Genomic DNA, 57671 nt, shown 5'->3' on the forward strand with positions numbered 1-57671 from the left:
CTGGCCGAGATCGAGCGGGACCTGCCGGCCACCTCGGAGCTGACGGTGCCCAGCCGGTCGGTGCGGCTGCCGCTGAGCTGGGACGACCCGGCCACCCGGGAGGCGATCTCCCGCTACATGTCCGGCGTCCGGGACGACGCGCCCTGGTGCCCGTCGAACATCGAGTTCATCCGGCGGGTCAACGGCCTGGGCGACGCCGACGACGTGCTGGCGACGGTGTTCGCCGCCGAGTACCTCACCCTCGGCCTCGGCGACGTCTACCTGGGCGCGCCGGTGGCCACCCCGCTGGACCCGCGGCACCGGCTGGTCACCACCAAGTACAACCCGGCCCGCACCTGGACGGCGGAGAACTCGGTGGGCATCGGCGGCGCCTACCTCTGCATCTACGGGATGGAGGGCCCCGGCGGCTACCAGTTCGTCGGGCGCACCACCCAGGTCTGGAGCCGCTACCGGCACACCGCGCCGTTCGAGCCGGGCAGCCCCTGGCTGCTCCGCTTCTTCGACCGGATCTCCTGGTACCCGGTCAGCTCGGAGGAGCTGCTGGACCTGCGCGCGGACCTCGCCGCCGGCCGGGGCTCGGTGGAGATCACCGACGGCACCTTCTCCCTCGCCGAGCACGAGGCCTTTCTGGCCCGCAACGCCGACTCGATCGCGGCCTTCCGCGCCCGGCAGGCCGCGGCCTTCGGCCAGGAGCGCGCCGACTGGACCGCCGCCGGTGAGTTCGACCGGGCCCGGCGGGCGGAGTCCTCGGTCGCGGCCGAGCCGGTGGGCGAGCTGGTGCTGCCCGAGGGCGCCGAGCGGGTCGATGCTCCGTTCGTCTCCAACGTCTGGCGGGTCGACGTCGCCGTCGGCGACCCGGTCACCGCCGGCCAGCCGCTGCTGGCGCTGGAGGCGATGAAGATGGAGACCGTCGTGGCCGCACCGGTCGACGGCGTGGTCACCCACGTGCTGGTCGGCGCCGGCGCTCAGGTCGCGGCGGGCAACCCGCTCGTGGTCGTCGATCCCGGGGTCCCGGCGACCGCGCCGGAGCTCGTCCCGGCCGGAGCCGCGTCGTGACCGCCGTCGCGCGGGTCCGGGCCGCCTTCCGGGCGATCGCCGAGGTCGACCGGCCGGAGATCTGGGTGCACCTGCGGCCCGAGCAGGACGTGCTCGCCGAGGCCGCCGCCGTGGACGCGCGCGTCGCGGCGGGGGAGCGGCTGCCGCTGGCGGGCCTGCTGGCCGGGGTGAAGAACAACGTCGACGTCGCCGGCCTGCCCACGACGGCCGGCTGCCCGGGCTACGCGACGGAGCCGGCGGCCGAGGACGCCCCGGTGGTCGCCCGGCTGCGCCGGGCCGGTGCCGTGGTGGTCGGCAGCACGAACCTCGACCAGTTCGCCACCGGCCTGGTGGGCACCCGCAGCCCGCACGGCGCGGTCCGGGACGCCCGGCGGCCCGACCGGATCTCCGGCGGGTCGAGCTCCGGCTCGGCGGTGGCGGTCGCGCTCGGCCTGGTCGACGTCGCGATCGGCACCGACACCGCCGGCTCCGGCCGGGTGCCGGCGGCGCTGCAGGGCGTCGTCGGGATCAAGCCGACCGTCGGCGTCGTCCCCACCGACGGCGTCGTGCCGGCCTGCCGGTCCTACGACTGCGTGACCGTCTTCGCCCGCGACGTGGACACCGCCGACGCCGCGATGGCCGAGATGGCCGGCGGCGCCCGGCCCTGGCCGGCCGGCACCCCGCTGGCCGCCCGGCCGGCCGCCCGGATCGCCGTCCCGCAGGAGCTGCCGGGGCTGTCGCCGGCCCGGGTGGCGGCCTTCCGCGCCGCCGCCGACCGGCTGACCGCGCAGGGCCTGACCGTCACGACGATCGACCTGACGCCGTTCCTGGACGCCGCCCGGCTGCTCTACGACGGCGGCCTGGTGGCCGAGCGGCACGCGGCGGTCGGGGCGTTCGTCGACGCCCACCGGGACGAGGTCGACCCCACCGTCGGCGCCATCATCGGCGCAGCCGGCACGGTGACCGCGACCCGGCTGCTGCACGACCGGGAACGACTCGAGGAGCTGACCGCGGTCGGGCTGGCCGCGCTGGCCGGCTTCGACGCGCTGCTGCTGCCCACCACCACCGAGCACCCGACGCTGGCGGAGGTGGCCGCGGAGCCGGTCGCGGTGAACTCCCGGCTGGGCACGTACACCAACTTCTGCAACCTGATGGACCTGTGCGCCGTCGCGGTGCCCTCGGGCACCGTCCGGGACGACGACGGCGAGGAGCTGGAGTTCGGCGTCTCGGTGGTGGCCCGCACCGGCGCCGACGCCGTCGCCCTGGACATCGCCCGGCTGGTGCAGCAGCCCACCCCCTCGGTGGCCCGCCCCGGCGCGGCGGCGGTGAGCGCCCCGTCCACGCTCCCGTGGCCGGTGCCGGCCGGAGCGCCGGCGACGCGCCTGTTCGTGGTCGGCGCGCACCTGCGCGGACAGCCGCTCGACGGCGAGCTGGACGACCGCGGCGCGCGCTGGCTGGGCCCCGCCACCACGGCGCCGGTCCACCGGCTGGCCCGGCTGGACACCGTGCCGGCCAAGCCCGGCCTGGCCCGGGTCGGCCGCGCCGAGGGGACGGCGATCGGCGGCGAGCTGTGGCTGGTCGGCACCGACCGGCTCGGGGACTTCCTCGCCGCGCTGCCCGCGCCGATGCAGCTGGGCCGGGTCGAGCTGGCCGACGGGTCGTACGCCGTCGGGTTCGGCTGCTCGCTGGAGGCCTGGCGGAACGGCGTGGACATCAGCGAGCACGGCGACTGGCCCACCGCGCAGCGGCAGGCGTCGGCCGTGGTGGCCGGCGCATGATCGGCCGCACGCCGGTCGCGGTCGGCCGGTCCGACGTCGCCGGCCGGGTGTGGCGCCGGGCGGGCATCTGGGCCCCCGGCGCCGAGCCGGACACCACCACCGACGTCGGCTGGCTGCAGCTGGACAGCTGGTACTGCGACCTCCGCCGGCCGGCCGACCTGCCCGCGGTCACCGCCCGCTCGCTGGCCGAACTCACCCGGGCGGACCTGCTCGCGCTCGCCGGGCAGGAGGCCTTCGCCGGGCGGCTGCAGCAGCAGGGTGAAGTGTGGACCTGGACCCGGGTGGTCGACCTGCACCCGCCCGAGCCGCTGCCCGACGCCGGCCGGCTGGCCCTCGACGGCGACGTCCTGGTCGAGACCGGCGTCGGCCGCGACTACCTCGAGCGCTGGGTCGCCGACACCCCGCCGGACACCGGGCCCCGGCAGGAGCTCGTGCTGCGCGGCGCGGACGGGCGGGCCGGGCTGCTGCTGCGGCTGGGCGACCGGTTCGGCCACGTCCGCGACCGGGCGGCGCCGCTGCCGGGCGGCGCTCCGCTGCGCGAGCTGGTCGGCCCCGGCACCGACCTGGACACCGCCCGGGCGCTGATCGACCTGGAGGTCTCCCTCGGCGTCGTCGTCGACGGCGACTGGCGCATCACCCGCTCGACCCTGCCGTTCCGCGTCGGCTGCAGCCTGCAGCCGGAGTGGGCCGGCGGCACCGCCCTGACCACCACCGCTCTGACCACCACAGCCCTGACCACCACGGACGTCACCGCGCAGGGCCGGCCGGCCCGCCGCCGGTGGGCCGTCGTCCCGTCCCACGCCTGAGAGGACCCCCCGTGCCCGACGACTTCACCCAGATCCCGGTGCTCGACATCTCCGCGCTGCTCGACGAGGGAGGCCCCGGCTACGCCGACGCCGTCCGCGAACTCGGCGACGCCGCCCGGCACGTCGGCTTCGCCCAGCTGGTCGGCCACGGCATCGACCGGTCGCTGTTCGACGAGCTGCTCGCCGCCAGCACGGCGTTCTTCGCCCTGCCGCTGGAGCAGAAGATGGCCGTCCACATCGGTGCCTCCACCAACCACCGCGGCTACGTGCCGATCGGCGAGGAGGTCTTCGCCGGCGCGACCCCCGACCACAAGGAGGCCTTCGACCTCTCGATCGACCTGCCCGCGGACGACCCGCGCCACCTGGCCGGCAACCCGCTGCTCGGGCCCAACCAGTGGCCGGATCTGCCGGGCTTCCGGGAGGCGGTGACGGCCTGGTACGACGCGGTCTTCACGCTGTCCCGGACGGTGCTGCGGGCCTTCGCCGTCGCGCTGGGGGAGGCCCCGGACCGGTTCGACCGGCACGTCACGACCCCGCCGTCGCAGCTGCGGCTCATCCACTACCCCTTCGACGCCTCGGTGACCGACCGCCCGGGCATCGGCGCGCACACCGACTACGAGTGCTTCACCATGCTCCGGCCCACGACGGCCGGGCTGCAGGTGATGAACCACAGCGGCGAGTGGCTCGACGTGCCGTTCGTCGAGGACGCGTTCGTGCTCAACATCGGCGACCTGCTGGAGACCTGGACCAACGGGGCCTTCGTGGCCACCACGCACCGGGTCCGCAAGGTCGCCCAGGAGCGGTACTCCTTCCCGCTGTTCTTCAACGTCGACTACGACACCCCGGTCGCGCCGCTGGACGCCTTCGTCCGCGAGGGCGAGCCCGCGATGGAGCCGCTGATCGCCGGGGAGCACCTGTTCGCGCAGACCGTGCAGAGCTTCCGCTACCTGCGCGCCCGGCTGGAGGCCGGCGAGATCGCGCTCCCCGAGGGCGCCCGCCCGCTCTCCTCCTTCGGCCGGGAAGCACGCCAGCCCGTCTGACCGCCTGACCGCACCGCCGCACCGCCGCACGACCGCCCGGCACCGGTGCCAGGCCTCCGCACCGCCACCCCTCCCTGCCTCCCTGGAGTCCCTCATGATCGTTGCCGGCGTCGGCTTGTGCATGCTCGCGCTCACGGCCTGCGGACTGGTGTCCGCCCGGAGAGTCCGCGGTGACTCGACCAACTACCTGGTGGCGGGGCGGCGGCTGTCGGCCGGCCTGGTGGGCGCCGTCCTCGTCTCCCAGGCGGTCGACTCCAACGCCACCATCGGCAACGCCGACCTGGCCGCCGCGTTCGGCTTCTGGGCCGGTGCCGCCCTGCCCATCGGCCTGGCGCTGTGCCTGGTGCTGATGGGGCTTTTCTTCGCCCGGCGGATGCACGCGGCGAACGTGGTCACGCTGCCGGAGTTCTTCCGCCGGCGGTTCGGCCCGGGTGTCGAGCTGGCCGCCTCCGGCCTCACCGTCGGCAGCTTCGCGATCCTGCTGGCCGGCAACCTGGTGGCCCTCGGGTTCCTGCTGGAGCGGTTCCTCGGGGTCAGCTACACCGTCGGCATCTTCATCACCATCCCGCTGGCGCTGCTCTACACGATCACCGGCGGCATGTTCGCCAGCGTCTACACCGGGGTCGCGCAGGTCGCGATCAACATCGTGGGCGTGATCGCGCTGACCATCTGGATGGGGACGACGTACGGGTTCAGCGCCCCGGAGGGCCTGGGAGCCGGGGACCTGGAGCAGCTGACCTCGGCCGACTCGGGTGCGGTCATCAACTGGGCGACGATCATCGCGCTCGGGCTGGGGAACCTGGTGGCCATCGACCTGATGCAGCGCATCTTCTCCTCGCGCAGCCCGCGCAGCGCCCAGCGGGCGTGCTTCTCGGCCGCGACCGGGATCCTGCTGTTCTGCCTGCCGCTGTCCTTCGTCGCCATCGCCGCGGTCGCCGTGGTCGGCGACGCGGCCGCCGACGGGCCGATCCTCTACACGCTGCTCGGCGACTACGCCCCGTCCTGGCTGGCGGTCATCGTGATCTCCGGGCTGCTCGCCGCCACCGTCACCACCGTCAGCGGCGTCCTGCTGAGCACCGCCTCGGTCCTGGTCCGCAACGTGTTCCGGGTGGACGCGGACGCGCCGGTGATGACCCCGCGGATCATGCGGGCCACCCGGCTGGCCACCCTGCCGATGGCGGCGGTCGCCGCGCTGGTGGCGTTGCGCGTCCCGCAGACCGGCATCCTGCTGACCCTCGCCTTCGACCTGCTGCTCGCCAGCCTGGTGGTGCCGTTCATCCTCGGGCTGTTCTGGCGGCGCGGTGGAGCAGCGGCCGCGGTGGCCGCGATCGTGGCCGGCGTCGCCGTCCGGCTGGTGTTCTTCCTGCTCACCCCGACCATCTACGGGGTCGAGAACACGCTGCTGTACGTCCCGAACGACGTGGTCACCGCCGCCGCGGACGGCTGGTCGACCATCGGGGCGGCGGTCGCCGCCCTGGTCGCCTACGTCGCGGTGGCCGCGGTCTCCCGCCACCAGGAGACCGAGGAGGCCGCAGCGCCGCTGCCGGCCCCGCTGGTCACCGACCTCGCGGGCGCCCGGTAGGCCCGCGGTGGCGGCAGTGCACGCTTCCGACGGGGCGACGGCCCTGGCTGGCATGATCGTTCCCGTGCGCACTGCCGCCGCCGGGCGGCCCCGGCTCACCGGACGGCGACGCCCGGGAGCCACCGCCCGCGACGAGGTCCTCGACGCCGCGGGGGAGCTGTTCACCACCCGCGGCTACACGGCCACCTCCACCCGGCAGGTCGCCGAGGCGGTCGGGATCCGGCAGGCGTCGATGTACCACCACTTCGCGACCAAGGACGACATCCTCGAGGCGCTGCTCACCGGCACCGTCAGCGACTCGCTCGCGGCGGGCGCGCGGCTGGCCGAGCTGCCGCTGCGGGCCGACGTCCGGCTGCACGCGCTGACCTGGTTCGACTCCCGGCAGCTGTGGGACAGCCCCTGGAACCTGGGCATCCTCTACCTGCTGCCCGAGGTGCGGACCGCCCGCTTCGAGCACTTCCACCGGCAGCGCGACCAGCTGCGACTGCGGTACCGGGAGCTGACCCGGGCGGTGCTGGCCGAGCTCCCGCCGCCCGGGGAGGGGGTGCTGGCGCCCGAGCCCGACGACGACGTCGTCTTCCGGCTGGCCGAGACCCTGCCCAACCTGCGCGCCGACGGCCTGGGCCGGCCCGACCAGCCGCTGCGCATCGCCGACCTCGGTCTGCACCTGCTCGGCTGGCGCGGCGACTGGACGGCGGTGCGGGCGGCGTCCGCCGCGGTGCTGGCCGGGCTCGGCACGACCGGCGACCAGCCGTCCGGCTGACTCCCCGCCGGTTCCCGAGCCGTCACGGAGCCGTCGCCACCCCGGCGGCCGCGGTGGACCGCGGGCCGCGCCCCAGCACGACGACGAACAGGACGGCCAGGACGGCGGAACCGGCCCACACGGCCTGCTGCCAGCCCGCCACGAACGCCTCCTGCGCGGCGCGGGCCAGCGCTCCCGCCTGCGGACCGGCCCCCTCGGCGGCCGCGAGCGCGTTCGCCACGCCCGCGCGGGCGGTGTCGGCAGCTCCCGCGGGCACACCGGCGACCCCGTCGAGCCGGTCGTCGACGGCGCTGCGGTATCCGGCGGACAGCACCGCACCCAGCAGCGCGACGCCCAGCGCGGTGCCGAGCTCGCGGGTGACGTCGTTGAGGGCGGATGCGACGCCCTGCCGTTCGCGGGGCAGTGCGGCGGTGATGGCCTCGGTGGACGGGGTCATCGACAGGCCCATGCCCAGGCCCATGGTCAGCAGCCCGGCCAGCACCGAGCGGTAGCCACCGTCGACGGAGACGAAGGCGGCCATCGACGCCAGCCCCGCCGCCCCGAGCAGGATCCCGGCGGCCATCGTGGCGCGGCTCCCGACGCGGACGGCGACCCGCGGGGCGAGCGCGGAGGCAGCCATCATCAACAGCGCCATCGGCAGCAGCGCCACGGTCGAGCGGAGCGCCGACCAGCCGAGTACGGCCTGGAAGAAGGGGAAGAGCACCACGAAGATCCCCGCCTGGACGCCGAACACGGTCAGCAGCGTCACCGAGCCGCTGGCCAGCCCGCGCTCGCCGAACAGCCGCACGTCCAGCAGCGGCGCCCGCTGGCGCAGCTCCCACGCGACGAACACGGCCGCGCCGGCGAGCCCGGCGACCAGGCTCAGCAGGGTGACCGGTGCCGTCCACCCCGCCACCGGCCCCTCGTGCAGCAGGAAGACCAGCCCGAGCACGGCGACCACCGAGGTCAGCGAACCGACCAGGTCGAACCGGTGCTCGGCGGGCTCGTGCGAGTCGGGCACCGACCGCAGCGACAGCACGACGGCGCCGAGGACCAGCGCGATCGGCAGGACGAACAGCCACCGCCAGCTGGCCACGTCGACCAGCACCGCCGACAGGTGCATCCCGAGGATGCCGCCACCGCCGGCGACGGCGGTCCAGACGCCGATGCCCTTGGCCCGCTCGCCGGCGGGGAAGGTCGAGGTGATGACGGCGAGCGTGACGGGCATGATCATCGCCGCGCCCACGCCGCTGAGGAACCGGGCCGCGAGCAGCACCCCGGTCGTGGGCGCGAGGCCGGCGGCGGCGCTCGCGACGCCGAAGACGGCCAGGCCGGCGAGCAGCACCGGCCGGCGGCCCCACCGGTCGCCGACCGCGCCCAGCGGGAGGAGCAGTGCGGCCAAGGTGATCGTGTAGGTGTTGATCATCCACAGGACCGTGCTCTGGGTGGCGCCGAACTGGACGGCGAGCTCGGGCTGGGCGACGTTCAGCCCGGAGACCGAGGCGATGACGGCCATCAGGGCGATGCAGGCCGCGACCAGGATCGCGCGGCGCTGACGGGGGTCGTGGACGGTCGTGTCCGCGGCCGCCCGGGCAGGCAGGTCGGTGCTCATGCGGTCCTCTCGGCAGGGCAGGGGGCATAGGCGCCGGAGCGGGTGCCCGGGCGCTGGGTCGGTGGGGGAACGGGTCAGCTGCGCCGGGTGGCGCGCACGACGACGTCGTGGAGGGTGACCTCGCGGCCGCCGGGGGCGGTCAGCGTGCGGCGCCGCTCCTCGGCGGTGACGACCGCCCACCCGGCGTCGTCCAGCCGGGCGGTGACGGCAGCGGCGGTGACCGACGCCTCGGCGGGCGGCTGGTCCCCCTGCGCGTGGACGCCGGAGCCGTGCAGGTGCCCGACGATCAGCAGGGTGCCGCCGGGGGCCACCCACCCGGCGAGGCGGTCGTAGAAGTCCAGCTGCGGCATCGCCGGGTGGGCGTAGTGCGTCGTGACCAGGTCGAACCGCCCGTCCGGCGTCCAGCCGCCGAGGTCGGCCTCCACCCACCGCACGTGCCCGGCGGCTGCGCTCCCCGCCGCGCGGGCGGTGGCGCGGGCCAGCGCCTCGGCCGAGATGTCGACCGCGGTCACCTGCCAGCCGTGCTCGGCGAGCCGCAGTGCCTCGGCGCCCGCGCCGCACCCGGCGTCCAGCGCCGTGCCCGGCCGCAGGTCACCGAGCTCCCGGGCCAGGTACGGGTTGGGCGGCGGGCCGGCCGTCGCACCGGGCCCACCCGGGCGCTGCTGCCAGTGGTCCTCCCAGTAGTCCCTGTCGAACCCGTGCGTCTTGTCGAACCCGTGCGTCGTCGGCCGGCCGGGCGGTGTCTCCCGCTGGTCCGCGGCGCCGCCCCGCACGTCTCCCGCGGCACTCTCCTGATCGGTCACGTCCGGCTCCTCCCCGTCTGTGGTGCCTGGACGATGACGCCCGGGGAGGAGGACGTGCAAAGTTACTTGCCGAGTGGAAAACCGGTCGGCCGTCAGCCGGCGCGGTGGGCCGAGCGCCAGCCGTCGTCGGTGCGTACGTACTGCAGCCGCCGGCTGGCGGTCTCCGGGTGCGCGGCCCAGAAGGTGAGCTCCCGCGGCTGCAGCCGGTACCCCGTCCAGGAGTCCGCCGGCGAGGAGTCCGCCGGCCGGGCGGCGGAGGCCGCCCAGCGGGCCCGCCGCTCCTCGAGCGGCAGCCCGGCCAGCTCGTCGGTGTTCAGCCAGGCCAGCTGCCGCAGGTACGCCGACCGGGCCCGCCAGGCCGCCACCGACGACGCGGGCGCGTCGGGCACCACGTCGCCGCGGACCACCAGCTGACGGCCGAAGTCCGGCCAGAGCACCACCAGGGCCGCCTGCGGCCGGGCGGCGAGCTGGGCGACCTTGCGACTGCCGGCGGCGGTGTGGAAGGCGAAGCCGGACTCGTCGAAGGCGGACAGCAGCACGGTCCGCGCGTCGGGGCAGCCGTCCTCCCCGACGGTGGCGAGCGTGACCCGCGGCCGGTCGGGGTCGTCGTCGCCGGGCAGCCACTGTCGCGCGAGGGTCCACGGGTCGGCCGGCGGCTGGCCGTCGGCGTGCAGGTCGAAGGCGTGCAGCCCCGGCGCGATGGTTCGGCTGCTCACCGGATGGCGCCCTTGGTGGGGCCGGCGTAGTCGGGGTTGAGCTTGCCCGGGTTGAGCAGCCCGTGCGGGTCGGTGCTGCGCGCGGTCTCCACGGTGCGGTGCAGCTCGAAGTCGACGTTCCACTGGTGCGGGTCGTGCACGCCGACGCCGATCACGTTGAGCGCCGCGATGCCCGCCCGCACCTGCTCGGGGCTGCGGTACACCCCGGCGAGCATGCCGATCGGCCCGCTGTGCCCGATCTCCTGGTGCAGCAGCCCGCCTTCGTAGACGGCGTGCACCTCGTCGACCCGGTCGATCAGCGCGGCACCGGAGACCTCGACGTGGAAGTACACGCCCGGCGCGCTCTTCTGCAGCCACTCGATGGGGTGGTTGTAGCTGAGCATGCTCAGGGTCAGCGCCGTCTGGGCGCCCTCGCGAACGTCCTCCACCCGGCCGCCGCCGGCCTCGACGACCGCCGACGCCCGGGCCACCGTGCGCGCGTCGGCGATCACCCGGACGCTGGCCCGGCCGGCGGGCAGGGCCGGGTCCGGCGGCAGGGTCGCGGTCATCTCCGGGGTGTCGGCCGAGACCAGTCGCGGTGTCGGCTCCAGGGCGGCGAGCTCGCGCAGCACCGCCTGGGCGCGGCGGAAGTCGGGGAAGCTGGCGTACACGCCGCGCCAGTCCTGCAGCGGCTCCAACCGCACCGTCGCCCGGGCGATGATCCCGGCGGTCCCGTAGTTGTGCACGAACCGCTGCGCCTCGGAGCCCTCGACGTGCACCAGCTCCGGCGACCCGGTGCCGTCCACGACGTCCAGGGCGGCGACGAAGCCGGCGTCGTTGGTGCCGTGCACGATGCTCCCCGTGCCACCCGACCCACCGGCCAGGAAGCCACCGATGGAGGACTGGGCGGTCGACGGGTACATCCACAGCTGCTGACCGGTGGCGTGCGCGGCGCGCTCCAGCGTCGCCATCGGCGTCCCGGCCTCGGCGGTGATGAACCCGTCACCGACCTCGACGACGGCCCGTGCGCGGGACGTGTCCAGCACCAGCCCGCCGGCCATCGGGATGCCCTGGCCGTAGTTGCCGGTGCCCTTGCCGCGCGGGGTGATCGGCACCCCGTGCCGCACGGCGGCGGCGACCGCCAGTCCGATCTGCTCGGCGGTGGTCGGCAGGGCCACCAGGTCGGCAAGCCCCAGCGGCAGCAGCTCGCTGATGATCGGGCTCATCCGGGCGCCGTCGACCGACGCCCGTTCCCGGGTGCGCAGCTCGCTGCTCACGTTGCGGGCGCCGAGCAGCTCGACGAGCTCGGCCTCCAGGGCGGCGACGGTGGAGGTGGGGGGCGGGGGAGCGAGGTGCGCGGTCACCGCTCCTTGGTAGCCGCCGTCGGTTCCGTCCGTGTGACCTGCGGTTACGGGCGTGTGACCAGGCCGGGGCGGTCCCGGCGGGGGCGTGCGGGCAGGGCATCATCCGGCCGGTGAGCTTCTTCTCCGACGTCGAACGGGACCTGGTCGTCGCCGCGCGCACCGAGCTGGCCGAGGGGGTCGTGGCCCTGGACCTAGTGGCGCACAACGGTCGCGACCTGCCCGCCTGGACCCCGGGGTCGCACGTCGACGTCGTGCTGCGCCCGGGACTGGAACGGCAGTACTCGCTGTGCGGCGACGCCGCCGACCGGTCCCGCTGGCGGGTGGCCGTGCTCCGCGAGCCGGCCGGGCGCGGCGGGTCGGCCGCGCTGCACGACGAGGTGGCGGTCGGGCAGCGGCTGCGGGTGCGCGGGCCGCGCAACCACTTCGAGTTCACGGTCACCCCCGGCACCAGGTACCGGTTCGTCGCCGGGGGGATCGGCATCACCCCGCTGCGGGCCATGGTGGCCGCCGCCGCGGCGGCCGGGGCCGACTGGACGCTCGACCACGCCGGCCGGTCCCGGACCACCATGGCCTTCGCCGCCGAGCTGGCCGCCGCGCACCCCGACCGGGTGCGGGTGCACGCCGCCGACGAGGGCGCCCGGCTGGACCTCGCCGCGCTGCTGGGCGAGCCCCGGGACGACACCGCGGTCTACGTCTGCGGCCCCGCCGGGCTGGTCGACGCGGTCGAGGAGCTGCTGGCCACCTGGCCGCCGTCGGCGCTGCACGTGGAGCGGTTCGAGGCCAAGGAGTTCGGTGAGCCGGTGTGGCCCGGCCCCTTCGAGGTCGAGCTCGCCCTCACCGGGGAGACGGTGACCGTCGAGCCGGGGGAGTCGGTGCTCGACGCGGTCACCGCGGCCGGCGCCGTCGTCCTCTCCTCCTGCCGGGTGGGCACCTGCGGCACCTGCGAGACCCCGGTCCTCGAGGGCCCGGTCGAGCACCGCGACTCCGTCCTCACCCCGGCCGAGAGGTGCGACGACACCGTGATGATGGTCTGCGTCTCCCGGGCGGCCGGCCCGCGGCTCGTGCTCGACCTCTGACGACCGCGGACGGGTGGCGGTGCCCGTCACGTCGGCGAAACGGGACGGGAACAGGACGGCGTCAGCCTGCGCGAGTGACCGCGCCGGCCTGCCCCAAGACGATGACGCACGGCCCGTGCGGCGGGGTCGGCGCCGACGGTGGGTGCGAGGTCGCCCCCGGTCGATGTGCCTTCCTCGACTCCCCGACGGTCCGCTGGGCCGGTGGGGACGTCCCGCGGCCACCGGCACCCGAGCCGCCGCTGCTGGCGCTGATGCGGCAACGGCCGGTCGTGGTCGCCGACCTGCCCGCCGCGCCGCTGTCCCGGGAGTCGCTGGAGCACAGCGTCGACACGCTGGCCGGCACGGTCGACGCGGTGCTGCTGGGTGACTCGGGTGGGGCGCGCGTGCAGTTCCCGCCGTCCCACCGGGTCTCGCTGGTGCAGGCCCGGGGCGTGCGGGCCTGGGCGGGGCTCAACTGCCGGGACCGGAACCGGGTGGCCCTGGAGGGCGAGCTGGCGGCCCTGGCGGACGCCGGTGCGGCGGCGGTGCACTGCGTCACCGGTGACCACACCGCACTCGGCGACCGCCCGGACGCCCGGCCGGTGTTCGACCTGGACTCCACCGAGCTGGCCGCGCGCGCCACCGGCGCCGGGCTGCTGGTGTCGGTGGCCGAGGCGCCGGCCGGGCCGCCGGTGCACCAGCGTCCGGCGCGGCTGGCGGAGAAGGTGCGGGCCGGCGCGCAGGTGTGCCTGCTCAACCACTGCGGCGGGCCGGAGGCGGTGGCCGACTTCGTCGCCGCCGCGGTCGACGCCGGGGCCGACGTCCCGTTCGTGGTCTGCGTCGCGGTCGCCCTGGACGCGGCCTCGGCCGCCGAGCTCCGCCGCTTCCCGGGGCTGGTGCTGCCGCCCGGGTACCTCGCCGCGATCGAGTCCGCCCGCAACCCCGCCCGGGCCGGGATCGCCCTCGCGGTCGCCCTCGCCGAGGCGTTCCTGCGCATCCCGGGCGTGCGCGGCATCGACCTGTCCGCCGTGTCCCCGCCGGGGCGCGAGATCACCACGGCCGGTGCGCTGGCCACGATCGGGAGGGCCCTCTCATGAGCCTGCTGCTGCAGTCCGTCACCGACCTGGACGGCCGACGGGTGGACGTCCGCATCGACGGCGCCGAGGTGGTCGCCGTCGCCCCCGCGCTGCCGGTCGTCCCGGACGACGACGTCCGGGACCTCACCGGGCACCTGCTCCTGCCCGCGCCCGCCGAACCGCACGCCCACCTGGACAAGGCGCTCACCAGCCACCGTGCACCCAACCGCACCGGCGACCTGGCCGGCGCGGTCACCGCGATCCGGGAGATCGCCGCCGGCTTCACCCACGCCGACCTGGTCGAGCGGTCCACCAGGGCGGCACGGGAGTACCTGGCGAACGGCACCACCGCGATCCGCACCCACGCCGACGTCGGCGTCCACTCCGGCACCCGGCACGTGCAGGCGCTGCTGGAGGTGCGCGACGCGCTGGCCGGGCTGGTCGACATCCAGGTGGTCGCGCTCGCGTCGGCGCCCTGGACGGCGGCGGAGGCGGCCGACAACGCCCGGCTGCTGGGGGAGGCGATCGGCCTCGGGGTGGACCTCGTCGGCGGGGCACCGCACATGTGGCCCGACCGCGACGCCGGGCTCCAGCTGTCCTTCGACGCCGCCGTCCGGCACGGCCTGCCGCTGGACCTGCACACCGACGAGACGCTCGACCCCACCGCCCAGGGGCTGCGCGCGCTGGCCCGGCGGGTGCTCACCACCGGCTTCGACGCTGGGGCGACGGCCAGCCACTGCGTGAGCCTCGGGGTGCACCCGCTGGACATCGCCCGGGCGACCGCGGCCGAGGTGGCGCGGGCCGGGGTCGGCGTCGTCGCTCTCCCGCAGACCAACCTCTACCTGCAGGGCCGGGACGTCGACGTGGCCCGGCCGCGCGGGCTCACCGCCGTCCGCACCCTGCTCGACGCCGGCGCGACCCTCGGCGCGGGCGGGGACAACCTGCGCGACCCGTTCAACCCGATGGGCCGGGCCGACGCCTGCGAGGCGGCGTCGCTGCTGGTCACCTCCGGTCACCTGTCCCCCCGGGAGGCGTGGACGGCGGTCAGCGCCGGTGCGCGGGCGTGCATGGGCCTGCCGGTGCCGTCGGTCGCCGTGGGGTCGGTGGCCGAGTTCGTGGCCATCGAGGCGGAGAGCTTGGACGCCGCGGTGGCCGGTGCGGGCACCGCCCGGATCGTCGTCTCCCGCGGCCGGGTCGTCGCCGCCACCCGGGTGCTGCGCGAGATCGAGGACCCCGCCGTGGCGGGTGTGGCCAACTCGTGATGGACGGCGCGCGCCGTTCACCGACGGCACACGCGACCGAAACAGACGACACCGAGGGTGGGTGCCGTCCGCACCAAGGGCCGGTCCCACCACCGGTCCCAGACCCAGGGAGCTGCCGATGAGCGCACCCGCGCCCACCGTTCCCGCCGTGGCCACCCGCGAGCGGGTGCTGCACTTCCGCGACGTCGCCAAGGCCTTCCCCGACGGCACCGTCGCGCTCGAGGGCGTCGACCTCGACATCCGGCGCGGCGAGTTCGTCACCGTCGTCGGCCCCTCCGGCTGCGGCAAGAGCACGCTGCTGCGCATCGCCTCCGGCCTGTCGCCGGCCACCGGGGGCGGCGTCGAGATCGAGGCGGCCCGGATCGGCTACGTGTTCCAGGACGCCACGCTGCTGCCCTGGCGCTCGGTGCTGAAAAACGTGCAGCTGCTCGCCGAGCTGCACGGGATGAGCAAGACCGCCACCAACCAGGCCTCCCGGGACGCCATCGACCTCGTCGGGCTGACCGGCCACGAGAAGAAGCTGCCCCGGGCGCTGTCCGGCGGCATGAAGATGCGTGCCTCGCTGGCCCGGTCGCTCACCCTCGACCCGGACCTGTTCCTCTTCGACGAGCCGTTCGGCGCGCTGGACGAGATCACCCGCGAGCGCCTCAACGACGAGCTCATCCGGCTCTTCCACGCCAAGGGCTTCGGCGCGCTGTTCATCACCCACTCGGTGAGCGAGGCGGTCTACATGTCGACCCGGGTGATGGTGATGAGCGGCCGGCCGGGCCGCATCGTGGACACCTTCGACGTCCCCTTCGGTGCCGACCGGACGCCGGACCTGCGGTTCACCCCGGAGTTCGCCAAGCTCGCCGGCGAGGTCTCGCACGCGCTCCGGGCAGGTCACTCGTGACCGCCGTGGCGCACCGCCCCACCGGCACCGAGGAGACCGGCGTGCCCACCACCGCGCAGATCCCGCCGACCGCGGTGACCCCCGATCCGGTCAGCACCCCACCGGCGGTGCACCCCACGCGCGGCCGCAGGCGGTTCACCGACGCCCTGCTGCCCGCCGGGGTGTTCCTGGTGCTGCTGGGCGCCTGGTACGCGATCACCTACCTGGTGCTCGACCCGTCCCGGCGCTTCCTCATGCCGGCGCCGCACGTCATCATCACCGACGCGCTGTTCGACGGGCCGACGATGCAGCGGCTGGGCGAGGCCCTGGGCCGGACGATCACCGTCACCTTCGTGGGGCTGGCCATCGCCATCGCGATCGGCATGGCCTGGGCGATCGCGATGAGCCAGGCCCGGCCGATCGAGCGCTCGCTCTTCCCCTACGCCGTCGCGCTGCAGTGCATCCCGATCCTCGCCCTGGTGCCGCTGATCGGCTTCTGGTTCGGCTACGGGTTCCCGTCCCGGGTGATCGTCTGCGTGATGATCGCGCTCTTCCCGGTGGTGTCGAACACGCTGTTCGGGCTGCAGTCTGTCGACCGCGGCATGCACGAGCTGTTCAGCCTGCACGGCGCCGGCCGGGTCACCCGGCTGGTCAAGCTGCAGCTGCCGGCCGCCATGCCGGCCATCTTCGCCGGCTTCCGGATCTCCGCCGGGCTGTCGGTGGTCGGCGCGATCGTGGGCGACCTGTTCTTCAAGCAGGGCGACCCCGGGCTGGGGATCCTGCTGGACAACTTCCGCGCCCGGTTGCAGGGGCCCGAGCTGTTCCTGACGATCATCGTCGCCGCGGCGCTCGGCTTCGCCGTCTTCACCCTCTTCGGCTGGCTGTCCAAGCTCGCCGTCGGCCGCTGGTACGACCAGAGCCGCGACGCCGCCTAGCCGTTCCCCAGCAGCACCCGGCTCGGCCTCGGCGAGCCGGGAGCCGCTGCTGCCCATGCCCGGCTCGCTCACCGGAGCCGTCCGCACCGCCCGCCCCACCCGGAGCCGCGCACCGTCGCCGGCCCCGGTGCCGGCGCCCCGATCCTGAGGCGCCGCCCTCCCTCGCCCCTAGGAGCACGAGTGCGCATCACCCGTCCCACGTCCGGTGCCGCCACGGCCGCCCTGCTGGCCCTGACCCTCGCCGCCTGCGGCGGGGGCGACGACGACGCTGCCGCCGCCGCACCCTCCGGGGAGGTCGGCAGCACCGACCTGGCCGCGGCCGGCTGCCCGGACACCGTCGTCGTCCAGACCGACTGGAACCCCGAGTCCGAGCACGGGGGGCTCTACGAGTCCCTCGGTGACGACTACGTCGTGGACGCCGGCTCCAAGACCGTGAGCGGCACGCTCATCGACGCCGCGGGCGACAGCACCGGGGTGAAGCTGGAGATCCGGGCCGGGGGGCCGGCGATCGGCTTCCAGACGGTGACCGCCCAGATGTACTCCGACGACGACATCACCCTCGGGTACATCGCCACGGACGAGGCGATCCAGCTGTCCGCGACGCAGCCGACCACGGCCGTGCTCGCCCCGCTGGAGATCTCGCCCACGATGATCATGTGGGACCCGGAGACCTACCCGGACGTCACGGGCATCGCCGACCTCGGCCGGACCGACGCCACGGTCCGCTACTTCGAGGGCTCCGCCTACATGGCCTACCTCACCGGTGCCGGGATCCTGAGCCCCGACCAGGTCGACGGCTCCTACGACGGAACCCCGGCCGGGTTCGTCGCCGACGCCGGGGAGTCCGCGCAGCAGGGCTTCGCCTCGGCCGAGCCCTACATCTACGAGAACGAGGTCGACGCCTGGGGCAAGCCGGTGGAGTACGAGCTGGTCTACGACGCCGGCTTCCAGCCCTACCAGTCCTCGATCTCGGCGCGGTCCGACGACCTGGAGAACCTGTCCGGCTGCCTGACCGAGCTGGTGCCGCTCATGCAGCAGGCCGACGTCGACTACCTCGAGGACCCGTCCCGGGTCAACGAGATCATCCTGGAGCTGGTCGAGGAGTACGACACCGGCTGGGTGTACTCCCAGGGCGTCGCCGACTTCTCGGTGCAGCAGCAGGCCGAGCTGGGCCTGGTCGGCAACGGGGACGACGACACGCACGGCAACTTCGACACCGAGCGCGTGCAGACACTGATCGAGCAGACCACGCCGATCTTCACCGAGCAGGGCACCCCGCCGATCGAGGGCATCACGCCCGACGACCTGGTCACGAACGAGTACATCGACGAGGCCATCGGCGTCGAGTGATGAGGGACCCCCGGGCCCCCCCCCGCGCGCGACCGCGCGGCGGGCCCCGCCCCGGGGACCGGCTGTCGTTCAGGCGCCGTCGACCTCGGCCCGCAGCCGGGCCATCCGCTCGTGCACCTGGTCGACGACCTCGGCCGCCTGCGGGTCGCAGAGCGTGGCGCCGTCGGCGACCTGCCGGCCGCCCACCCAGACCGACTGCAGGTTCCGCAGCGAACAGGCCAGCACGTAGGTGCCGTAGACGTCCCACACCGGGCCGGTGTCCGGGTCGCGGGGGTCGACGACCAGGAAGTCGGCGTACCGGCCGACTCGCAGCGTGCCGACGTGGTCGTCGATGCCCAGCACCTCGGCCGAACCCCGGGTGTGCAGCTCCAGCACGTCCCGGACCGGGAGCGCGGCCGGGTCGTGGTGGGTGGCGCGGAGCAGCGCCAGCGCGGTCCGCATGTTGCCCCACGGGTCGCTCACGTCGGTGCAGGACTGGTCGTCCAGCCCGATGCCCACCCGCATGCCGAGCTCTCGGATCCGCGGGATCTGCGCGACGCCCGACGCCAGCCGGCCGTTGCTCATCGGCTGCCAGCTCATCCCGCACCCGGCGGCCGCGGCGGCCTGCAGGATCTCGTCGGTGGTCTGGATGAAGTGGCCGAACACCAGGTCCGGGCCGAGCGCCCCGGCGTCGGCGTACCAGGCGAACTTCGACTGCTGCAGCGCCACCTCGTGCGGTGTCTCCAGGAAGTGCGGCTGGTTGAGCAATCCGTGCCGGCGCATCGCCGCGACCTCCAGCTCGGCGGCGTCCCGTGACGGCGCCCACTGCACCGTGCCGCTGATCGCCAGCCGCAGGTGCAGGTCGGGATCGGCGCCGGCGGCCAGCTCCACGACCTCGTCGAGCTGGGCCAGCGCGGCATCCCGGTCGACGTCGCCCTGGGCGAGCATGACGCTGTGCACGTGCCGCAGGCCGGCGTCGACCTTTGCCCGCAACTGGGCGTGCTGGAACTCCGGGTCCGGTACCTGGGCGGCGTACCGGGCCACCCCGTCGGACTCCCGGTCGAAGGTCAGCCCGGAGTCGGTGAAGTCGAAGGCGGTGGTGATGCCGTTGCGGAGGAAGTCCTGGGCCCCGTGCCGGGTGGTCCAGTAGATGTCCTCGGCGGTGCCGGCGGTGGTGTACCGGGTCATCGCCTCGATCCAGCCGTACAGCGACTGGTCCATGCCCAGCCCGCGCGAGGCGGAGGTGAACAGGTGGCTGTGCGAGGAGACGAAGCCGGGTCCCACGAGCGCCCCGCGGGCGTCGAGCACGTGGGCGTTGTCGAGCCCGGCGAGCACCGCGGCGGGGGGCTCGCCGGGCTCGACGGCGGTGAGCCGGCCGTCGTCCCCGACGGCGAACCAGCCGAGGAACGGGTCGGGACGGTCGGGGTCCAGGGTGAGCAGGACGGCGTTGCGTACCAGGAGTCGGGTCACGGCCGGACGATGCCGGGACGACGTTGCCTCCTCGTGACGGTCAGGTCACCGCTTCCGTCCTCCCGGCCGGCGCCTCAGCCGGGCAGCCACCGGCCGGTGACCAGCTCGGTGTACATCCGGCGCAGCAGCAGACTGTTCCGGTCGGCCTTGGCGTGCGCGTTCAGCCGCGGTGCCAGCGGGAACGGCGTGGGCAGCCGGTTGAGCAGGTCGGCGTCCTCCTGTTCGACGACGTCGTCGAAGGCGATGAGGTCGGCCGCCGGCCGCTCGGCCTCGGTGTCGGTGCGCAGCACCGTCTGGATGATCGTGCAGCGTTCGTCGTCCACCGGGGTGATCGCCTTGATCATCACGTGGCCCAGGCCGTCGGGGTAGGTGATGTGCAGGTTCATGAAGAACGGCAGGTGCACCTGGCTGACCGTCGAGCGCACGGTCGAGCCGGTCTCACCGGGCCGGGCCGCCACCGGCACCTCGCTCCGGGTCTCCAGGCCGTAGGAGGTGCGCTCGAGCTGTGCCTCGGTCAGCTCGGCGTCGTCCGGGTTGCCGAAGGTGTTGCGGTGCACGAACGCCACGTGCCCGGGGTCGACGTTGTTCTCCACCAGGTGCATCGCGGTGCAGTCGAAGTCCCACTGCTTCTCCGGCACGATCCGCCAGCCGGGGGCGCCGTACTGCGGGACGTCCGGGACGTCGGCGAGCGGGCCGCCCTCGTCGTCGCCGGCCAGGCAGACCCAGACCATGCCGTAGCGCTCCTGCGCCCGGACCATCGTCAGCCCGCTCTTGGTCGGGTGCGGCGCGGTCGGGAACTGCGGGATGCGCTGGGTCAGGCCCTGGGCGTCCCACTCCCAGCCGTGGTACGGGCAGACCAGGTGGCAGTCCTTCACCCAGCCCATCGACAGCGGGGCGTCGCGGTGGGCGCAACGGTTCCAGGCGACGCTGACCGGCCCGCCGGGCACCGGCCGCCAGATCACCAGCTCCTGCCCGAGCACGGTGCGCTGGACGGGGCCGTCGGTGACCACGTCGCTGAAGCACGCGGCATACCAGAACCGGCGGAACACCGGGTGCTCGGAGATCACCAGGTGGTCGGGGCCGTGGTGGGTCGTCTCGCGGGTGGTGGTCCGCTCTGACTCGGTGAGGGTCATGCTCGCGCCTTCCTGCCCCCGGGCCGCTCGCGCCGTCCGCGCGGCCTCGGACGCCGGTGAGGCTGCCGGGCCGCGGTGTCCTCGCGATTACGCCGCCGTGACGAGTCGTCTCGCGCTGCTCATCCAGGCGTCACGCGAGCACGCCAGGGTGGCCGGGTGCTCGTGACGCAACTGCAGCAGGCGCTCGGCGACGACGCGGTCTCGGTCGACCCGGGGGTGCGCCGGACCGCCTCGACCGACTGGGCGCACATGTCGCCGGTACTGGCGGCGCGGCTCCCCGCCGGGCTGGCGGACGTCGTCGCCTTCCCGGCCGACGCGAACCAGCTGGCGCGCACGGTGGCCCTGGCGTTCCGGGCGGGCGTACCGGTGACGGCGCGCGGCAAGGGCACCGGCAACTACGGGCAGGCGATCCCGCTGCATGACGGGTTGGTGGTCGACCTGACCCGCGCTCGGCGGGTGCTCGACGTGGGGGCGGGGTGGATCACCGCCGAGGCAGGGACCCCGTTCGTCACCCTCGAGGCCGCCGCCCGGCGCACCGGCCAGGAGCTGGCGATGTTCCCCTCCACCGTCGGCAGCACGCTGGCCGGGTTCCTCGCCGGCGGTGCCGGCGGCACCGGCTCGATCGAGAACGGCTGGCTGTGGAGCGGATTCGTGACGGCCCTGGACGTCGTCCCCTGCACCGGGGCCGAGGAGCTCGTGCACCTGGAGGGGATCGAGACCGCGCCCCTGCTGCACGCCTACGGCACCACCGGGGTGATCGCCACGGCCACCGTGCGGCTGCGCCCGCGGCGGGACTGGACGGCGCTGTTCGCCTCCTTCGGCACCGAACGCGACGCGGTGGACGCCGGGCGGGCGCTGATGTCGTCGCTGGCCCCGCAGCCGCGGCTGGTCTCGGTCGACGAACCCGGCATCGTCGCCGCACTGCCGGCCGACCCGGGGATCCCGCCGGGTCGGTCCAGCCTGCGGGTGATCGTCGACACCGGCGTGCTGACCGCCGCCCGGCAGCTGGTGCGAGCGGCCGGGGGAACGGTCGAGGACGTGCGGCCGACCGGGCCGGCGCTGCTCACCTCGCTGTCGTTCAACCACGCCACCCACCGGGTGCAGAAGACCCGGCCGGGGCTGGCGCACCTGCAGGTCGGCGGGCCGACGCTGGTCGAGCGGGCCGCCGAGGTGCGGGCCCTGCTTCCGGGGGCGCTGGTGCACCTGGACGGCCTGGGCGGCGCGGCCGGGCCGGAGTTCGTCGGACTGCTGCTCACCCCGTACACGGGCACGGCGGAGCTGTACGCGGCGATGGACGCGTTGCGGGGCATCGGCGTGCACGTCAGCGACCCGCACACCTGGGAGCTCGCCGAACCGCTGGGCGACGTCCGCGCGGCCGCCGCCCGCTTCGACCCGGCCGGCCTGCTCAACCCCGGGAAGCTGCCGGCCGTCGTCCCCGCGTGACCGGTGCGGTACGTCTGCGTTACGTCTGGTCGCACCCGGTGGACACCTGCGCCCTGCCGCGGGCAGGGTCGCAGACCTCCCCGTTCGGCCACACTGTCGACGGGTCTGGAGAGGGCACCACATGACCATCCCCGTGATCGACCTGACCCCGGCACGCACCGGCGGCGACACCACCGACCTGGTCGCCCGGCTGCACACCGCGATGAGCGAGGTCGGCTTCCTCCAGGTCGTCGGGCACGGCGTCTCGCCCGACCTGGTGACGGCCGCGCACGACTCCATGGACCTGCTCGACTCGCTGCGGCCCGCCGAGCGGCGCGCGCTGCTCCGCCCGTCGGTGACCGAGCGCGGGCTCAACGAGCGGGTCGACGACGCCGGCCGGGTGATCGGCCGGACCTTCAAGTTCCTCCGTTACGACGACCTGGCCGAGGCCGTCGCCGACGGTGCGGTGGCCGGGCACCCGGACTTCTTCACCCCGAACGTGTGGCCGGCCGGGCTGCCGGTCTTCCGGGAGACCTGGCGCAGCTACCTCGACGAGGCCCGCCGGGTCTGCGACCTGCTGATGGGGCTCGTCGCCCGGGCGCTCGGCATGCCGGCGGACCACTTCGACGCCGCCTTCGCGCACTCACCGACGCTGACCGCGGTGAACTGGTACCCGCCGCAGCCGGTCGACGTCGAGCACGAGGCGACGATCCTGCGCCCGCACCCGGACTCCGGTGGGCTCACCGTGCTGCACCAGTCCGGCGACTACGACGGGCTGGAGGTGCGGCGCCCCGACGGCAGCTGGACCACGGTGCCGATGATCGAGGACGCCTTCGTCATCAACATCGGGCAGCTGATGAGCCAGTGGACCAACGGCGTCTACCCGGCGACGATCCACCGCGTCGTCGCCGGCCCGACCACGCAGCACAGCCGCCGGTCGATCGCCGTCTTCCACCTGCCCGACCTTGACACCGTGGTCGAGCCGCTGCCCAGCACGGTCGGCGCCGAGGGGCCGCGGTTCACGCCGATCAGCGTCTACGACTGGCAGCAGCAGTTCATGGCCCGCTTCGTGCAGGCCGAGAAGTACGCCGAGCCCGCGGCCGTCTGACCGGTGCGGTACCGCGGACAGGCACCCGGGGGCGGCCGGGCCGCGCCGCCCCGGTCGCTCGCCGGCTGGGACGGGACCGGCCTGCTGGCCGAGCTGGCGGCCGGGGCGGTCTCGGCCCGGGAGCTGCTCCACGAGCACGTCCGGCTGCTGACGGGCCCGGGCCGGGCCCTCGGGGCGGTGGTGGACGAGGACCTGCCGGCCGCCCGCCGGGCGGCGGAGGAGGTCGACCGCCGCCGGGCTCGCGGTGCGGAGCTCCCGCCCCTCGCCGGCCTGCCGGTGACGGTCAAGGACAGCTTCGACGCGGCCGGGCTGCGCACCTCCCACGGGCGGTTGTCCGACGCCCGGCAGGCCACCGTCGACGCACCGCTGGTGCGCCGGGTCCGCAGCGCGGGCGCGGTGGTGCTGGGCAAGACCAACGTGCCGGTGTACCTCGACGACCACCAGGCGTCGAACGCGGACCTGGGTACCACCCGCAATCCGCACGACCCGGGCCGGAGCCCCGGGGGTTCCTCCGGTGGGGCCGGCGCCGCGGTCGCGGCGGGGCTGTCGGTGGCCGACTTCGGCAGCGACCTCGCCGGGTCGCTGCGGGTCCCGAGCGCCTGGTGCGGGCTGTTCGGCCATCGGCCCAGCAACGGCATCGTCTCGAAGCTGGGGCACATGCCGTGGCCGGCGGGCGGTCTGGTGGAGCCCGCGGTGTCCGCGGTCGGGCCGATGGTGCGCTCGGCGCGCGACCTCGAGCTGTTCCTCGACGTCCTGGTCGGGGTGGAGGGCCCGCTGTCCCGGGCGTGGCGGCTGCAGCTGCCGCCGGCCTCGGTCGACGCGCTGGACCAGGTGCGGGTGGCCGTCTGGCTCGACGACCCCGCGGCCCCGATCGACGGCGAGACCCGGGCGGCTCTCACCGGGTTCGCCGAGCAGCTGGCCCGGGCGGGGTGCCGGGTCGAGGAGCTGACCGACGCCCCGGTCGCCGGTCCGGAGGCGCAGGAGCTGTTCACCCGGCTGCAGGCCGGGGAGGTGGCGCACGGGCTGGACGACGCCGCGTGGCGGGCCAGCCGGGAGCTGGCCGACCGGGCCGGCGACGCGCCCGAGGTGGTCGCCGCACGGCGGCACGTGCAGACCCTGCGCGACGCGCTCGCCGACCGGGAGGCCCAGTGGGCGGCGGTGACCGGCTGGGACGCCGTCTTCGACCGGGTGGACGTGGTGCTGTGCCCGGCCACCCCGTGCGCGGCGCCGGAGCTCTCCGACGTACCGGCCGCGCAGCGGGCGCTGGACCTGGACGGGCGGATCCTGCCGGCCGCGGACACGGTGTGGGCGTGGAGCCGGCTCTCCAGCATCGGCATGGGCCCGGCCACCGTCGTCCCGCTGGGCCCGGGGGCCGGCTCCGGCCTGCCCATCGGGGCCCAGCTGCTCGGCCGGTACCTCGACGACCGCACGCCGCTGCGGGTCGCGGCCCTCCTGGAGGAGGCGGGGGCGATCCGCTTCGCGCCCCCGGCCGGGTGGTGACCGGGGGGCGGCGCCGGCGGTCGGTCACCCGGCCCGGCGGGCACCCAGCAGGTCGCGCAGCCGGCTGACCACGGCCGCCTCGGGCACCGTCTGCAGTACGCCGTCGCGGACGACGACCCGGCCGCCCACCACCACGTGCCGCGGCCGGCGGCCGGGGGCGGCCCAGAGCAGCCCGGCGACCGGGTCGGCGACGCCGGCGTCGGCGACCCCGGAGACGTCCCAGCAGACCAGGTCCGCCCGCGCGCCGACGGCGAGCCGGCCGAGGTCCGCCCGGCCGAGCCCGTCGGCGGAACCGGTGGTGGCCCAGCCGAGCACCTCGCGGGCACTCACCGGCCGACCCGCCAGCGGGGCCACCTGCAGCGCCAGCCGGGCGTCGGCCAGCAGGTGCCCGGCGTCGTTGGACCCGCCGCCGCTGGTGCCCAGCCCGACGCGGACCCCGGCGTCGGCCAGCGCGGCCATGGGTGCCACTCCCCAGCCCATCGGCAGGTCGCAGCCCGGTGCGTGGGTGGCGGTGACCCCCGCGTTCGCCAGAGTGGCCACTTCGGCGTCGGTGACGCCGCAGAGGTGGGCGAGGGTCACGTCCGGCGCCAGCCAGCCCCACTCCTCGAGCAGCTGGAGCGGGCGGCGTCCGTAGCGCTCGTCCGCGATCACCACGTCGACCTGCTCGTTGGCCTGGGTGCGGCGGCGCAGCCCGTGCGCTGCCGCAACCTCGGCCATCAGCCGGAAGGTGACGGCGGAGTCGCTGTGCACCCCGGCGGGGCCGACGGCGACCTGCAGCACCCCGTCGTCGGTCACCCCGCCGTACGGCACCAGGGCGCCGGCGATCGCAGCGGCCGAGGCGGCGGCGGTCTCCGCGTCGTCCCGGGCGCTGCCGCGCACGAAGACCACCCGCGCACCGAGCTCGCGGGCCGCGGTCGCGGCCGCCGAGGCGATCGCCACCCCGCCGTCGGAGAGGGCGGGCCAGGTGAGGTGGTGGTCGGCCACCGTGGTCACCCCGCACAGCAGCGCCTCGGCCAGCCCGGCCGATGCCGCGGCGTGGACCAGCTCGTCGTCCACGCCGATCGCGGCGTACGCGGCCGCCATCGTCGGCAGCCACTGCGCCATCGGGACGCCGCGGGTGCCGGGCAGCGTGCGGAAGGCGGTCTGCAGCAGGTGGTGGTGCGCGTTCACCAGACCGGGTGTGACGACGCAGCCCGAGGCGTCCAGAACGTCGGTCGGGCCGGCGTCGGGCAGCGGACCCAGGGTGGCGATCCGGCTGTCGTCCCCGCACCCGACGTCGGCCCCGACCAGCTCGTCACCGGTACCGGTCCACACGGCCAGGGCGCCCGTCACGTTCAGCATGCCGGCACCCTGGCAGAGCCGTGTTCCGGGCAGGTGACGCCTGGAACGCAGCCGTCACCGCGGCGCAACGACCGGCACCTACCGTCCGCCGGGTGACCGCCCGACTGCTCACCGAACTGTCCGCTCCCGCCCTCACCGCGGCCCTCGGGCCCGACAGCGTGGTCGTGCTGCCCACCGGGGCGCTCGAACAGCACGGCCCGCACCTGCCGGTGGCGACCGACCTGATCACCGCGCAGAGCCTGGCCGAGCTGGCCGTCGAGCAGTTCGGTGACGAGCTGGACCTGTGGCTGCTGCCGCCGCTGGCCTACACGAAGTCCAACGAGCACGCCTGGTCCTCGGGCACCTTCTGGCTCTCCGCCGCGACGCTCACCGCGGTGCTCTCCGACATCGCCCGTTGCGTCGCGATGACCCCCGCCCGCCGGCTGGCCTTCCTCAACGGGCACGGCGGCAACTCCGCACTGCTGCAGGTCGCCGCGAGGGACATCCGGCTGGAGACGGGCCTGCGCACCTTCACCATGCACCCGGCGCTGCCGGCCGACCACGGTGGCGAGAGCCCCGCCGACGAGCTGGGCATGGGCATCCACGGCGGGCTCGAGGAGACCTCCCTGATGCTGCACCTGCGTCCCGACCTGGTCGACATGAGCCAGGCCGACCGCTGGGTGCCCGAGCACCTGGCCGCCTACCAGCACGTCCGCTTCGGTGGCTCGGTCTCCTTCGGCTGGTCGTCGGACGACTTCGGTCCCAGCGGGGTGATCGGCGACGCCCGCGAGGCGACCGCCGCCCGCGGTGAGGAACGCACCAAGGCGATGGTCGGCTACCTCGGTGAGGCCTTCGCCGAGGTCGCCCGCTTCGACCCGACCCCGCGATGAGCCGGCTCGCCGGACGGCGGGTGGTCGTCACCGGTGCCGCCCGGGGGATCGGCGCCGAGATCGCCCGCACCTTCGCCGCCGAGGGGGCGCAGCTGGCGCTGCTGGACCGGCTGGCCGAGGACGTCGGGCAGGTCGCCGCCGAGGTGGGTGGCCGGGCGTACCCGGTCGACCTCGCCGACGTCACCCGCACCCGCGAGGTGATGGAGAAGGCGATCGCCGACCTGGGCGGGATCGACGTGCTGGTCAACAACGCCGGCATCCTCCGGCTCGCGCCGCTGCTGGACATCGACCCGGCCGCCTGGGACGAGGTGTTCGCGGTCAACACCCGCGCGATGCTGGTGACCACACAGGTCGCGGTGCGGGCGATGAACGGCGGCCCGGGTACGGCGGTCCGCAAGATCGTGAACATGGCCAGCATGGGCGGCAAGGCCGGGGGAGGGGGACAGGCGCACTACGCCGCGTCCAAGGCCGCGGTGATCGCGCTGACCCGGGCCGCGGCCGCCGAGTTCGGCCCGCTCGGCATCACGGTCAACTGCCTCTGCCCCGGGTACGTGCTGACCGAGATGGGGGTGGGCACCCGCACCGAGGAGGACGTGCGCAGCTGGTCCGCGCGGTCGCCGCTGGGCCGGCTGGCCGAGCCGCGCGACGTCGCCCGGGCCGCGCTGTTCCTGGCCGGGGAGGACTCCGACTACCTCACCGGCGAGGCGATCAACGTGACCGGCGGGATGATCACGCATTGACCGGACGCAACAGCTGGGGCCTCGCCCCGGACGCCGTGGACCTGCGCCGCCCGGAGCTGCCCGAACGCGCCGTGCAGGTCGCCGCCCTCCCGCAGCGCCTCACCCTCGACCTGGCCCGCACCGCGGTGGTCGTCGTCGACATGCAGAACGACTTCTGCGCGCCCGGTGGCTGGCTCGCCTCGATCGGGGTCGACGTCTCCGGCGCCGGCGCCCCGGCCGCCGCACTGGAAGCGGTGCTGCCCCGGTTGCGGGCGGCCGACGTCCCGGTGGTGTGGCTCAACTGGGGCAACCGGCCGGACCTGGCCAACCTGCCGCCCGGGGTACGGCACGTGTACGACCCCGACGGGGCCGGCACCGGGATCGGTGACCCGCTGCCCAACGGCTCGCGGGTGCTCGAGCTCGGTTCCTGGTCGGCCGCGGTCGTGGACGGGCTCACCGTCGACCCGCGCGACCTGCACGTGGCCAAGTACCGGATGAGCGGCTTCTGGGACACCCCGTTGGACTCGGTGCTACGGAACCTGCGGGTCGACACCCTGCTGTTCGCCGGGGTCAACGTCGACCAGTGCGTGCTCGCCACGCTCGTCGACGCCGCCTGCCTCGGCTACGACGTCGTCCTCGTCGAGGACCTGTGCGCCACCACCTCACCGGAGTTCTGCACCCAGGCGACCGTCTACAACGTCCGCCAGTGCTTCGGCTTCACCACCACCTCGGCCGAGCTGCTCGCCGGCCTGCCGACCGACCCCGACTGACCAGGAGATCCCCATGGCCGCCGCGCCCGTCGTCAAGTCCCTCGCCGACATCACCCCGCACTACATCGGTGACAACCGCACGGTGAAGCTGGCCGTGCTGTCCGGCCCCGCGGACGGCTCCAGCACCACCGTCGTCCTGGAGATCTGGGAGCCGGGCGGCTCCCAGCCGGACAACTCGCACGCCGAGTCCACGGAGACCTTCGTCGTCCTGAAGGGGACGGCCCGGGCGCACAGCGACGAGCACGTCGCCGACCTCGGGCCGGGCAACGTGATCGTGCTGCCGGCCACCTCGGTGCACCACATCGTCAACTCCTCGGCGACCGAGCGGCTCTACACGATCACGGTGATGGAGAACGACGGCGGCTTCGCCGACCTGATCCTCACCGGTCCGGAGGCGACCCTCGACGAGGCCGACGCCGCGGTGCTGAACACCGTCCTCGTCGGGGTGTGAGGCCGGTGGTGCAGACCGTCCCGCCCAGCGCCCTCGTCGAGCAGGAGGTGCGTGACGCCGTCGCCCGGTACGAGGCGGCGCTGGCCGCCGACGACCTGGTCGAGCTCGACGCGTCGTTCGCCCCGGGGGAGACGACCGTGCGGGCGGACGCAGCCGGCGTGCTCGTCTCGCACGCGGCGATCAGCGACTACCGCCGGGGCCGCGGCGGTGCCCCCGCCCGCACGATCACCGCCCTGCACGTGCGGGTGCACGCGCCGGGGGTGGCGACCGCGCTGGCCGAGACGCTGCGGCCGGACGGCACCCGCGGCCTGCAGACCCAGGTGTGGGAGAAGGGCCCGGCAGGCTGGCAGATCAGGGTCGCGCACGTGAGCGCCACCCCGCCACCGTCGACCGCCGACCCCGAGCCGGCCCGCACCGACCCGGCGACCTGGCGGGTGGCCGGCTCCCCCCTCGTACCGCCCACCGGCAGCGGCCCGCTGGACGGGGCGCGGCTGGCGGTCAAGGACCTGATCGCGGTGGCTGGGCACCCGGTGGGCGCGGGCAACCCGGTGGTGCTCGCCGAGTCGCTGCCCGCAGCGGACCACGCCCCGGTGCTCGCCCGGCTGCTGGCGGCCGGCGCGGCGATCCGCGGCATCGCCCGCACGGACGAGCTGGCCTACAGCCTGTCGGGCACCAACGTGCACTCCGGCAGCCCGGTCAACCCCTGGGGCGCCGGGCTGGTCGTCGGCGGCTCGACCAACGGGCCGGCCAGTGCGGTCGCCCGCGGCCTGGCCGACGTCGGGGTGGGCACCGACACCGCCGGCTCGATCCGGGTGCCGGCCTCCTACTGCGGCCTGCACGGGCTGCGGCCCACCCACGGCGCCGTCCCGCTCGACGGGGTCCTGCCGCTGGCGCCCAGCTTCGACACCCTCGGCTGGCTCACCCGCGAGGCGGGGCTGCTGCACCGGGTCGCGGAGGTGCTGTTGCCCGCGGCGGGCCCGATCAGGGCGCTGGTGCTCGCCGAGGACCTCCTGGCCCTCGCCGACCCGCCGGTGGCCCGCGCGCTGGCCGGTGCCGCGGCGGAGCTGGCGGCCACGGTCGGGCTCCCGCTGTCGACCGGGCAGCTGACGACGCCGGAGGAGCGGGAGCGCTGGTTCACCGCCTTCCGCGCCGTGCAGGGGGCCGAGGCATGGACCGCGCACGGCGACTGGATCACCGCGCACCCCGGGGTGCTCGGACCGGGCATCGCGCAGCGCTTCGCCGACGGTGCCGCGGTGACCGGAGGGCAGCTGGCCGCCGCCCGCGAGGTGGTGGCCGAGGGGCGGGCGGCGCTGGCCGGACGGCTGCCCGCCGGGGTCGCCGTCCTCATGCCGGCGGCCAGCTCCCCGGCGCCCCCGGTGCTGGCGACGGCCGAGCGCAAGGCCACCTACCGCGCGGCGACCCTGCGGCTCACCTGCCTCGCGGGGGTCGGTGGGCTGCCGGTGGCCGTGGCACCGGCAGCGCTGGTCGAGGGGCTGCCGGTCGGGCTCGCGGTGCTCGGTGCCGCGCGGTCGGACACCGCGCTGACCGGCCTGCTCGCCGGGTGGGACCGGCGGCTGACCCCGCCGTCCTGACCCCCCGCCCGGCTGAGGACCGGCCGGGTCAGGGCTCCCGGGCGGCCAGCAGGTGCCCGGCCCCGGCGCCGCCGGTCACCGGTCCTCTCCCCGGGTCAGGCGCCAGACGCGGTCCCGGCTCATCGGCAGCTCGTGCGGCCGGACGCCGAGGGCGTCGCGGACCGCGTTCGCGATGGCCGGGGCCACCGGGTTGTAGGGGGCCTCGCTCATCGACTTCGCACCGCGCGGGCCCAGCGCGTCGGAGGTGTCGGCGAACAGCACGCGGGTGGCCGGCACGTCCCCCAGCTGCGGCGTGCGGTAGTCCCGGAAGCCGCGGGTGAGCACCCGGCCGTCGGTCACGACCAGCTCCTCCTGGAGGGCGGACCCCACGGCCTGGGCGACCCCGCCCTCCACCTGCCCGCGCAGCTGCTCGGGGTTGAGCACCACCCCGGCGTCCACGGCCTGGACCGAGTCGAGCACCCGGACCTCACCGGTGGCCGGTCGCACCGCGACCCGCACGGCCTGCACGTTGAACGCCACCGACCGCCCGGTGCCGGTGTTCACGCCCGTCGCCGACAGCGGCCGGTCCAGCCGGCCGAGACCGCCTGCGGCGTCCAGCCGGCGGCGCACCTCCTCGGCGGCGTGCTGCACCGCCTGGCCGGCGACGACCGACCCGGTGGAGCCGAACGCGCCGGAGTCGTAGCCGGACGTCGCGGTGTCCGAGGGCACCAGCCGGACCCGGTCGGGGGAGAGCCCGAGGGCGTCGGCGACGAGCTGGGTGTGCACCGTGGCGGTGCCGTTGCCGAACTCCGCCGTGCCGATCTCGACGGTCGCGGTGCCGTCGAGGGCGAGGACGACGCGGGCGTGCGAGTGGTGGCCGCGGGGCGGGATGGTGGCGATCATCGCCAGCGCCATGCCCTCGCCGACCAGCCAGCCCTCGTCCTCGGGAGCCGCGGCCCGCGTCTCGGTACGCGTCTCGGCGAGCGCCTGCTCGGCGAGGTCGAGGCACTGGTCGAGCCCGTAGCTGCCGTACGCCAGGTCGGTGTTCGGGTACCCGTCGACCACGAACGGGTCGCCGGGGACGACGACGTTGCGGCGGCGCAGGTCGAAGGGGGAGATGCCCACCAGCCGGGCGAGCTCGTCCAGCGCGGACTCGATGGCGAACACCACCTGGCCCAGGCCGTACCCCCGGAACGCGCCGCTCGGCGGGTTGTTCGTGTAGACCGCCTCGGCGTCCACCCGCTTGTTCGGGGCCCGGTAGACCGCCACCGACTCGTGCACGCCGTGGTACATCACCCCGGGCCCGTGGTTGCCGTAGGCGCCGGTGTCGCTGAGCACGTCGACGTGCAGTGCGGTGAGCCGGCCGTCGGCGTCGGCGCCGACGGCCACCGACACCCGCATCGGGTGGCGCATCGGCACGGCGGTGAACTGCTCCTCGCGGGTGAGCTCCAGCTGCACCGGCCGGCGGTCGCCCCGCTCGGCCAGCCGCAGGGCGGCGAGGGCGACGACGTCCTCGACGAGCAGCTCCTGCTTGCCGCCGAACCCGCCGCCGACCCGGGCGGCGACCACCCGCACGCCCGCCGGGTCGCGGCCGAGCATGCGGGCCAGCTCGGCCCGGACCAGGAAGGGCACCTGGGTGCTGGTCCGCACCACCAGGGTGCCGTCGTCGTCCACCCACGCCCGGGCCCCGTGCGTCTCCAGTGCGGCGTGGGTGACCCGGGCGCTGGTCCAGGTGCCGCGGACGGTGTGCGCCGCGGCGCGCAGCGCGCCGGCGACGTCCCCGACCTCACCGTGCGAGGCGGCCACCACGTTCCGGCCGGGCTCGGCGATCCGGGACGCCACCGGGTCCTTGTCGCCGTGCAGCAGCGGTGCCCCGGGCGACCGGGCCGCCTCCGGGTCGCACACCGCCGGCAGCGGCTGGTAGACCACCTCGACCAGTGCGGCGGCCCGCGCGGCGACGGCGGCGGAGACGGCCACCACCGCGGCCACCCGCTGCCCGGCGAAGCGCACCACGTCGTCGAACAGCCGGGTGTCGTCGGGGTCGTCCAGCCGGTTCTCGTGCCGGCCGGTCGAGTAGAGGACGTCCGGGGCGTCACGGGAGGTCAGCACCAGCTCGACGCCGGGCACCGCCTCGGCGCGCGAGGTGTCGATCGAGACGATGCGGGCGTGCACGACGTCGGCGCGGACCAGCCGCACGTGCAGCACCCCGGCGTCGGGCAGGTCGAGGGTGAACGGCTCCCGGCCGGTGACCACGCGCGGCCCGGCCGGCGCGGCGACGGACGAGCCGACGGCCGCGCCACCCGCACCGGCCGGCGCCACGTTGACCCGGCCGGCCAGCGCGTCGCGGATGGACCGGTAGCCGGTGCAGCGGCACAGGTTGCCCTTGAAGCACCGCTCCGGATCGGCGACCCGCACCTCCCCGTCCTCGTCGGCCAGCGCGCTCGCGGTGACCACCCAGCCCGGCGTGCAGAACCCGCACTGGAAGCCGGCCGCCTCGACGAACCGGCGCTGCACCGGCGACAGCTCCTCCGGGGTGCCCAGCCCGGCCGCCGTGGTGACCGTCCGGTGCTCGGCGCGGACGGCCGGGGTGATGCAGGAGTGCACCGGGGTCCCGTCGAGCAGCACGGTGCACGCGCCGCAGTCACCGGAGTCGCAGCCCTTCTTGACCGCCGTCCCGCCGCACTCGCGGATCCAGGTGCGCAGGCACTGGCCCGGCGCCGGAGCCCCGGGCACCGCCGTCCCGTCCAGGATCACCGCGGGCCTCCGGTCAGTTCGGCGTGCACCTCGGCGGCGAGCCGCCCGGTCTGCGCGGCCCGCCAGTCGGCGGCACCGTGCGCGTCGGCGTACCAGCCGACCTCGGCACCGGCCCGGGCCACCGCGTCGCGCACCGACCGGCCGGACGCCGACGGGGGCACCGCCAGCACGACCGGCCGCGGCACCGAGCCGGTCACGGTGAGGACGACGGCACCGGTCTCGTACCGCCCGATGACCAGGGCGGCGGTCCGGCCGTAAGTGGTCAGCGCGGCCCGCCGGCACGCCGTGGGTGCCCGGAGCGCCGACCCGGGCAGGTCCACGGCCCGGACCACCTCGCCGGGGCGCAGGTCCACCACGCCGGCGTCCCGCACGAACGCCGCCACCGCGCTCCGGCGCTCGCCCCCGTCGGGCGTCCAGACCACCACCTCGCCGGCCAGCGCCGCCGTCAGCGCGATCACCGCGCCGGCCGGGAGACCCAGGCACAGGTTGCCGCCGACGGTGGCCGCGGACTGGACCTTGAACGACATCAGCAGCGCCTCGGCGCACTGCCGGGGCAGCACCGGCGACGGCCAGGGCGCCTGCTGGAGCTGCGCGACCGTGCAGGTCGCGGACAGCCGCAGGCCGCCGTCGGGCAGCGGTTCCCACGGCGCCCAGGCCATCGCGGTCAGGTCGACCAGGCCGGTGACGTCCGGCTGCGGCTCGGAGAACAGCCAGGTGCCGCCGGCCAGCACCCGCTCGCCCGGTCGCAGCGCCAGGTCGCCGCGGACGTTCGCCTCCCGATGGGTCTGCACCCAGGCCAGGTCCATCACTCCACCTCCGCGAGCTGGTCGTAGGTGGCGCTGATCGCGGAGACGCGATCGCGCCCGGTGCGCCCCACCCGGGTCAGGACGCCGTCGGCCAGCACGCCCACCAGGGACATCGCCGCCGCGTAGGAGTCGTAGGCCAGCGCCCCCTGGACCGGGCACGGCAGCCACACCCGCGCGGCACCCGAGTGGGCGACGGCGGTCGGGTCACCGAGGAGCACCACGTCGGCGCCGGTGCCGGCCGCGCGGGTCAGGAAACCGGCGAAGCCGGCCGGCCGGCGGCGGAAGCCGACGGCGACCACCGCGTCGCCGCGGCCCAGGTCGACCAGCTCCTCACCGACCACCTGCCCCGGGAGCGGGGCCAGCGAGACCCGGGGGCGGGCCTGCACGAGCTGCCCGCGCAGGTGCAGCGCGACCGGGTGGCTGTTGCGCCAGCCGGCGACGAGCACCGAGCGGGCGTCGGCCAGCAGCGCCACGGCGTCGGCGACGGCCGGTTGCCGCACCGCGGTCGCGACGGCCGCCGCCTCGTGCTCGGCGTGCGCGACCAGGTCCGCGGGCCCCGCCACCCGCCGGGGCTCACCGGCGGTGCGCAGCGCCCGGAGGTGGTCGCGGACCTCGTCGAAGTCGGCGAAACCGAGGGAGCGGAACAGCCGGCTCATCGTCGCCTTCGACACCCCGGCGAGCGCGGCGAGCTCGCCGGCGCGGTAGGTCGCCAGGTCGTCCAGGTGCGCCAGCAGCGTCTCGGCGGCGCGCCGCTCCTGGGACGTCAGCCCGGGGTGGCACCGGGCGATCCTCTCGTCGATCCGCAGGCCGGTCACGGCCGGCCCCGCGCCGCCACGGCACGCACCGCGGCCTCCAGGGCGTCCAGGCCCCGGGCGACGTCGACCTCGCGGACGTCCTCGTCGGGGGAGTGGCTGATCCCGTCGGCGCAGCGCAGGAAGAGCATGCCGACGTCGGTGACGGCGGCCAGCGCCATCGCGTCGTGGCCGGCGCGGCTCCACAGCCCCATCGGCTCGGCGGCGCCGACGTCGTCGGTGGACCGGATGCCGTCGGCGACCGCCTGCTGCAGCCACCCGGCGCACGGGGCGGCGGGCGCGCGGTGGGTCTCGACGACCTCCAGGCCCAGCCCGCGCCGGTCGCAGATGCCCGTGATCTCGGCGTGCATGACGTCCCACATCGCGTCCCGCTCGGGGTCGGTCGCGGCCCGCAGGTCCAGGGTCAGGTCGGCCCGGCCGGGGATGACGTTGACCGCGCCGGGCAGCACGTCGAGCCGGCCGACCGTGGCGATGGTGTCGCTCGCCCGGGCCAGCCGTTCGATCGCGACCACCGCCTCGGCGGCGCCGACCAGGGCGTCGCGACGGCGGGGGTAGGGGGTGCCGCCGGCGTGCCGCGCCTCGCCGATCACCGAGAGCCGGAAGCGCCGGGCGCCGGCGATGGCGGTGACGTACCCCAGCGAGCGGTCGGCTGCCTCCAGGCAGGGCCCCTGCTCGATGTGCGCCTCCAGGTAGCCGACCAGCTCGGCCGGCCGGCGGGCCGCCTCGCCGACCCGGGCCGGGTCGAGCCCGAAGTCGCCGAACGCCTGGCGCAGCGTCACCCCGTCGTCGTCGCGCAGGTCCCACCAGGCCGGGTCCCAGGTGCCGGCCACCGCCTGGCTGCCGAGCAGCGCCTTGCCGAACCGGGCGCCCTCCTCGTCGCCGAAACCGACCACCTCGAGGGCGAACGGGAGGTCGGCACCGCGCAGCCGCTCGGCCACCGCGACGGCCATGACGACCCCGAGCATCCCGTCGAAGCTGCCGGCGTCCGGCACGGTGTCCAGGTGCGAGCCGAGAACCAGGGCCGGCATCCCGGGGGAGCCGCCCTCACGGCGGCCCCACTGGTTGCCGGCCGCGTCCTGCCAGGTGCGCAGCCCGGCCCGCGCCATCCAGCTCGCCGTGAGCCGGTTGGCCGCCGCGTGCTCCCCGGTGAGGTGGCGGCGCTCCAGGTGGAGCGGGCTCGCGGAGAGCCGGTCCAGCTCGGCGCAGCGGGCGAGGACGCCGGCGGCAGAGCTCCCGGAGGTGGTCATGCCCCGTACACCTCGCGCGCGGCGCCGACCCCGCCACCGGCCGGGACCGGCGCCCCGGAGCCGCGGAGCACCTGCTCCAGCGCGGCGAGGGTGGTCAGCACCGCGTCCCGGCGGGCGTTGTGGCCCATCGTGCCGATCCGCCAGACCCGACCGTGCAGCGGACCGAAGGAGGTGCCGATCTCGATGCCGAAGTCCTCCAGCAGCGCCGCCCGGACGCCCTCGCCGGGCACGCCGTCGGGGATGTGCACCGCGACGACGTTGGTCATCCTGTGCGCCACGTCCCCGAACACCGCCAGCCCGAGGCCGCGGACCCCGGCGAGCATCGCCCGGCCGTGCAGCTCGTGCCGGGCGACCGCCGCGTCGAGGCCCTCCTCGACCAGCAGCCGGGCGCACTCGCGGGCCGCGTAGAGCATGGTGGCGGCCTCGGTGTGGTGGTTGAGCCGGCGCGGGCCCCAGTAGGCCATCACCTGGGCCAGGTCGAGGTAGTTGGAGGCGATCCGGGTGCCCCGGTCGGTGTCGTCGTCGGCCCGGATGCCGGCCTCCACGTGCGTGCGGCCCTCGATCAGCGCGGCCGCCCGGGGCGAGAGGGTGATCGGCGCGCTGCCGGACGGGCCGCCGAGGCACTTCTGCAGGCCCGCGGTGGCGGCGTCGATGCCCCAGGCGTCGGCCTCGAACGGGTTGCCACCGAGCGAGGCGGTCGCGTCGCAGTACAGCAGCACGCCGTGCCGGCGGCAGATCTCACCGAGGTCGGCGAGCGGCTGGCACATCGTGGTGGAGGTGTCGCCCTGGACGACCGCGAGGAGCTTCGGCCGGACCCGGACGACCGCCTCCTCCACGGCCTCGGGGGGGACGACCTCGCCCCACGGCACCTCGACGGTGTGCACCTCGGCGCCGCACCGGGCGGCGATCTCGGCGAGCAGCTGGCCGAACCGGCCGAACACCGGCACCAGCACCCGGTCGCCCGGCTCCAGCAGCGACACCAGCGCCGCCTCGATGCCGGCGCGGGAGGTGCCGTCCACCAGGAACGTCTGCTCGTTGGCGGTGCGGAAGACCTCGCGGTAGAGCGCCATCGTCTCGTTCATGGTGGCGGTCATGAACGGGTCGAACTGCCCGACCAGCTGCGCCGACATCGCCCGCAGCACGCGGGGGTCGACGGTGATCGGGCCGGGGCCCATGAGCAGCCGGGGCGGCACGCGCAGCTCACCGGTGGGGACCATCAGGCGCTCCTGTCGAGCTGGGTGCCCCAGCCGTGGTCGGGCCGGGAGGGGTCGACGGGTCGGCCCCGCACCAGGGTGTGCGTCACCCGGCCGGGGAGGGTGAGCCCGTCGTAGGCGGAGATCGGGTTGCGGTGGGCCAGCCGCTCGGCGGCGACCACGGTGTCGCCATCGGTGTCGTGCACGACCAGGTCGGCGTCGGCCCCGACGGCGATCCGGCCCTTCCGGGCGAGCCCGGCCAGGTCGGCGGTGTTCCGGGACATCCACCGGCTGACGGCCGCGACGTCGATCCCGCGGCGGGCGGCCTCGGCGGCCACCGCGGTGAACCCGACCTGCAGGCCGGAGACGCCGCCCCAGGCCTGCTGCAGGTCGCCACCGCCGCGGCTCTTCTCCTCGGCCGTGGCGGGGGAGTGGTCGCTGACCACGCAGTCGATGACGCCCTCGGTCAGCGCCGCCCAGAGCTCGTCGCGGTTGCCGGCGTCCCGGATCGGCGGGCAGCACTTGAACTGGGGCGCGGCGTCGGGGATCCGCTCGGCGCTGAAGGTCAGGTAGTGCGGGCAGGTCTCCACCGTCACCGGCAGCCCCTCGTCCCGGGCGGCCTGCAGCAGGGGCAACGCCCGGGCGCTGGACAGGTGCAGCACGTGCACCCGGGCGCCGGTCTCCCGGGCGCCGTCGACGACCTGCCCGATCGCGGCGGTCTCGGCGTCGTCCGGGCGGCTGAGCAGGAAGTCGGCGTAGGCCCGGCTCGGCCGTGCCGGCGTCGCCGCGAGGACGGCGGCGTCCTCGGCGTGCACGATCACCAGCCCGCCGAACCCGGCGACGGTCCGCAGCGCGCGGCGGAAGGCCACCGGGTCCAGCGGCGGGAACTCGTCGACGCCGCTGGGGGAGAGGAAGCACTTGAAGCCGAACACCCCCGCCGCCCACAGCGCCTCGAGGTGGCCGTCGTTGCCCGGCACCGCACCGCCCCAGAACCCGACGTCGACGGCGAGCTGCCCGCGGGCCGCCTGCTGCTTGGCGCGCAAGTGCTCGACCGTGGTGGTCGGCGGGATCGAGTTGAGCGGCATGTCGACGAGCGTGGTGACCCCGCCGAGGGAGGCGGCCCGGGTGGCGGTGGCGAAGCCCTCCCAGTGCGTGCGGCCCGGCTCGTTGACGTGCACGTGGGTGTCCACCACGCCGGGCAGCAGGTGCGCGGTGTCCGGCACCTCGAGCGCCCCGTCGACGGGGCTGTCGTAGAGGTCGATCGCGGTGATCCGTCCGTCGGCGATGCGCACCGTGGCCGGGCGGACCGTGTCGCCGACGAGCACCCGCCGCGCGCGCACGGCGGAGACCGCGCCCGTCCCGCTCACACGATCTCCTCGGCGACCAGCGTTGCGGCGACGTGTGTGGGGCGCTCGCATCGTGTTGTCCGAGCCGTTTCGCTCACGCGAATGCCGGCACGGCGGCCCACGCGCGGGGCTCGGCCGGGGCGCCGGCCCGCTGGAGCGTGGCCTGGATCAGCCCGTAGGGCCGGTCGGCGGCGACGAAGACCTCGCCGCCGTTGGTCATCGCGAACGGGGCCAGGTCGACCTCGAAGTGGTGCTTGTTCGGGCAGCTGACCCGGATCTCGGCGATCTCCGGGACGGCGTCCATCGCCGCGGCGCCCATCGCGTGGATGGTCTGCTGCAGCGCCAGGCTGTGGGTGCCGGCGAAGGCGTCGACCAGCGCGGTCCGGACGGCGCCGTGGGCGGCGTTCCAGTCGAGGTCCGTGCTGGTGTAGCGCCACCAGGCGGTGACGCTGGTGGCGAGGATCCGGTCGGTCGTCTCGGCCAGGGTGGTGAACCCGTCGCGGGGGAACCCGGAGAACTCGCTGCCGGTGCTCTTCAGCACGGTCAGGTCGGTGAGCCCGCCGAGCACGAACGTCTCGTCCCCGTCGGTCTGCACCACCGCGGTGCGCGTCTCCCGCCCGGTCCGGGCGAAGGAGTGCCCCGCGCCGCCCGTGCCGGCGCCGATGCGCTCCCAGGCGTATTGCTCGGCGGACATCTGCGTGCCGGTCACCCACGCCTGGGCGCGCCAGTGCCCGGCCAGCACCAGCAGGAACGCCTCGGGGGAGGAGACGCCGTGCTCCTTGGCGAGCGCGTAGACGGTGTTCTTCTGCGTGTCGGTGGCGTGCACGTGCCCGTTGTCGCCGTCGGTGTAGGCCGGGGCGAAGTCCCCGCGCAGCTGGGTGCTGACGTTCAGGTCGGCGATCACGTGCACCGGGGTGTCCCGCTCGATGCGGACGAGGCGGCACTCGGCCTTGCCGTACTGGTTCGGGCCCAGCACGTAGGTGCCGGGGAGAGGGGAGTTGCTCATCAGGACCCCCGGTAGGTGGTGTAGGCGAACGGGCTCAGCAGCAGGGCCACGTGGTGGTGCTCACCCGGGGTGACCGTGAAGGCCACGGTCACCTCGGGGTGGAAGGTCGCGCGCTGCTGCGCGGCGAACCAGGCGCCGGTGTCGAACCGGACGGTGTGACCGCCCGCCGGCAGGTCGCCGTCGGGCCGCCAGCGCCCGTCGGCGTCGGTCCGGCCGGTGGTGGTGCTGCCGTCGGGCAGCGTGAGGACGACGTCGAGGCCGGCCGCGGGGCGGCCGAGGACGGCGTCGAGGACGTGGGTGCTGACGGTGCTCACGGTTCGAGGAGTCCTTCCAGGCGGAGCAGCGCGATCTCGGCCAGCTGGGCGCGCGTCACCGCCCGCTCGGTGGTGGCGTCGTGGGTGAGCCGTCGTTCGAGGAGGTCCAGCAGCTCCGGGCCGGTGCGGCCCGCGGCGCGGACCAGGTAGATGCGGCCGAACCGCGCCTCGTAGCGCCGGTTGCCCTCCGCGAGGCGGCGCTGCAGCTCGGCGTCGGCCGGGTCGACGCCGGCCTGCTCCCGGCTCGACAGCGCGGCGCCCGGACCGTCGCCGGCCGGCCGCTCGCCGATGCGCGGGTGGTCGGCCAGGGCGGCGGTCACCTCGGCGTCGGTCCAGGTGGCCGCCTGGTCGCGGGCGGCGCCGAGCAGGCCGTCGACGTCGCCGTACGGCCGGCCGGCCACCAGCGTCGTCACGAACGAGGGGACGTCCGCGCACCGCCGGACCAGCGCCGCGGCGTCGGCGACCGGCAGGAGGTCGAACTCGGCGATGCGCACCCGGTGAACGTAGGAAACCGGCGTTTCACCAGCGTTGCGTTCGTTTCAGCGTTGTGTGTCCTCACCCGGCGCCGGGCACGGCTCAGGCCGGGCCGGGCCCTCCGGCGGGCCGGGAGTACCGGACGGCCAGGTCGAGCAGGTCCCGGTCCCGCCCCACGGCGGCGACCAGGCAGACCCCGACCGGGAGACCCGCGGCGGTCCGGGTGGGGACGCTGACCGCGGGCAGGCCGGCCAGCCCGGCCAGGCAGGTCAGCCGCATGGTGGCGTTCCGGTTCCCCAGAGTGGCGCCGGCCGACGTCAGCGGCGCCACCGAGGGCGCGCTGGGCAGCACCAGGACCCGGTCGCCGACCAGCTCGCGCACCTGCGTCCGGGCCACGTCCAGCACCGCACGGGCCCGGCCGGCGGTTCCGGCGTCGATGCCGGCGGCGTGCGCGAACCGGGCCCGCACGTCGGCGCCCAGCACGTCCAGCCGGCTCTCCAGCCAGCCGCCGTGCGAGGCCCAGGCCTGGTGCGCCTGCCAGGTCTGGAAGGCGACCCGCCACGCGTCGAGGTCGGGGAGCGGCGCGTCGACCTCCGTGGCATCCGTCCCCGCGAGCCAGCCGCGCACCGCCTCGGCGACGTCCGCGTCGGCCAGCGCGAGCAGCCCGGGCGCGACCACCAGCTCGTCGCTGCCGCCGGGCGACCCGGGGGGCAGCAGCACGTCGCCGACCGCCCGCAGCAGGTCCGCCGACCGGGTCAGCCAGCCCACCGTGTCGAAGTCCGGGGCGAGCGGGAGCAGGCCGGCCCGGTCCACCGCGTCGTGGGTGGTCCGGATCCCGTAGAGGCCCTGGTAGGCGGCCGGGACGCGGATCGACCCGCCGGTGTCGGTGCCCAGACCGATGGTGGCGGCGCCCAGGCCGACGGCGGTGGCGCTGCCGCTGGAGGAGCCACCGGGGAGGCGGTACGGGGCGGCCGGGTTGGGCGGGGTGCCGGAGTGGGCGTTGGCCCCGGCCAGCGAGTACGCGAGCTCGTCGGTGCGCGCGATGCCCCGGACCGCGGCCCCGGCGTCCAGCAGCCGGCGCACGGCGTCCGCGTGCGCCGGCTCGGGGGCGGCCTGCGCCAGCCAGGCCGGGTTGCCGGCCCCGACGGCGTGCCCGGCGACCGCGTACAGGTCCTTGACCGCCAGGGTCTGGCCGGTCAGCGGACCGTCCCCGCTCGGGGCGACGAGCGGGTCACCGACGACCCGCCAGACCCGGGTGTCCAGCGGCGGGGGTGGCACGGAGACGTGGGCGGCGGTGACCTGCCAGCCACCGTGCTCGGGCACGCCGGGCGACCGCGCCCAGACCTGGGTCTGCAGCCCCTGCCCGCCGCGGGACAGCTCCGTGACCGCCACGACCACCGCGTGGTCGTCGTCGATCACCCGGACGTGGGTCTGCAGCAGGGTCCGTCGCGGCGCCCCGCCCCGGGAGGAGCGGAAGGCGGCGATCCGGTCGTGCCCGACCAGCAGGCCCTCGGCGTCGGCGCGCAGCGTCCCGGGCCCGGGGGCGAACAGCCGGTCCAGCGCGGCGACGTCGTCGGACATCAGCGCGGCCTCGTAGGCGGCGAACGCCTCGAGCAGGCCGGGCGGCACGGGTGCGGGCGCGGTCACCGGAAGTCGGCCTTGCGGATGGTGGCGTGCACGCCCTTGACCACGTCGACCACCTGGCTGATCCGGAAGTCGGTGGCGGCGGAGAGGTAGGCGTAGGCCAGCCGCGGGTCCATCCCGAACCGGGCCTGCAGCAGGGCGATCGCGGCCCGCACGCAGTGCTGCACGGCGAGGTCCAGGTCGGGGTCCATGCCGGTGGGGACGAGGAACTCGGTGGTCTCCGCGAGCGGGCCGGCCAGCTCCCCGAACCGCGCCAGCGCGTCCTCGCGGGCGACGACGTCGAACCGGACCGTCGCGCGCAGGCTGCCCTCCATCGCGGTCAGGCTGACCTCGCCGTCGCCCTGGGCGAAGTGCGGGTCGCCGACGTAGGCGAGCGCGCCGTCGACCTGGACCGGCAGGTACAGCGTGCTGCCCGCCGTCAGCAGGGCGATGTCGATGTTGCCGCCGTGCGGGCCGGGCGGCACCGAGTGCGGCCGCTCGCTGCCCGGGACGGCGACGCCCATGATCCCCAGGAACGGGCGCAGGGGGAACCGCACCGATCGCTCCCCGCCCTCGACCAGCGGCAGCAGGCCGGCGCCGCCGTCCGCGCTGACGGTGGCGAAGGCGCTGTAGACGGCCTCGGCGTCGCGGGGGTACTCCCCGGCGAGGGCGCCCCGGCCGTGCCGGTTGGAGATGACGCCGTAGGGCACCCGCGGCGTCGCGGCCAGGACGGTGACCGCCAGCAGGTCACCGACCCGGGCGCCGTCGACGGCGATCGGCCGGCTGACCACGTGCGGGCCGTCGACCCCGAACCGGTGCGGTGCCTCGCTGCGCGCGAGCGCGATCGCGTCCTCGAGCACGTCGGTGGCGCCGTGCCGGCCGAAGTACGCGGTCGGGTCGCGCCCCTGGTCCTCGAGGATCCCCTCGTGGCTCACCGTGTCGAGGGTGACCTCGGTGCCGGGGTCGACGGTGAGCGCCGGGGGGTCCGCCGCGCAGGGCAGCCGCCCCCACAGCACGTGCTCCGGCGTCGAGGGCAGGTAGGTGGCGGCCGGGATCGGGCCGCTCCCGGGCTGCAGGGCTGGACTCGTCACCGGCCGGAAGCTACGAGACCGACGTTTCCGGCGTGTTCCGATGCCGGTCCGCCGGCAGCGGTCCGGCGCGCGCACGGTGCCGCAGCGGACCGTGCTGACACGCCGCGACTCGCCCACGGGTATGGCGCAGCCCACATCGTCGGGTGTTCAGTGGGCCGCCAGCTGACGACCCGAGGAGCTCCCATGCCGCGTCGACGGTCCACCCTCGTCGCCCTCACCGGGCTGGTCGCCGGCCTGGTGGTCACCGGCCCGGCCGGTCCCGCCGCCGCCGACCCGGTGCCGGACCGCCAGCCGCTCGCCGTCGGCACCGGCGGTGCCGTCGCGACGGTGGACCCGGATGCGACCCGGGTCGGTCTCGAGGTGCTGGCCGGCGGCGGCAACGCCGCGGACGCGGCGGTCGCCGCGGCCGCCGCGCTGGGGGTCACCGAGCCCTACTCGGCCGGCATCGGTGGGGGCGGCTTCTTCCTCTACTACGACGCGGCCAGCGGCACGGTGTCCACCATCGACGGCCGTGAGACCGCACCGCTGGCGATGGGGGCCGACGCGTTCCTGGGCGAGGACGGGGAGCCGCTGCCGTTCCAGGAGGCCGTCCGGAGCGGGCTGTCGGTCGGCACGCCGGGCACCGCGCTGACCTGGGCCCGCGCCCTGGAGCAGTTCGGCACGATCCCGCTGGGGGAGGCGCTGCGCGGGGGGACCGAGCTCGCCGCGGAGGGCTTCGTCGTCGACGAGACGTTCCGCCAGCAGACCGCCGAGAACCAGGAGAAGTTCGCCCGGTTCACCGCCTCGGCCGACCTCTTCCTGCCCGGCGGGGCCCCACCGGAGGTCGGCTCGGTGTTCCGCAACCCGGACCTGGCCCGGACCTACGAGCTGCTGGCGACCGAGGGCGTCGACGAGCTCTACACCGGTGAGCTGGCCGCCGACGTCGTCCGGACGGCGCAGGACCCACCCGAGGTCCCGGGCACCGGGCAGGTGCGGGCCGGGCTGCTGACCGAGGAGGACCTGGCACGGTACGACGCGCCCCGGCGGGAGCCGACCCGGGTGCACTACCGCGGGCTGGAGGTCTACGGCATGGCGCCGCCGTCCAGCGGCGGGTCGACCGTGGGCGAGGCGCTGACCGTCCTGGACCTCTTCCGGCTGAGCTCGCTGCCCACCGTGCCGGTGCTGCACCACTACCTGGAGGCCAGCGCGCTGGCCTTCGCCGACCGCAACACCTACGTCGGCGACCCGGCCTACAGCCAGGTGCCGCTGGCCGAGCTGCTGGACCCGGCGTTCGCCGCCGAGCGGGCCTGCGTGATCGACCCCGGGCGGGCACTGGCCAAGCCGGTCGCGGCCGGTGACCCCGACGGCGAGTACGGACCCTGCCCCGCCGAGGACGCCGCCGCCGGGGAGAGCGGCCCGGAGGGGCCCAGCACCACGCACCTCACCGTCGGCGACGCGGCCGGCAACATCGCCAGCTACACCCTGACCATCGAGCAGACCGGTGGCAGCGGGATCACCGTCCCCGGCCGCGGCTTCTTGCTCAACAACGAGCTCACCGACTTCACCTTCGCTCCCGCCGACCCGACGGTGCCCGAGCCGAACCTGCCCGCTCCCGGCAAGCGCCCGCGCAGCAGCATGGCGCCGACGATCGTGCTCCACGACGGCGAACCGGTGCTGGCCCTCGGGTCCCCGGGCGGCAGCACGATCATCACCACCGTGCTGCAGACGCTGGTCAACCGGATCGACCGGGGCATGGACCTGGCCGAGGCGATCTCCGCGCCCCGCGCGACCCAGCGCAACACCGAGTCGGTGCTGGCCGAGCCGACGTTCCTCGCGGCCTACGGGGAGGAGCTGGCGGCGCTGGGCCACACGTTCACCGAGAGCCCGGAGATCGGGGCGGCGACCGGGATCGAGTACCTGCCCGGCGGGCTGCTGCTCGCCGCCGCCGAGTCCGAGCGGCGGGGCGGCGGGAGCGCCGGCGTGGTGCACCCGGTGCCGGTCGACCGCACCGGTCCGGCCGGGCCGGACGGGTCGCTGGCGCCCCGCCTCAGCGAGGAGGGCTAGCTGAGCTCCTCGACCGACCGGTGCACGGGGAGCGGCACCAGCAGGGCGTCCAGGGGCAGCCGCTCACGCGGTGCCTGCTCGCGGGCGGCCAGCGCCTCGGGCAGCTCGGCCTCGACGTCCCGGCGGCCGACGGTGAGCACGACGAGCGGCACGACGACGTCCGGGAGTTGGAGGAACGCGGCGACCCGGTCCCGGTCGAAGCCACCGAGCTGGTGGACCACCAGCCCCTCGTGCTGGGCCTGCAGCGTGAGGTGGGCGACCGCCTGGCCGGTGTCGTAGGCGGCCCAGGGGCGGGACCGGCCGTCCGCACCGGTGGTCTCGGCCGCGACGACGACGAACGCGGACGCTGCCTGGGCCCACAGCTGGTTGCCGGGGGCCAGGGCCTCCCGCACCGCGGCGAACCCGGCGGTGCCGCGGTGGGCGACGGCGAACCGCCACGGCTGGCTGTTGTTGGCGCTCGGCGCCCAGCGGGCGGCCTCCAGCAGGGCGGTCAGCTGCTCGTCGCCGAGCTCGTGCCCGGCGTCGAGCCCGCGCGGGCTCCAGCGCTCCGCGAGCAACGGGTGCAGGGGGACGGTGGTGACGGCGGTCTTGCTGACGGTCATGCCGCCGTCAGCGTCCACCGGCCGCCCGGCCATTCCGTCATCCTGATCACGCCCGCACTCCGGGCGCCCGGGCCGGGCGGGAGACGGGGGTGGCGCGGGAAAAGCGATGGCCTTGCGATGACTTCGGGGTCCACAGTCGGTCCCACCTCCGACGAGATGCTCCTGCACTGCCCGAGGTGAGGAAGTCGATGACCACATCCACCCCTCTCGCGATCGACGCGAGCGGGCTCGGCAAGTCCTTCGGCGGGACGCGCGCCGTCGCCGGTGTCGACCTGGCCGTCCCGGCCGGCGCCATCTACGGGGTCCTGGGCCCCAACGGCGCCGGGAAGACCACCACCATCCGCATGCTGGCCACGCTGATCCCGCCGGACACCGGGAGCGCCCAGGTGCTCGGCCACGACATCGTGTCCGAGGCGGACACCGTCCGCGGACTGGTCAGCCTGACCGGGCAGCTCGCCTCGGTCGACGAGGAGCTCACCGGCCGGGAGAACCTGGTGCTGCTCGGCCGGCTGCTCGGCTACCCGCGGGCCGCCGCCCGCGACCGCGCGGACGAGCTGCTCGAGGCCTTCGACATCGCCGAGGCCGCCGGCCGGCTGGTCAAGCACTTCTCCGGCGGCATGCGCCGACGGCTGGACATCGCGGCGAGCATCGTCGTCACGCCGCGGCTGATGTTCCTCGACGAGCCGACGACCGGGCTGGATCCGCGCTCGCGCAACCAGGTCTGGGAGATCGCCCGGGCGCTGGTCGCCGAGGGCACGACGATCCTGCTCTGCACCCAGTACCTCGAGGAGGCCGACCAGCTCGCCGACGGCATCGCCGTCATCGACCGGGGCCGGGTGATCGCCGAGGGCACCCCCGCCGACCTCAAGGCATCGGTCGGCACCGGGTCGCTGCACGTGCGGCTGGTCGACCCGGGCCGCCGTCCCGAGGCCGCCCAGGTGCTGGAACGGATGGTGGGCCCGGTGGTGCTGGAGCCGGAGCCGGCGGCGCTGTCGGCCACCGGGGCGGATCCCGAGTGCTCCGCGCTCGCGGTCGCCGAGCTGGCCCGGGTGGGCATCCCGCTGGGGCACTTCACCCTGCAGCAACCCAGCCTCGACGAGGTCTTCCTCGCGCTCACCGGGCACACCGCCGAGGACCGTGCCGCCGAACAGACGTCCACCCCCGCCGACACCCCGCAGGAGCACCTGTCATGACCGCGACGACCAGGGCGCCCGGCGCCGCGGACACCGCGGCCGTCCGCCGGGCCATCTCCTCCACCCCTCGGCCCAGCCGCCCCGGGCCGCTGTCGACCGCGCTGACGTTCGGCTGGCGGGGCATGCTCAAGGTCAAGCACGTGCCCGAGCAGCTGCTCGACGTCACGGTCACCCCGGTGATGTTCCTGGTGATGTTCACGTACCTGTTCGGCGGCGCGATCGCCGGCTCGACCAGCGCCTACCTGGACTACACGCTCCCGGGCCTGCTGGTCATGTCGGTCCTGTTCACCACCGTCTACTCCGGGGTCGCGCTCAACACCGACCTGACCAAGGGGGTGGTGGACCGCTTCCGCTCGCTGCCGATCTGGCGGCCGGCCCCGCTGGTGGGCTCGCTGCTGGGCGACAGCGTCCGCTACGTCGTGGCCGGGACCGTGATCATCGTCGTCGGTGTCGCGCTGGGCTTCCGGCCCGCGGGCGGGGTCGGCGGGGTGGTGGCGGCGCTGGCGCTCGTCGTCGTCTTCTCGTTCGGGCTGTCCTGGGTCTTCTCGGTGCTCGGACTGCTGATGCGGTCGCCGAACGCGGTGATGAACGCCGGGTTCATGGCGATCTTCCCGCTCACGTTCCTGTCCAACGTCTTCGTCGACCCCGCGACCCTGCCGGGTCCGCTCGAGGCGTTCGTCGGGGTGAACCCCATCTCCGTGCTGGCCACCGCGTCGCGGTCGCTGATGGCCGGGGAGCCCGACAGCGTGGCGATCGGCGTCTCGCTCGCGGTGGCGGTCGCGCTGGCCGCGGTGTTCGTGCCGGTGACCACGCGGCTCTACCGCAGCCGCTGAGACGGCCCGGGCGCACCGGGACCGGGCGCCCGACCGCCCCCTCGGGCACGGTCGGGCGCCCGATCGGGGGAGTGGCGGGTTCGTCCGACGGGGGGCGACGGGCACACTGCTGGGGTGACGGACCCCGGCCAGACCACGACCGAGCCCGGCACCGATCCCGGCACCGGACTGCCGGCGGTGCTCGACGGCAGCGACGACGGGCGCTCGGCCCAGGGCCCACGGCTGCTGATCCCGGGCGAGACCTGCTGGCGGATCGACCGGGCCACCCGCTTCGCGGTGTTCGTCGACGCGGCCGGCTACTTCGCCACCCTCAAGAAGGCGGTGCTGCGCGCCGAGCGGCGGGTGCTGTTCATCGGCTGGGACTTCGACCCGCGGATCCGGCTCGACCCGCTCGACGGCGGCCGCCCCGAGGACGACCGGCTCGGCGCCGTCCTGGAACGGGCGGTGAAGGCCAACGAGCAGCTGGAGATCAAGGTCCTGCAGTGGGACCTCGGCATGCTCCGCGCACTCGGCCGGGGCCTGCAGCCGATCGTGCTGCTGGACCGCCGGGCCCCCGACCGGCTCACCCTCGCCGTCGACACCCACCACCCGGTCGGCGGCGCGCACCACCAGAAGATCGTCGTCGTCGACGACTGCCTGGCCTTCGCCGGCGGCATCGACGTTACCGCCGACCGCTGGGACACCTCCGACCACGCCGACGACAACCCGCACCGCCGTCGCCCGGCAGCCGGCCGCGGCGCGGGCCGGCCGACCGGGCCGTGGCACGACACGACCAGCATGATGACCGGGCCCGCCGCCCGGGCGGTCGCCGAGCTCGCCCGCGACCGGTGGGAGAGCGGCACCGGTGAGCGGCTCGAGCCGCTCACCGAGGAGCGGGACTGCTGGCCCGACGAGGTCGAGCCGCTGCTCACCGACGTCGACGTCGCCATCTCCCGCACCCGCCCCGAGCACGGCGGCACGAGCCTGGTGCACGAGATCGAGCTGCTGTGGCTCGCCACGATCGCGGGCGCGCGCCGGTCGGTCTACGTCGAGAGTCAGTACTTCGCCAACCCCCGGATCGCCGACGCCATCGCCGAGCGGCTGCGCGAGCCGGACGGCCCGGAGGTGGTGGTGGTCAACCCCGAGGTCGCCGACGGCTGGCTCTCGGAGAAGGCGATGGGCACCGCCCGTGCCCGCGTTCTCGAGGTCCTCCGGGAGGCCGACGTGCACGACCGGTTCCGGCTCTACACGCCGGTCACGGAGCAGCGCGAGGACATCTACGTGCACGCCAAGGTGACCGTCGTCGACGACCGCCTGCTGCGGCTGGGCTCCAGCAACCTCAACAACCGGTCGATGGGCCTGGACACCGAGTGCGACCTGGCGATCGAGGCGGTCGAGGGGCAGCCGGGGGCCGACCGGATCGCCGCGACCATCACCGGCTTCCGGGACCGGCTGCTCGCCGAGCACCTGGGGTGCACGCCGGACGAGGTCGCTGCCGCGATCGCCGACACCGGCTCGCTCGTGCGGGGCATCGAGCGGCTGCGCCGGCCGGCCGGCCGTTCGCTGGTGGTCTTCGAACCGCCCGAGCTCGGCCCGGTCGACCGGTCGCTCGCCGAGTCCGAGGTGCTGGACCAGGAGAAGACGCCGGACAGGTGGCGCCGGGTCGAGCGGTTCTTCGCCCGCCGCCGGCAGCCCCGCGCCCGCACCTGACCAGCTCCGGCCCGATGACGGTCGGTAGCGGGCTGCTCCCGGACCGTCCCGGCCCCGCTGACGGGGGCAGGACCTCCGGCCGATGCATCGACCGCGGGCCCGGCACGCACTAGGACGTGTGAGGGGCGTCACAGCGCTGTCACAGGGAAGGCGACCGCGACGCCCTGCCACCGGGCTCCACGCCCGGCGGGTCCCCGCCCAGAACGGAGTCCCCATGACCGGACGTCCTGCCCCGACCGCGCCGTCCTCCCCGTCCGGGCGCCGACGGCGCACCAGCCGCAGCAAGCTGCCGCTGGTGGCCGTGCTCGGCGCCGGCCTGCTCGTCGGCGGTGCCGTGGCCCCGTCGATCGCCTCCGCCGGCGGTGGGCACGACGGTGGTGGCCATCACGGTGGTGGCCATCACGGCGGTGGTCACCACGGGCACACCGGCTGCCGTGACGCGCGCACGGCGGTCGAGCCCTTCGGCACCGCCCCCGACGGCACCCCGGTGGAGCGCTGGACGCTGTGCAACGGCGACCTCACGATGCGGGTGCTCACCTGGGGCGGGGTGATCCAGAGCCTGGAGGTCCCCGACGAGCACGGGGACGTCGAGAACGTCGTGCTGGGCTTCAGCGACCTGGCCGGCTACGTCGGCGACGACGACCCGTACTTCGGCTCGCTCATCGGCCGGTACGGCAACCGCATCGCCGGGGGCTCCTTCGAGCTGGACGGGGCGACCTACCAGCTGCCCCTCAACGACGGCCCCAACACCCTGCACGGCGGCCCCACCGGCTTCGACGACCAGGTCTGGACGGCGACCGACGTCTCCGACGAGGAGGTGGCCGCGCTGGAGCTGCACCTGGTCAGCCCGGCCGGCGACCAGGGCTTCCCGGGCACCCTCACCACCACGGTGACCTACTGCCTCGACGACGAGGGGCGGCTGACCGTCCACTACGCCGCGACCACCGACGCGCCCACCCCGGTGAACCTGACCCAGCACACCTACTGGAACCTCGCGGGGGAGGGCTCGGGAACCGTCTACGACCACGAGCTGCAGATCGACGCCAGCGGGTACACGCCCGTCGACGAGACCCTCATCCCGACCGGGGAGGTGGCGCCGGTGGCGGGCACGCCGTTCGACTTCCGCGAGGCGACCGCCATCGGCGCCCGCATCCGCCAGGCCGACCAGCAGCTGCTGTACGGGCAGGGCTACGACCACAACTGGGCGCTGGACCGGGAGGGCGACGGCGCGCGGGAGGGCTCGGACGCCGACGACCCGCTGGAGCAGGCGGCCGTGCTGCACGACCCGGAGAGCGGGCGGACGCTGACGATCTCGACCACCGAGCCGGGGCTGCAGTTCTACTCGGGGAACTTCCTCGACGGCACGCTGGTGGGCACCGGTGGCGGCATCTACCGGCAGGGCGACGGGCTGGCGCTGGAGACCCAGCACTTCCCGGACTCCCCGAACCAGCCGGGCTTCGCCTCGACGGTCCTCCGTCCCGGGGAGACCTACGACAGCACGACGGTCTTCGAGCTGTCGCACTGACCCCGACGGTGGCGGGCGCGGGCATCCGGCCGCCGCCACCCCGGCGGGATCAGGCCACGCTCTCCCGGCCGCGACGACGACGAACGCGGACGCGGCGTGCGCCCGGAGCCGGTCTCCCTGCGCCCGGGGGTCCCGCGCGGCGGGGAACCCGGCCGACGTGCAGCTGCGCTGGCCTCGCTCGTCCCGGGCTCTGGGGTGCGGCAGGCCGGCTGAGCCGGACGGTGAGGTCTCTGCGGGCCGGCAGTCGACGATCGGCTGGCAGGTGAACTCCCGACGTCGGTCGGATGTGATCGCCCGACCTTGAGCCGGCGCCGCACCTCCCCGCCGGCCGGGGCATGGATCGTGCGGCTGCCGGGTACCGGCCGGCCCAACGACGACGCAGAGGAGCAATCGCCATGGGGATCGTGTCCGGACTGATCAAGGCCAACCTGCTCAAGCGACTGCTCGGCCGGCTGAGCAACCGCCGCCGCACCTGAGCTGCGCCGCTCTCCGCCGTGACCTCGCAGCAGCGAGGCCACGGGGTAGGGGCAGCGCTCCGGGCCGGGGGCGCCGGGTGGACAGCGCTGGTCACCGCGGGTCAGCCGATGGCGTGCCCGTTGAGCAGGCCGGCGGGCGACGCTGCTGGGCATGACGACACGCAACTCGAACGCAGTCTGGAAGGGCGACCTCGCCGGGGGCGCCGGTGCGGTGGCGCTGGGGTCCGGCCTGTTCACCGGCCCGTACACCTTCGCGTCCCGGTTCGAGGACGGCGCGGGCACCGATCCCGAGGAGCTCCTCGGCGCCGCGCACGCCTCCTGCTTCGCCATGTTCCTGGCCAACGTGATCTCCGGGGCCGGTCAGCAGGTCACCGCGGTGCACGCCACGGCGTCCGTGACGCTCGGCGCCGGCCCGGCCGTCACCGGCATCGCGCTGGCGGTGACGGCGGAGGCACCGGGGCTGTCCGACGCCGACTTCGCCCAGCACGTGAAGACCACGGAGGCCGGCTGCCCGATCTCCAACGCCCTCGCGGTGCCCGTCACGGTCGACGCACGGCTGGCCTGACGGGGCGCCACGCACCCACCGATCCGCAGCACGTCCGTGCCGCCGCTGGTCCGAGCCCGGACCGGCGGCGGCACGCGTGTGTCCGCGGCAGCCCGCCACCCGCGGGCTGGGCCGGTACGCCGCCGGGCACGTCCTGCGCACCTGCCCGGACCTCCACCTGGTGGTGGTGACCCGGGGAGCGGACGGGGACGGCTTCGCCGGGGACCTCGTCGCCCGGACCGGCAACCCGAACGTCAGCTGCGTGCGAGCGGACCTGGCATCGCTGGCCGGTCGGTCACCCGCGGGGCGTCGGTACCGGCTCCAACGCTCGCCGAGGACCGGGGTCGGGCACCAGTCCGTTCACCGCTCATCCGATGGTCAGCTGGGACCGTTCGGAGCCACCGGGATGCGGTGGCCGGGTGGCAGGTGAACTCTGATGTCGCCCAGCTGTGATCTGGTCCACGGTTGCCGCGGGTGGACAGTCGGGCGGGTCCGGCTTACGGGCGTCCGGTCGGGTCGCACGAGTCATCACTCACGATTATCGTCCGAGCACCGGCAGTGATGCGGGCTGCCCCAGTCGCCTCGGGAGGAGCACAGACCGCACCCGTTCCGTCACCTGAGCGTCACCAAGATGGCCTTGGCTGCTCGCGCCCACTCCTCGTCGGAAGGAACTCGCGTGCCCGCACAACCCGGCACTGCACCCCGCCGCTCGACCGCTCGCGCGGTCGCGCGACGAGGTGTCCTCGGCACCGCCGCCGCGACCCTCGCGGTGGTCGGCCTGCCCGCCGTCGCCACGGCGGCCACCCCCACCACCCCGTTCATCGCCGAGCTGCACTACGACAACACCGGCACGGACGCCGGGGAGTTCATCGAGGTCCAGGTCCCCGCCGGCACCTCGTCGGCGGGTCTGTCGGTGGTCCTCTACAACGGCAACGACGGCCAGACCTACTCGACCACCCCGGTGCCCGCCGTGACGGCGCCGGCCGACGGCCCGGCGGTGGCGCTCGTCGAGTACCCGGCCAACGGGATCCAGAACGGCGCTCCGGACGGCATCGCGCTGGTCGACGCGGACGGCACCGTCCTGGAGTTCCTCTCCTACGAGGGGGTGCTGACCGCGGCGAACGGGCCGGCCGCCGGTGCCACGAGCACCGACATCGGCGTCGCCCAGAACGGGTCGGACCCGGGCGGGACGTCGCTCTCGCGCAGTTACGACGCCGGCACCGACACGCTGGTCTGGCAGGGGCCGGCGGCGAGCACCCCCGGTGCGCTCAACCCCGCCCCCGGTGGGGAGGGCCCCGGCGGTGAGCAGCCGGGTGAGCCGGGCGGCCCGGCCTGCGAGACGGAGCCGACCCACGAGATCGGCCAGGTCCAGGGCACCGGCGACGCCACCCCGCTCGCCGGCCAGCCGGTGACCGTCGAGGGCGTCGTGGTCGGCGACGTCCCGGGTTTCGGTGGCTTCTACCTGCAGGACGCCGACGGTGACGGCGACACCGCCACCTCCGACGGCGTCTTCGTCTACAGCCCCGCAGCCGTCGACCTCGGCGACACCGTCGTCGTCTCCGGCACGCCGGGGGAGTACGAGGGGCAGACCCAGATCGGCTCCGGCAGCACCGTCACCGTCTGCGCCGAGGGCGCCGCGGCCGACCTCCCGCCGGCGGCGGAGCTCGACCTGCCCGCCGACGACGCCACCCGCGAGCGGCTCGAGGGCATGCTCGTCGACCCGGCCGACACCCTCACCGTCAGCGAGGTCTACGACCTCACCCGCTTCGGCGAGCTGCCCCTCGCCGAGGGCGGCATCCTGGTGCAGCCGACCGAGCTCGCCCGCCCCGGCCCCGAGGCCGAGGCGATCGCCGCGCAGAACGCCGAGCGCCGGATCGTCCTCGACGACGCCGTGACCGCCCAGGTCACCCCGGCGACGGCGCCGTACCTCACCCCCGACACCCCGGTCCGCGTCGGTGACGAGCTGTCCTTCCAGTCCCCGCTGGTGCTGGGCTACGGCTTCGACACCTGGCGGCTGCAGCCGGCCGACGGCACCGCGGAGGGCACGTTCGCGCCGCAGAACACCCGGCCGGCGACCCCGGACGAGGTCGGTGGTGAGGTCCAGGTCGGCGCGTTCAACGTGCTCAACTACTTCCTCACCTTCGGCGGGGAGGGCCGCGGCGCGGACGACGCCGAGGGCCTCGAGCGCCAGGCGGCCAAGATCGTGACCGCGATCAACGCCATGGACGCCGACGTGCTGAGCCTGATGGAGATCGAGGACACCGCCTCCACCGGCTACGGCGACGGCAGCCCCGACCAGGCGGTCGCCGACCTGGTCGCCCGGCTCAACGCCGACGCCGGCACCGACAAGTGGGCCTTCACGGCGTTCCCCGAGGAGCTCCTCGCGGTCGACCGCGACGTCATCCGCAACGCGATCATCTACCAGCCCGCGTCCGTCACGCCGGTGGGCGACTCGATCGGCCTGGTCGACGAGGTGAACTTCGACAACGCCCGCGAGCCCATCGCGCAGACGTTCTCGGCGGCGGGTGACGAGTTCACCGTCATCGCCAACCACTTCAAGTCCAAGGGCAGCGGCGAGGGCGCCAACGCCGACCAGGGCGACGGGCAGGGCGCTTCCAACCCCGACCGCGTCGGCCAGGCCGAGGCGCTGGCCGGCTTCGTCACCGAGCTGCAGGAGAGCACCGGCGACGAGGACGTGCTGGTCCTCGGTGACCTCAACGCGTACTCGCAGGAGGACCCGATCGAGGTGCTCCGGGAGGCCGGCCTGACCGACCTGGGCACGCAGTTCGACGAGGGGCGGTACAGCTACGTCTTCGACGACCAGTCCGGCTCGCTGGACCACGCCCTGGCCACCGACGGCATGACCGCCAAGGTGACCGACGTCGCGCACTGGAACATCAACTCGGTCGAGTCGTTCGCCTACCAGTACACCGGCGCAGCCGAGCTCTACGCGCCGCACCAGTACCGGTCCAGCGACCACGACCCGCTGCTGGTCGGGCTCGACCTCGACGGGTCCGGTGAGCCGGTCGACGGGATCACGGAGCTGCAGCTGCTCGGGATCAACGACTTCCACGGCCGGCTCGGCGACGCCGTCGCGCTGGCCGGCACCGTGGAGGAGCAGCGGGTGCGGGAGGACGTCGACGCGACGCTGCTGCTGTCCGCCGGGGACAACATCGGCGCCTCGCCGTTCGTCTCCGGCGTCCAGCAGGACGAGCCGACGATCGAGGTGCTGAACGAGCTGGGCCTGCAGGCCTCCGCCGTGGGCAACCACGAGTTCGACCGCGGCTTCGCCGACCTCACCGACCGGGTCGGGGTGGACGGCGAGAGCGGGCTGGCCGCCTTCGAGTACCTGGGCGCCAACGTCTACCGGGACGGTGCACCGGCCCTGCCGGAGTACGCGCTGCTGGACGCGGACGGCGTGACGGTCGGCGTCATCGGCGTGGTCACCGAGGAGACGCGCTCGCTGGTCTCCCCGGCGGGCATCGAGGGCATCACCTTCGGCGACCCGGTCGAGGCCACCAACCGCGTGGTCGGTGAGCTGACCGACGGCACCGGCGACGAGGCGGACGTCATCGTCCTGCTCGCCCACGAGGGCGCGCCGGGCAGTGACTCCCTGGAGGAGGAACTCGCCGCCGACACGGCGTTCGCCGCGATCGTCGGTGGGGTCGACGCCGAGGTGGACGCGATCTTCACCGGTCACACCCACCAGAGCTACGCGTGGGAGGCGCCGGTCCCCGGCGCCGAGGGCACCCGGCCGGTGATCCAGACCGGGTCCTACGCGGACGCGCTGGGCCGCATCGCGCTGACCTACGAGGAGGCCACCGACGAGGTGACCGCCGTGACCGTGGAGAACCTGCCGCTCAGCGAGCGGCCGGCCGACGAGCTCGTCGCCGCGTACCCGCGGGTCGCCGAGATCGCCGAGACGGTCGCGGCCGCGGAGGCCTACGCCGAGGAGGTGGGCAGCGAGGTGATCGGCGCGGTGACGGCCGACATCACCCGTGCCTTCGCCACCGACGGCACGGAGGACCGCGGGTCGTACTCGGCCCTCGGTGGTCTGGTCGCGGACTCCTACGTGTACGGGTCCGAGCTCAGCGCCATCGAGCCGGCCGACCTCGGTCTGGTCAATCCCGGCGGCCTGCGGGCCGACCTGCTGTACGGGGAGGATGGCGAGATCACGCTGGCCGAGGCCAACGCGGTGACGCCCTTCGCCAACGACCTGGTCGTCACCTCGCTCACCGGGGCGCAGCTGGTGCAGGTGCTCGAGCAGCAGTGGCAGCCCGAGGGGAGCTCGCGCCCGTTCCTGGCGCTGGGTGCCTCCGAGGAGCTGACCTGGTCCTACGACCCGGAGGCGCCCGCCGGTGAGCGGATCATCGTCGACAGCATCCGGATCTCCGGGGAGCCGATCGACCTGGCCGCGACCTACCGGGTGGCCACGAACAGCTTCCTGGCCTCCGGCGGGGACAACTTCACCGTCTTCCCCGAGGGCACCACGGAGGGGACCGGGCTCATCGACTTCGACTCCTTCCAGGCGTACCTGGAGGAGAACTCGCCGCTGAGCCCGGAGGCCTACACCGGCCGGGTCACCGTCGGCGAGGCCGAGGAGCCGGGGGCGCCCGCCGCTGGGGTGACGGTGTCGGAGACGACGGTCGCCGCCCGGGACCGGGTGACCGTCTCGGTGACCGGGTTCGGGCCGTCCGAGCGGGTCACGGTGACGCTGGGCCGTGACCGGCTCGGGCGCATCCGCACCGACGCCCAGGGCGCCGGTTCGGCGACGGTCCGCATCCCCAACCGGGTCGCTGCCGGGTCGGCCGAGATCGTGGCCACGGGTTCGGAGTCGGGGGTGACCGCGGCGGTGCAGGTGCAGGTGACCGACGCCGGCCAGCCCGGCAACGGCGGTGGCAACGGCGGTGGCAACGGCGGTGGCAACGGCGGCGGCACGGGCAACGGCGTCCTGGGCTGGATCGTGGGCTTCCTCCAGGACCTGTTCCGCGGCTGGTTCGGCGGCTGAGCCACCGTGCCGGCCGACCGCGACGGTCGGCCGGCACCGGAGCAGCGCGACGACCGGAGGCCGGTCCCCACTCGGTGGGGGCCGGCCTCCGGCCGTCCCGGGGTCGTCCACGTGCCGCGCGGGTCGGGGACCTGCGGGATGCCGATCACGCCGGGGGTGTGGTGGTGCCTGCGGTAGCGCCGCCCCGGCAGCTGGCGGGATCGATCGGCGGTGCCCGGCGCCGGAGGGTGGACGGCGTCCGACGAGGACCCCGACCCGAGGAGCTCCCCATGCCGCACCGCACCCGCCCAGCCCGCCGCCCCGCCCACCGCCGCAGGTCCACGTCCCTCGCCGTCGGCCTGGTGGGCGCCGTCACGGCCGGCGTCGCGTTCACCGCGCCGGCCGCGTTGGCCGACCCCGGCGCGGACGCCGGCCACTCCCGGTCGCACGGGGTCGTGCAGCAGCAGCTGGACCAGCTGGTCGCCGCGGACGGCTTCCCCGGCGCGCTGGCGTCGGTGCGGCACGCCGATGGCCGGGTGCGCCAGTACACCGCCGGGGTGGGCGACCTCCGCAACGGGGAGCCGGTCCCCGTGAACGGCTCGGTGCGCATCGGCAGCAACACGAAGACCTTCACGGCGGTCGTCGTCCTGCAGCTCGTCGGGGAGGGGAGGATCGACCTCGACGCCCCCGTCGAGCAGTACCTGCCGGGAGTCGTGCGGGGCAACGGCAACGACGGCACCGCGATCACCGTCCGGCAGCTGCTCCAGCAGACCA

Annotated in this window: 48 protein-coding genes (2 of these 48 only partly in view); 29 read left to right on the forward strand and 19 right to left on the reverse strand. The window is 75.3% G+C overall.

Translation table 11 applies throughout. The annotated features are described in order from the left end of the window. The 6 genes from uca to ACI79U_RS09735 all read left to right on the forward strand — a co-directional run. Positions 1–1056, forward strand: the 3' portion of a protein-coding gene (gene uca, locus ACI79U_RS09710; RefSeq protein WP_457069106.1) for an urea carboxylase. 2628 nt of this gene lie to the left of the window's left edge; only the last 1056 of its 3684 coding nucleotides appear in the window; the start codon falls outside the window, past its left edge; its stop codon occupies positions 1054–1056. Further along, positions 1053–2813 (forward strand): allophanate hydrolase, encoded by a 1761-nt coding sequence (gene atzF / locus ACI79U_RS09715; protein ID WP_457069104.1) that lies wholly within the window; start codon positions 1053–1055, stop codon positions 2811–2813. Before uca ends, atzF begins: the two co-directional genes overlap by 4 nt. Beyond that, the gene (locus tag ACI79U_RS09720; RefSeq protein ID WP_457069102.1) at positions 2810–3619 is read left to right on the forward strand and encodes a hypothetical protein; all 810 of its coding nucleotides are present in this window, start codon (positions 2810–2812) and stop codon (positions 3617–3619) included. The genes atzF and ACI79U_RS09720 overlap by 4 nt, the downstream gene beginning before the upstream one ends. An 11-nt stretch (positions 3620–3630) precedes the next feature. Then, positions 3631–4659: an isopenicillin N synthase family dioxygenase gene (locus tag ACI79U_RS09725; RefSeq protein WP_457069100.1), complete on the forward strand. Its 1029-nt coding sequence runs from the start codon at positions 3631–3633 to the stop codon at positions 4657–4659. A gap of 94 nt (positions 4660–4753) precedes the next feature. Beyond that, a complete protein-coding gene (locus tag ACI79U_RS09730) occupies positions 4754–6241 on the forward strand; it encodes a sodium:solute symporter family transporter (protein ID WP_457069098.1) in 1488 nt (495 codons plus the stop codon). A gap of 64 nt (positions 6242–6305) precedes the next feature. Next, a complete protein-coding gene (locus ACI79U_RS09735; RefSeq protein WP_457069096.1) occupies positions 6306–7004 on the forward strand; it encodes a TetR/AcrR family transcriptional regulator in 699 nt (232 codons plus the stop codon). A gap of 22 nt (positions 7005–7026) precedes the next feature. Here the strand turns inward: ACI79U_RS09735 and ACI79U_RS09740 are convergent, their stop codons facing one another. The 4 genes from ACI79U_RS09740 to ACI79U_RS09755 form a co-directional block, all read right to left on the reverse strand. Further along, positions 7027–8595 (reverse strand): MFS transporter, encoded by a 1569-nt coding sequence (locus ACI79U_RS09740; RefSeq protein WP_457069094.1) that lies wholly within the window; start codon positions 8593–8595, stop codon positions 7027–7029. Between the two features lie 74 nt (positions 8596–8669). Next, positions 8670–9398 carry a class I SAM-dependent methyltransferase gene (locus tag ACI79U_RS09745; RefSeq protein ID WP_457069092.1) on the reverse strand — a complete coding sequence of 243 codons (729 nt, stop codon included), beginning with the start codon at positions 9396–9398 and terminating at the stop codon, positions 8670–8672. Positions 9399–9490: 92 nt separating this feature from the next. Further along, positions 9491–10114 (reverse strand): pyridoxine/pyridoxamine 5'-phosphate oxidase, encoded by a 624-nt coding sequence (locus ACI79U_RS09750; protein WP_457069090.1) that lies wholly within the window; start codon positions 10112–10114, stop codon positions 9491–9493. Then, positions 10111–11457 (reverse strand): FAD-binding oxidoreductase, encoded by a 1347-nt coding sequence (locus tag ACI79U_RS09755; protein WP_457069088.1) that lies wholly within the window; start codon positions 11455–11457, stop codon positions 10111–10113. Before ACI79U_RS09755 ends, ACI79U_RS09750 begins: the two co-directional genes overlap by 4 nt. 110 nt (positions 11458–11567) lie before the next feature. Between ACI79U_RS09755 and ACI79U_RS09760 the strand changes: the two genes are divergently transcribed. The 6 genes from ACI79U_RS09760 to ACI79U_RS09785 all read left to right on the forward strand — a co-directional run bounded on the left by ACI79U_RS09760 (position 11568) and on the right by ACI79U_RS09785 (position 18006). Continuing rightward, entirely contained in the window at positions 11568–12533 is a 966-nt protein-coding gene (locus ACI79U_RS09760; RefSeq protein WP_457069085.1) for a PDR/VanB family oxidoreductase, read from the forward strand. A 74-nt stretch (positions 12534–12607) separates the two neighbouring features. Beyond that, positions 12608–13609 carry a methylenetetrahydrofolate reductase gene (locus ACI79U_RS09765; protein WP_457069083.1) on the forward strand — a complete coding sequence of 334 codons (1002 nt, stop codon included), beginning with the start codon at positions 12608–12610 and terminating at the stop codon, positions 13607–13609. Then, positions 13606–14850 (forward strand): amidohydrolase family protein, encoded by a 1245-nt coding sequence (locus ACI79U_RS09770; protein WP_457069081.1) that lies wholly within the window; start codon positions 13606–13608, stop codon positions 14848–14850. Before ACI79U_RS09765 ends, ACI79U_RS09770 begins: the two co-directional genes overlap by 4 nt. A gap of 118 nt (positions 14851–14968) precedes the next feature. After that, complete coding sequence (locus ACI79U_RS09775) at positions 14969–15742, forward strand: ABC transporter ATP-binding protein (RefSeq protein WP_457069079.1); 774 nt, start codon at positions 14969–14971, stop codon at positions 15740–15742. Then, entirely contained in the window at positions 15739–16656 is a 918-nt protein-coding gene (locus tag ACI79U_RS09780; RefSeq protein ID WP_457069077.1) for an ABC transporter permease, read from the forward strand. The genes ACI79U_RS09775 and ACI79U_RS09780 overlap by 4 nt, the downstream gene beginning before the upstream one ends. A 180-nt stretch (positions 16657–16836) precedes the next feature. Then, positions 16837–18006, forward strand: a complete 1170-nt coding sequence (locus ACI79U_RS09785) for an ABC transporter substrate-binding protein (RefSeq protein ID WP_457069075.1) — start codon at positions 16837–16839, stop codon at positions 18004–18006. A 69-nt stretch (positions 18007–18075) separates the two neighbouring features. Here the strand turns inward: ACI79U_RS09785 and ACI79U_RS09790 are convergent, their stop codons facing one another. After that, the gene (locus ACI79U_RS09790; protein WP_457070438.1) at positions 18076–19455 is read right to left on the reverse strand and encodes an amidohydrolase family protein; all 1380 of its coding nucleotides are present in this window, start codon (positions 19453–19455) and stop codon (positions 18076–18078) included. A gap of 74 nt (positions 19456–19529) precedes the next feature. Continuing rightward, complete coding sequence (locus ACI79U_RS09795) at positions 19530–20588, reverse strand: Rieske 2Fe-2S domain-containing protein (protein ID WP_457070440.1); 1059 nt, start codon at positions 20586–20588, stop codon at positions 19530–19532. Between the two features lie 156 nt (positions 20589–20744). On the opposite strand from ACI79U_RS09795, the gene ACI79U_RS09800 reads away from it, so the two are divergent. From ACI79U_RS09800 to ACI79U_RS09810, 3 genes are all read left to right on the forward strand, one after another. Then, positions 20745–22031, forward strand: coding sequence for an FAD-binding oxidoreductase (locus ACI79U_RS09800; protein ID WP_457070442.1), 1287 nt, complete (start codon positions 20745–20747; stop codon positions 22029–22031). A 121-nt stretch (positions 22032–22152) separates the two neighbouring features. Further along, complete coding sequence (locus tag ACI79U_RS09805; RefSeq protein ID WP_457070444.1) at positions 22153–23118, forward strand: isopenicillin N synthase family dioxygenase; 966 nt, start codon at positions 22153–22155, stop codon at positions 23116–23118. 3 nt (positions 23119–23121) lie between these two features. Beyond that, positions 23122–24618, forward strand: a complete 1497-nt coding sequence (locus ACI79U_RS09810) for an amidase family protein (RefSeq protein ID WP_457070446.1) — start codon at positions 23122–23124, stop codon at positions 24616–24618. Positions 24619–24642: 24 nt separating this feature from the next. Here ACI79U_RS09810 and ACI79U_RS09815 read toward each other — a convergent pair whose 3' ends face one another. Continuing rightward, positions 24643–25959, reverse strand: coding sequence for an amidohydrolase family protein (locus tag ACI79U_RS09815; protein ID WP_457070448.1), 1317 nt, complete (start codon positions 25957–25959; stop codon positions 24643–24645). A 92-nt stretch (positions 25960–26051) separates the two neighbouring features. Between ACI79U_RS09815 and ACI79U_RS09820 the strand changes: the two genes are divergently transcribed. From ACI79U_RS09820 to ACI79U_RS09840, 5 genes are read left to right on the forward strand one after another with little or no spacing between them, the layout of a single operon-like run. After that, entirely contained in the window at positions 26052–26828 is a 777-nt protein-coding gene (locus tag ACI79U_RS09820; RefSeq protein ID WP_457070450.1) for a creatininase family protein, read from the forward strand. Next, on the forward strand, positions 26825–27568 hold the full coding sequence (locus tag ACI79U_RS09825) for an SDR family NAD(P)-dependent oxidoreductase (protein ID WP_457070452.1): 744 nt from the start codon (positions 26825–26827) through the stop codon (positions 27566–27568). The genes ACI79U_RS09820 and ACI79U_RS09825 overlap by 4 nt, the downstream gene beginning before the upstream one ends. Then, positions 27565–28317 carry a cysteine hydrolase family protein gene (locus tag ACI79U_RS09830; protein ID WP_457070454.1) on the forward strand — a complete coding sequence of 251 codons (753 nt, stop codon included), beginning with the start codon at positions 27565–27567 and terminating at the stop codon, positions 28315–28317. Before ACI79U_RS09825 ends, ACI79U_RS09830 begins: the two co-directional genes overlap by 4 nt. Before the next feature lie 13 nt (positions 28318–28330). Further along, on the forward strand, positions 28331–28768 hold the full coding sequence (locus ACI79U_RS09835; protein WP_457070456.1) for a cupin domain-containing protein: 438 nt from the start codon (positions 28331–28333) through the stop codon (positions 28766–28768). A 5-nt stretch (positions 28769–28773) separates the two neighbouring features. Continuing rightward, on the forward strand, positions 28774–30360 hold the full coding sequence (locus ACI79U_RS09840) for an AtzH-like domain-containing protein (RefSeq protein ID WP_457070458.1): 1587 nt from the start codon (positions 28774–28776) through the stop codon (positions 30358–30360). Between the two features lie 75 nt (positions 30361–30435). Here the strand turns inward: ACI79U_RS09840 and ACI79U_RS09845 are convergent, their stop codons facing one another. The 11 genes from ACI79U_RS09845 to ACI79U_RS09895 form a co-directional block, all read right to left on the reverse strand. Next, positions 30436–33093 (reverse strand): molybdopterin-dependent oxidoreductase, encoded by a 2658-nt coding sequence (locus ACI79U_RS09845; protein ID WP_457070460.1) that lies wholly within the window; start codon positions 33091–33093, stop codon positions 30436–30438. Then, positions 33090–33899, reverse strand: coding sequence for an FAD binding domain-containing protein (locus ACI79U_RS09850; protein ID WP_457070462.1), 810 nt, complete (start codon positions 33897–33899; stop codon positions 33090–33092). Before ACI79U_RS09850 ends, ACI79U_RS09845 begins: the two co-directional genes overlap by 4 nt. Beyond that, entirely contained in the window at positions 33899–34714 is an 816-nt protein-coding gene (locus tag ACI79U_RS09855; protein WP_457070464.1) for a MurR/RpiR family transcriptional regulator, read from the reverse strand. Before ACI79U_RS09855 ends, ACI79U_RS09850 begins: the two co-directional genes overlap by 1 nt. Further along, the gene (locus ACI79U_RS09860) at positions 34711–35958 is read right to left on the reverse strand and encodes an allantoate amidohydrolase (protein ID WP_457070466.1); all 1248 of its coding nucleotides are present in this window, start codon (positions 35956–35958) and stop codon (positions 34711–34713) included. The genes ACI79U_RS09855 and ACI79U_RS09860 overlap by 4 nt, the downstream gene beginning before the upstream one ends. Beyond that, positions 35955–37175, reverse strand: coding sequence for a pyridoxal-phosphate-dependent aminotransferase family protein (locus tag ACI79U_RS09865; protein ID WP_457070468.1), 1221 nt, complete (start codon positions 37173–37175; stop codon positions 35955–35957). Before ACI79U_RS09865 ends, ACI79U_RS09860 begins: the two co-directional genes overlap by 4 nt. Beyond that, positions 37175–38518: an allantoinase AllB gene (gene allB, locus ACI79U_RS09870; RefSeq protein WP_457070470.1), complete on the reverse strand. Its 1344-nt coding sequence runs from the start codon at positions 38516–38518 to the stop codon at positions 37175–37177. Before allB ends, ACI79U_RS09865 begins: the two co-directional genes overlap by 1 nt. A 73-nt stretch (positions 38519–38591) precedes the next feature. Further along, a complete protein-coding gene (gene pucL, locus ACI79U_RS09875; protein WP_457070472.1) occupies positions 38592–39503 on the reverse strand; it encodes a factor-independent urate hydroxylase in 912 nt (303 codons plus the stop codon). Further along, positions 39503–39817 carry a hydroxyisourate hydrolase gene (gene uraH / locus ACI79U_RS09880; RefSeq protein ID WP_457070474.1) on the reverse strand — a complete coding sequence of 105 codons (315 nt, stop codon included), beginning with the start codon at positions 39815–39817 and terminating at the stop codon, positions 39503–39505. Before uraH ends, pucL begins: the two co-directional genes overlap by 1 nt. Then, complete coding sequence (uraD, locus tag ACI79U_RS09885; RefSeq protein WP_457070476.1) at positions 39814–40311, reverse strand: 2-oxo-4-hydroxy-4-carboxy-5-ureidoimidazoline decarboxylase; 498 nt, start codon at positions 40309–40311, stop codon at positions 39814–39816. The genes uraH and uraD overlap by 4 nt, the downstream gene beginning before the upstream one ends. An 82-nt stretch (positions 40312–40393) precedes the next feature. Next, complete coding sequence (locus ACI79U_RS09890; RefSeq protein ID WP_457070478.1) at positions 40394–41938, reverse strand: AtzH-like domain-containing protein; 1545 nt, start codon at positions 41936–41938, stop codon at positions 40394–40396. Beyond that, positions 41935–43005, reverse strand: a complete 1071-nt coding sequence (locus ACI79U_RS09895) for an acetamidase/formamidase family protein (protein WP_457070480.1) — start codon at positions 43003–43005, stop codon at positions 41935–41937. Before ACI79U_RS09895 ends, ACI79U_RS09890 begins: the two co-directional genes overlap by 4 nt. Before the next feature lie 183 nt (positions 43006–43188). On the opposite strand from ACI79U_RS09895, the gene ggt reads away from it, so the two are divergent. Beyond that, the gene (gene ggt, locus ACI79U_RS09900) at positions 43189–45048 is read left to right on the forward strand and encodes a gamma-glutamyltransferase (protein WP_457070482.1); all 1860 of its coding nucleotides are present in this window, start codon (positions 43189–43191) and stop codon (positions 45046–45048) included. Here the strand turns inward: ggt and ACI79U_RS09905 are convergent. Then, a complete protein-coding gene (locus ACI79U_RS09905) occupies positions 45045–45650 on the reverse strand; it encodes a nitroreductase family protein (RefSeq protein WP_457070484.1) in 606 nt (201 codons plus the stop codon). The genes ggt and ACI79U_RS09905 overlap by 4 nt on opposite strands. Before the next feature lie 188 nt (positions 45651–45838). On the opposite strand from ACI79U_RS09905, the gene ACI79U_RS09910 reads away from it, so the two are divergent. The 8 genes from ACI79U_RS09910 to ACI79U_RS09945 all read left to right on the forward strand — a co-directional run. Next, on the forward strand, positions 45839–46843 hold the full coding sequence (locus ACI79U_RS09910) for an ATP-binding cassette domain-containing protein (RefSeq protein ID WP_457070486.1): 1005 nt from the start codon (positions 45839–45841) through the stop codon (positions 46841–46843). After that, positions 46840–47676 carry an ABC transporter permease gene (locus tag ACI79U_RS09915; RefSeq protein WP_457070488.1) on the forward strand — a complete coding sequence of 279 codons (837 nt, stop codon included), beginning with the start codon at positions 46840–46842 and terminating at the stop codon, positions 47674–47676. The genes ACI79U_RS09910 and ACI79U_RS09915 overlap by 4 nt, the downstream gene beginning before the upstream one ends. Before the next feature lie 114 nt (positions 47677–47790). Then, positions 47791–49365 carry a phospholipase D-like domain-containing protein gene (locus tag ACI79U_RS09920; RefSeq protein WP_457070490.1) on the forward strand — a complete coding sequence of 525 codons (1575 nt, stop codon included), beginning with the start codon at positions 47791–47793 and terminating at the stop codon, positions 49363–49365. 214 nt (positions 49366–49579) lie between these two features. Beyond that, positions 49580–50890 carry an aldose epimerase family protein gene (locus ACI79U_RS09925; protein WP_457070492.1) on the forward strand — a complete coding sequence of 437 codons (1311 nt, stop codon included), beginning with the start codon at positions 49580–49582 and terminating at the stop codon, positions 50888–50890. 335 nt (positions 50891–51225) lie between these two features. Next, the gene (locus ACI79U_RS09930; protein WP_457070494.1) at positions 51226–51366 is read left to right on the forward strand and encodes a hypothetical protein; all 141 of its coding nucleotides are present in this window, start codon (positions 51226–51228) and stop codon (positions 51364–51366) included. A gap of 151 nt (positions 51367–51517) precedes the next feature. Then, positions 51518–51931 (forward strand): OsmC family peroxiredoxin, encoded by a 414-nt coding sequence (locus ACI79U_RS09935; protein WP_457070496.1) that lies wholly within the window; start codon positions 51518–51520, stop codon positions 51929–51931. A gap of 655 nt (positions 51932–52586) precedes the next feature. Continuing rightward, positions 52587–56918 carry an ExeM/NucH family extracellular endonuclease gene (locus ACI79U_RS09940; RefSeq protein WP_457070498.1) on the forward strand — a complete coding sequence of 1444 codons (4332 nt, stop codon included), beginning with the start codon at positions 52587–52589 and terminating at the stop codon, positions 56916–56918. 269 nt (positions 56919–57187) lie between these two features. Beyond that, positions 57188–57671, forward strand: partial view of a serine hydrolase domain-containing protein gene (locus ACI79U_RS09945; RefSeq protein WP_457070500.1) — the start only. Its footprint extends 731 nt past the window's final position; only the first 484 of its 1215 coding nucleotides appear in the window; the start codon lies at positions 57188–57190; the stop codon falls past the right edge of the window.

It is taken from the genome of Modestobacter sp. SYSU DS0904 (genome assembly GCF_054051115.1).

Excerpts from the sequence above, each read along its gene's own strand:
- ACI79U_RS09720 (WP_457069102.1), top strand. The coding sequence starts at position 2,810 with ATGATCGGCCGCACGCCGGTCGCGGTCGGCCGGTCCGACGTCGCCGGC.
- ACI79U_RS09730 (WP_457069098.1), top strand. The coding sequence starts at position 4,754 with ATGATCGTTGCCGGCGTCGGCTTGTGCATGCTCGCGCTCACGGCCTGC.
- ACI79U_RS09740 (WP_457069094.1), bottom strand. The coding sequence starts at position 8,595 with ATGAGCACCGACCTGCCTGCCCGGGCGGCCGCGGACACGACCGTCCAC.
- ACI79U_RS09770 (WP_457069081.1), top strand. The coding sequence starts at position 13,606 with ATGAGCCTGCTGCTGCAGTCCGTCACCGACCTGGACGGCCGACGGGTG.
- ACI79U_RS09775 (WP_457069079.1), top strand. The coding sequence starts at position 14,969 with ATGAGCGCACCCGCGCCCACCGTTCCCGCCGTGGCCACCCGCGAGCGG.
- ACI79U_RS09795 (WP_457070440.1), bottom strand. The coding sequence starts at position 20,588 with ATGACCCTCACCGAGTCAGAGCGGACCACCACCCGCGAGACGACCCAC.
- ACI79U_RS09805 (WP_457070444.1), top strand. The coding sequence starts at position 22,153 with ATGACCATCCCCGTGATCGACCTGACCCCGGCACGCACCGGCGGCGAC.
- ACI79U_RS09815 (WP_457070448.1), bottom strand. The coding sequence starts at position 25,959 with ATGCTGAACGTGACGGGCGCCCTGGCCGTGTGGACCGGTACCGGTGAC.
- ACI79U_RS09825 (WP_457070452.1), top strand. The coding sequence starts at position 26,825 with ATGAGCCGGCTCGCCGGACGGCGGGTGGTCGTCACCGGTGCCGCCCGG.
- ACI79U_RS09835 (WP_457070456.1), top strand. The coding sequence starts at position 28,331 with ATGGCCGCCGCGCCCGTCGTCAAGTCCCTCGCCGACATCACCCCGCAC.
- ACI79U_RS09850 (WP_457070462.1), bottom strand. The coding sequence starts at position 33,899 with ATGGACCTGGCCTGGGTGCAGACCCATCGGGAGGCGAACGTCCGCGGC.
- ACI79U_RS09860 (WP_457070466.1), bottom strand. The coding sequence starts at position 35,958 with ATGACCACCTCCGGGAGCTCTGCCGCCGGCGTCCTCGCCCGCTGCGCC.
- ACI79U_RS09865 (WP_457070468.1), bottom strand. The coding sequence starts at position 37,175 with ATGGTCCCCACCGGTGAGCTGCGCGTGCCGCCCCGGCTGCTCATGGGC.
- pucL (WP_457070472.1), bottom strand. The coding sequence starts at position 39,503 with ATGAGCAACTCCCCTCTCCCCGGCACCTACGTGCTGGGCCCGAACCAG.
- ggt (WP_457070482.1), top strand. The coding sequence starts at position 43,189 with ATGCCGCGTCGACGGTCCACCCTCGTCGCCCTCACCGGGCTGGTCGCC.
- ACI79U_RS09905 (WP_457070484.1), bottom strand. The coding sequence starts at position 45,650 with ATGACCGTCAGCAAGACCGCCGTCACCACCGTCCCCCTGCACCCGTTG.
- ACI79U_RS09910 (WP_457070486.1), top strand. The coding sequence starts at position 45,839 with ATGACCACATCCACCCCTCTCGCGATCGACGCGAGCGGGCTCGGCAAG.
- ACI79U_RS09915 (WP_457070488.1), top strand. The coding sequence starts at position 46,840 with ATGACCGCGACGACCAGGGCGCCCGGCGCCGCGGACACCGCGGCCGTC.
- ACI79U_RS09925 (WP_457070492.1), top strand. The coding sequence starts at position 49,580 with ATGACCGGACGTCCTGCCCCGACCGCGCCGTCCTCCCCGTCCGGGCGC.
- ACI79U_RS09930 (WP_457070494.1), top strand. The coding sequence starts at position 51,226 with ATGGATCGTGCGGCTGCCGGGTACCGGCCGGCCCAACGACGACGCAGA.
- ACI79U_RS09935 (WP_457070496.1), top strand. The coding sequence starts at position 51,518 with ATGACGACACGCAACTCGAACGCAGTCTGGAAGGGCGACCTCGCCGGG.